Source organism: Pseudolysinimonas sp. (assembly GCF_049651805.1).
Taxonomy (GTDB): domain Bacteria; phylum Actinomycetota; class Actinomycetes; order Actinomycetales; family Microbacteriaceae; genus Pseudolysinimonas_A.
Genome location: NZ_JBASCU010000029.1, coordinates 112,805 through 167,814, shown reverse-complemented (window position 1 = coordinate 167,814; position 55,010 = coordinate 112,805). Strand labels below are relative to the sequence as shown.

The 55,010-nt window shown below is 69.8% G+C and carries 53 protein-coding genes (1 of these 53 cut by a window edge); 34 read left to right on the top strand and 19 right to left on the bottom strand.

Going from position 1 to position 55,010, the window contains the following annotated elements:
* On the top strand, window positions 1-1,692 hold a 1,692-nt coding region (gene cydC, locus WBL06_RS07620; protein WP_424455385.1), incomplete at its 5' end, for a thiol reductant ABC exporter subunit CydC.
* A 76-nt stretch (window positions 1,693-1,768) separates the two neighbouring features.
* Here cydC and WBL06_RS07615 read toward each other — a convergent pair.
* On the bottom strand, window positions 1,769-2,203 hold the full coding sequence (locus WBL06_RS07615) for a pyridoxamine 5'-phosphate oxidase family protein (RefSeq protein ID WP_424455384.1): 435 nt from the start codon (window positions 2,201-2,203) through the stop codon (window positions 1,769-1,771).
* Window positions 2,204-2,354: 151 nt separating this feature from the next.
* On the opposite strand from WBL06_RS07615, the gene WBL06_RS07610 reads away from it, so the two are divergent.
* Window positions 2,355-3,191 (top strand): universal stress protein, encoded by an 837-nt coding sequence (locus WBL06_RS07610; protein WP_424455383.1) that lies wholly within the window; start codon window positions 2,355-2,357, stop codon window positions 3,189-3,191.
* Here WBL06_RS07610 and surE read toward each other — a convergent pair.
* Complete coding sequence (gene surE / locus WBL06_RS07605; protein ID WP_424455382.1) at window positions 3,175-3,993, bottom strand: 5'/3'-nucleotidase SurE; 819 nt, start codon at window positions 3,991-3,993, stop codon at window positions 3,175-3,177. The two genes, WBL06_RS07610 and surE, sit on opposite strands and share 17 nt — an antisense overlap.
* Window positions 3,990-5,015, bottom strand: coding sequence for a 1-phosphofructokinase family hexose kinase (locus WBL06_RS07600; protein ID WP_424455381.1), 1,026 nt, complete (start codon window positions 5,013-5,015; stop codon window positions 3,990-3,992). The genes surE and WBL06_RS07600 overlap by 4 nt, the downstream gene beginning before the upstream one ends.
* Before the next feature lie 110 nt (window positions 5,016-5,125).
* On the opposite strand from WBL06_RS07600, the gene WBL06_RS07595 reads away from it, so the two are divergent.
* Genes WBL06_RS07595 through WBL06_RS07585 form a run of 3 tightly spaced genes read left to right on the top strand, consistent with a single transcriptional unit; the run spans window position 5,126 to window position 7,713 of the window.
* The gene (locus WBL06_RS07595) at window positions 5,126-6,196 is read left to right on the top strand and encodes an LLM class flavin-dependent oxidoreductase (protein ID WP_424455380.1); all 1,071 of its coding nucleotides are present in this window, start codon (window positions 5,126-5,128) and stop codon (window positions 6,194-6,196) included.
* A gap of 9 nt (window positions 6,197-6,205) precedes the next feature.
* On the top strand, window positions 6,206-7,054 hold the full coding sequence (locus WBL06_RS07590) for an alpha/beta fold hydrolase (protein WP_424455379.1): 849 nt from the start codon (window positions 6,206-6,208) through the stop codon (window positions 7,052-7,054).
* Window positions 7,051-7,713: an esterase/lipase family protein gene (locus WBL06_RS07585; RefSeq protein ID WP_424455378.1), complete on the top strand. Its 663-nt coding sequence runs from the start codon at window positions 7,051-7,053 to the stop codon at window positions 7,711-7,713. Before WBL06_RS07590 ends, WBL06_RS07585 begins: the two co-directional genes overlap by 4 nt.
* Here WBL06_RS07585 and WBL06_RS07580 read toward each other — a convergent pair.
* Complete coding sequence (locus WBL06_RS07580) at window positions 7,710-8,549, bottom strand: UbiA family prenyltransferase (RefSeq protein ID WP_424455377.1); 840 nt, start codon at window positions 8,547-8,549, stop codon at window positions 7,710-7,712. The genes WBL06_RS07585 and WBL06_RS07580 overlap by 4 nt on opposite strands.
* 35 nt (window positions 8,550-8,584) lie before the next feature.
* Between WBL06_RS07580 and WBL06_RS07575 the strand changes: the two genes are divergently transcribed.
* Complete coding sequence (locus WBL06_RS07575; protein WP_424455376.1) at window positions 8,585-9,766, top strand: glycoside hydrolase family 3 N-terminal domain-containing protein; 1,182 nt, start codon at window positions 8,585-8,587, stop codon at window positions 9,764-9,766.
* A 38-nt stretch (window positions 9,767-9,804) separates the two neighbouring features.
* Here WBL06_RS07575 and WBL06_RS07570 read toward each other — a convergent pair whose 3' ends face one another.
* Together WBL06_RS07570 and WBL06_RS07565 are read right to left on the bottom strand one after the other, a co-directional pair.
* Window positions 9,805-10,131 carry a hypothetical protein gene (locus WBL06_RS07570; RefSeq protein ID WP_424455375.1) on the bottom strand — a complete coding sequence of 109 codons (327 nt, stop codon included), beginning with the start codon at window positions 10,129-10,131 and terminating at the stop codon, window positions 9,805-9,807.
* Between the two features lie 264 nt (window positions 10,132-10,395).
* Window positions 10,396-11,403: an App1 family protein gene (locus tag WBL06_RS07565; protein ID WP_424455374.1), complete on the bottom strand. Its 1,008-nt coding sequence runs from the start codon at window positions 11,401-11,403 to the stop codon at window positions 10,396-10,398.
* A gap of 88 nt (window positions 11,404-11,491) precedes the next feature.
* Here WBL06_RS07565 and WBL06_RS07560 point away from each other — a divergent pair, with 88 nt between their 5' ends.
* Window positions 11,492-12,145: a TetR/AcrR family transcriptional regulator gene (locus WBL06_RS07560; protein WP_424455373.1), complete on the top strand. Its 654-nt coding sequence runs from the start codon at window positions 11,492-11,494 to the stop codon at window positions 12,143-12,145.
* An 86-nt stretch (window positions 12,146-12,231) separates the two neighbouring features.
* Here WBL06_RS07560 and WBL06_RS07555 read toward each other — a convergent pair whose 3' ends face one another.
* Window positions 12,232-12,912, bottom strand: a complete 681-nt coding sequence (locus WBL06_RS07555) for a DedA family protein (protein WP_424455372.1) — start codon at window positions 12,910-12,912, stop codon at window positions 12,232-12,234.
* Window positions 12,909-13,703 carry an aminotransferase class IV gene (locus WBL06_RS07550; RefSeq protein ID WP_424455371.1) on the bottom strand — a complete coding sequence of 265 codons (795 nt, stop codon included), beginning with the start codon at window positions 13,701-13,703 and terminating at the stop codon, window positions 12,909-12,911. The genes WBL06_RS07555 and WBL06_RS07550 overlap by 4 nt, the downstream gene beginning before the upstream one ends.
* An 11-nt stretch (window positions 13,704-13,714) precedes the next feature.
* Here WBL06_RS07550 and WBL06_RS07545 point away from each other — a divergent pair, with 11 nt between their 5' ends.
* The 6 genes from WBL06_RS07545 to WBL06_RS07520 all read left to right on the top strand — a co-directional run bounded on the left by WBL06_RS07545 (window position 13,715) and on the right by WBL06_RS07520 (window position 22,125).
* Window positions 13,715-15,055 (top strand): anthranilate synthase component I family protein, encoded by a 1,341-nt coding sequence (locus tag WBL06_RS07545; protein WP_424455370.1) that lies wholly within the window; start codon window positions 13,715-13,717, stop codon window positions 15,053-15,055.
* A gap of 49 nt (window positions 15,056-15,104) precedes the next feature.
* Window positions 15,105-17,654 carry a leucine--tRNA ligase gene (gene leuS, locus WBL06_RS07540; RefSeq protein WP_424455369.1) on the top strand — a complete coding sequence of 850 codons (2,550 nt, stop codon included), beginning with the start codon at window positions 15,105-15,107 and terminating at the stop codon, window positions 17,652-17,654.
* Window positions 17,655-17,827: 173 nt separating this feature from the next.
* Window positions 17,828-18,418 carry a ComEA family DNA-binding protein gene (locus WBL06_RS07535; protein WP_424455368.1) on the top strand — a complete coding sequence of 197 codons (591 nt, stop codon included), beginning with the start codon at window positions 17,828-17,830 and terminating at the stop codon, window positions 18,416-18,418.
* Window positions 18,418-20,661 (top strand): ComEC/Rec2 family competence protein, encoded by a 2,244-nt coding sequence (locus WBL06_RS07530; RefSeq protein ID WP_424455367.1) that lies wholly within the window; start codon window positions 18,418-18,420, stop codon window positions 20,659-20,661. Before WBL06_RS07535 ends, WBL06_RS07530 begins: the two co-directional genes overlap by 1 nt.
* Before the next feature lie 10 nt (window positions 20,662-20,671).
* Window positions 20,672-21,700, top strand: a complete 1,029-nt coding sequence (gene holA, locus WBL06_RS07525) for a DNA polymerase III subunit delta (protein WP_424455366.1) — start codon at window positions 20,672-20,674, stop codon at window positions 21,698-21,700.
* On the top strand, window positions 21,700-22,125 hold the full coding sequence (locus WBL06_RS07520; RefSeq protein ID WP_424455365.1) for a GNAT family acetyltransferase: 426 nt from the start codon (window positions 21,700-21,702) through the stop codon (window positions 22,123-22,125). The genes holA and WBL06_RS07520 overlap by 1 nt, the downstream gene beginning before the upstream one ends.
* Before the next feature lie 56 nt (window positions 22,126-22,181).
* Here the strand turns inward: WBL06_RS07520 and rpsT are convergent, their stop codons facing one another.
* Window positions 22,182-22,499, bottom strand: a complete 318-nt coding sequence (rpsT, locus tag WBL06_RS07515; RefSeq protein ID WP_424455364.1) for a 30S ribosomal protein S20 — start codon at window positions 22,497-22,499, stop codon at window positions 22,182-22,184.
* A 225-nt stretch (window positions 22,500-22,724) separates the two neighbouring features.
* On the opposite strand from rpsT, the gene WBL06_RS07510 reads away from it, so the two are divergent.
* The gene (locus tag WBL06_RS07510; RefSeq protein ID WP_424455363.1) at window positions 22,725-23,054 is read left to right on the top strand and encodes a hypothetical protein; all 330 of its coding nucleotides are present in this window, start codon (window positions 22,725-22,727) and stop codon (window positions 23,052-23,054) included.
* A 1-nt stretch (window position 23,055) separates the two neighbouring features.
* Here WBL06_RS07510 and WBL06_RS07505 read toward each other — a convergent pair whose 3' ends face one another.
* Window positions 23,056-23,544: an NUDIX hydrolase gene (locus tag WBL06_RS07505; RefSeq protein WP_424455362.1), complete on the bottom strand. Its 489-nt coding sequence runs from the start codon at window positions 23,542-23,544 to the stop codon at window positions 23,056-23,058.
* A 51-nt stretch (window positions 23,545-23,595) separates the two neighbouring features.
* Between WBL06_RS07505 and lepA the strand changes: the two genes are divergently transcribed.
* The 4 genes from lepA to hemW are packed head-to-tail and all read left to right on the top strand — an operon-like array spanning window position 23,596 to window position 28,102.
* The gene (gene lepA, locus WBL06_RS07500; protein WP_424455361.1) at window positions 23,596-25,443 is read left to right on the top strand and encodes a translation elongation factor 4; all 1,848 of its coding nucleotides are present in this window, start codon (window positions 23,596-23,598) and stop codon (window positions 25,441-25,443) included.
* Window positions 25,444-25,456: 13 nt separating this feature from the next.
* Window positions 25,457-26,176, top strand: coding sequence for a GNAT family N-acetyltransferase (locus WBL06_RS07495; RefSeq protein ID WP_424455360.1), 720 nt, complete (start codon window positions 25,457-25,459; stop codon window positions 26,174-26,176).
* A 31-nt stretch (window positions 26,177-26,207) separates the two neighbouring features.
* Entirely contained in the window at window positions 26,208-26,879 is a 672-nt protein-coding gene (locus WBL06_RS07490) for a DUF1990 family protein (protein ID WP_424455359.1), read from the top strand.
* Window positions 26,880-26,881: 2 nt separating this feature from the next.
* Window positions 26,882-28,102 carry a radical SAM family heme chaperone HemW gene (hemW, locus tag WBL06_RS07485; protein WP_424455358.1) on the top strand — a complete coding sequence of 407 codons (1,221 nt, stop codon included), beginning with the start codon at window positions 26,882-26,884 and terminating at the stop codon, window positions 28,100-28,102.
* A 17-nt stretch (window positions 28,103-28,119) separates the two neighbouring features.
* On the opposite strand, the gene WBL06_RS07480 is transcribed toward hemW, so the two are convergent.
* Window positions 28,120-28,497 carry a DUF4870 domain-containing protein gene (locus WBL06_RS07480; protein ID WP_424455357.1) on the bottom strand — a complete coding sequence of 126 codons (378 nt, stop codon included), beginning with the start codon at window positions 28,495-28,497 and terminating at the stop codon, window positions 28,120-28,122.
* Between the two features lie 56 nt (window positions 28,498-28,553).
* Complete coding sequence (locus tag WBL06_RS07475) at window positions 28,554-28,943, bottom strand: DUF4870 domain-containing protein (protein ID WP_424455356.1); 390 nt, start codon at window positions 28,941-28,943, stop codon at window positions 28,554-28,556.
* 218 nt (window positions 28,944-29,161) lie between these two features.
* Between WBL06_RS07475 and hrcA the strand changes: the two genes are divergently transcribed.
* The 11 genes from hrcA (at window position 29,162) to WBL06_RS07420 (ending at window position 38,974) form a co-directional block, all read left to right on the top strand.
* Window positions 29,162-30,190 carry a heat-inducible transcriptional repressor HrcA gene (hrcA, locus tag WBL06_RS07470; protein ID WP_424455355.1) on the top strand — a complete coding sequence of 343 codons (1,029 nt, stop codon included), beginning with the start codon at window positions 29,162-29,164 and terminating at the stop codon, window positions 30,188-30,190.
* 2 nt (window positions 30,191-30,192) lie between these two features.
* A complete protein-coding gene (dnaJ, locus tag WBL06_RS07465) occupies window positions 30,193-31,293 on the top strand; it encodes a molecular chaperone DnaJ (RefSeq protein ID WP_424455354.1) in 1,101 nt (366 codons plus the stop codon).
* A gap of 105 nt (window positions 31,294-31,398) precedes the next feature.
* Entirely contained in the window at window positions 31,399-32,127 is a 729-nt protein-coding gene (locus WBL06_RS07460; protein ID WP_424455353.1) for a 16S rRNA (uracil(1498)-N(3))-methyltransferase, read from the top strand.
* Window positions 32,121-32,807, top strand: coding sequence for a phosphotransferase (locus WBL06_RS07455; protein WP_424455352.1), 687 nt, complete (start codon window positions 32,121-32,123; stop codon window positions 32,805-32,807). Before WBL06_RS07460 ends, WBL06_RS07455 begins: the two co-directional genes overlap by 7 nt.
* 10 nt (window positions 32,808-32,817) lie before the next feature.
* The gene (locus WBL06_RS07450; RefSeq protein ID WP_424455351.1) at window positions 32,818-33,162 is read left to right on the top strand and encodes a histidine triad nucleotide-binding protein; all 345 of its coding nucleotides are present in this window, start codon (window positions 32,818-32,820) and stop codon (window positions 33,160-33,162) included.
* Window positions 33,163-33,218: 56 nt separating this feature from the next.
* A complete protein-coding gene (locus tag WBL06_RS07445; protein ID WP_424455388.1) occupies window positions 33,219-34,262 on the top strand; it encodes a PhoH family protein in 1,044 nt (347 codons plus the stop codon).
* Window positions 34,259-34,720 carry an rRNA maturation RNase YbeY gene (ybeY, locus tag WBL06_RS07440; protein WP_424455350.1) on the top strand — a complete coding sequence of 154 codons (462 nt, stop codon included), beginning with the start codon at window positions 34,259-34,261 and terminating at the stop codon, window positions 34,718-34,720. Before WBL06_RS07445 ends, ybeY begins: the two co-directional genes overlap by 4 nt.
* A gap of 25 nt (window positions 34,721-34,745) precedes the next feature.
* Window positions 34,746-36,044 carry a hemolysin family protein gene (locus tag WBL06_RS07435; protein WP_424455387.1) on the top strand — a complete coding sequence of 433 codons (1,299 nt, stop codon included), beginning with the start codon at window positions 34,746-34,748 and terminating at the stop codon, window positions 36,042-36,044.
* A complete protein-coding gene (gene era / locus WBL06_RS07430; RefSeq protein WP_424455349.1) occupies window positions 36,041-36,961 on the top strand; it encodes a GTPase Era in 921 nt (306 codons plus the stop codon). The genes WBL06_RS07435 and era overlap by 4 nt, the downstream gene beginning before the upstream one ends.
* A gap of 160 nt (window positions 36,962-37,121) precedes the next feature.
* The gene (locus tag WBL06_RS07425; protein ID WP_424455348.1) at window positions 37,122-38,324 is read left to right on the top strand and encodes a sensor histidine kinase; all 1,203 of its coding nucleotides are present in this window, start codon (window positions 37,122-37,124) and stop codon (window positions 38,322-38,324) included.
* Entirely contained in the window at window positions 38,321-38,974 is a 654-nt protein-coding gene (locus WBL06_RS07420) for a response regulator (protein ID WP_424455347.1), read from the top strand. The genes WBL06_RS07425 and WBL06_RS07420 overlap by 4 nt, the downstream gene beginning before the upstream one ends.
* Before the next feature lie 4 nt (window positions 38,975-38,978).
* Here WBL06_RS07420 and WBL06_RS07415 read toward each other — a convergent pair whose 3' ends face one another.
* Window positions 38,979-39,617 carry a hypothetical protein gene (locus WBL06_RS07415; protein ID WP_424455346.1) on the bottom strand — a complete coding sequence of 213 codons (639 nt, stop codon included), beginning with the start codon at window positions 39,615-39,617 and terminating at the stop codon, window positions 38,979-38,981.
* 149 nt (window positions 39,618-39,766) lie between these two features.
* On the opposite strand from WBL06_RS07415, the gene WBL06_RS07410 reads away from it, so the two are divergent.
* Both WBL06_RS07410 and WBL06_RS07405 read left to right on the top strand, forming a co-directional pair.
* On the top strand, window positions 39,767-40,516 hold the full coding sequence (locus WBL06_RS07410; RefSeq protein ID WP_424455345.1) for an ABC transporter ATP-binding protein: 750 nt from the start codon (window positions 39,767-39,769) through the stop codon (window positions 40,514-40,516).
* Complete coding sequence (locus WBL06_RS07405; protein WP_424455344.1) at window positions 40,513-41,901, top strand: FtsX-like permease family protein; 1,389 nt, start codon at window positions 40,513-40,515, stop codon at window positions 41,899-41,901. The genes WBL06_RS07410 and WBL06_RS07405 overlap by 4 nt, the downstream gene beginning before the upstream one ends.
* Before the next feature lie 54 nt (window positions 41,902-41,955).
* On the opposite strand, the gene WBL06_RS07400 is transcribed toward WBL06_RS07405, so the two are convergent.
* Window positions 41,956-42,660 carry a hypothetical protein gene (locus tag WBL06_RS07400; protein WP_424455343.1) on the bottom strand — a complete coding sequence of 235 codons (705 nt, stop codon included), beginning with the start codon at window positions 42,658-42,660 and terminating at the stop codon, window positions 41,956-41,958.
* A 180-nt stretch (window positions 42,661-42,840) separates the two neighbouring features.
* Between WBL06_RS07400 and leuA the strand changes: the two genes are divergently transcribed.
* Window positions 42,841-44,604, top strand: coding sequence for a 2-isopropylmalate synthase (gene leuA / locus WBL06_RS07395; RefSeq protein ID WP_424455342.1), 1,764 nt, complete (start codon window positions 42,841-42,843; stop codon window positions 44,602-44,604).
* 64 nt (window positions 44,605-44,668) lie between these two features.
* On the opposite strand, the gene glgB is transcribed toward leuA, so the two are convergent.
* Together glgB and WBL06_RS07385 are read right to left on the bottom strand one after the other, a co-directional pair.
* Complete coding sequence (gene glgB, locus WBL06_RS07390) at window positions 44,669-46,855, bottom strand: 1,4-alpha-glucan branching protein GlgB (protein WP_424455341.1); 2,187 nt, start codon at window positions 46,853-46,855, stop codon at window positions 44,669-44,671.
* On the bottom strand, window positions 46,855-48,876 hold the full coding sequence (locus WBL06_RS07385) for an alpha-1,4-glucan--maltose-1-phosphate maltosyltransferase (protein ID WP_424455340.1): 2,022 nt from the start codon (window positions 48,874-48,876) through the stop codon (window positions 46,855-46,857). The genes glgB and WBL06_RS07385 overlap by 1 nt, the downstream gene beginning before the upstream one ends.
* A 360-nt stretch (window positions 48,877-49,236) precedes the next feature.
* On the opposite strand from WBL06_RS07385, the gene glgP reads away from it, so the two are divergent.
* Complete coding sequence (glgP, locus tag WBL06_RS07380; RefSeq protein WP_424455339.1) at window positions 49,237-51,810, top strand: alpha-glucan family phosphorylase; 2,574 nt, start codon at window positions 49,237-49,239, stop codon at window positions 51,808-51,810.
* Window positions 51,811-51,842: 32 nt separating this feature from the next.
* On the opposite strand, the gene ybaK is transcribed toward glgP, so the two are convergent.
* The 3 genes from ybaK to glgX are packed head-to-tail and all read right to left on the bottom strand — an operon-like array spanning window position 51,843 to window position 54,929.
* Window positions 51,843-52,310: a Cys-tRNA(Pro) deacylase gene (ybaK, locus tag WBL06_RS07375; protein WP_424455386.1), complete on the bottom strand. Its 468-nt coding sequence runs from the start codon at window positions 52,308-52,310 to the stop codon at window positions 51,843-51,845.
* Window positions 52,307-52,870, bottom strand: coding sequence for a DUF2510 domain-containing protein (locus WBL06_RS07370; RefSeq protein ID WP_424455338.1), 564 nt, complete (start codon window positions 52,868-52,870; stop codon window positions 52,307-52,309). Before WBL06_RS07370 ends, ybaK begins: the two co-directional genes overlap by 4 nt.
* Before the next feature lie 10 nt (window positions 52,871-52,880).
* A complete protein-coding gene (glgX, locus tag WBL06_RS07365; RefSeq protein WP_424455337.1) occupies window positions 52,881-54,929 on the bottom strand; it encodes a glycogen debranching protein GlgX in 2,049 nt (682 codons plus the stop codon).
* A gap of 33 nt (window positions 54,930-54,962) precedes the next feature.
* Between glgX and WBL06_RS07360 the strand changes: the two genes are divergently transcribed.
* Window positions 54,963-55,010 carry the 5' end (the start) of a cysteine desulfurase family protein gene (locus WBL06_RS07360; protein ID WP_424455336.1) on the top strand. 1,128 nt of this gene lie beyond the right edge of the window, so only the first 48 of its 1,176 coding nucleotides appear in the window; the start codon lies at window positions 54,963-54,965; its stop codon lies beyond the right edge, outside the window.

The following is a 55,010-nucleotide window of genomic DNA, read 5'->3' as shown; positions in this document are numbered from 1 at the left end:
GCTCGGGATGCCGGGGTACCGCCGGTGGGCGCGAGTGCGCGTGCGGCGCTCGCCGTCGTGCTACGACCCGCTCCGATCACCTGGCTCGCGGCGATCGCCCTCGGCGCGCTCGCGACGGGCATGGGGCTCGCGCTCACCGCGGTCTCCGCGTGGCTCATCGTGCGGGCGAGCGAGCAGCCCGCCATCATGTACCTGCTCGTCGCGATCGTCGGGGTGCGCTTCTTCGGCCTCGGTCGGGCCGTCGCCCGCTACGCCGAACGACTCGTCACCCACCGCGCGACCCTCGGCGTCGCCGACGCCCTGCGGCTTCGGCTGTGGTCGGGAATCGCCGGGCGCGGTGCCGGCTCGCGCGACCTGCTCGAAGGGGGCCGGGCCGTCGACTACCTCGTCGGTGCGGCGGGGGAGGTGCGTGACCAGTTGCCGCGCATCATCCCGCCCCTCGCGGTCGGCGTGTTGACCGTCGCCGGGGTCTCGGTGACCGTCGCTCTCGTCGCCCCGAGTGTCGCCGCCATCGCCGCCCTCGGCCTCACGGTTGCTCTCGTCGCCCCCACCGTGCTGGCGTTCTTCACCGGTCGCCGTGCCGAACGCGATCGCGTCGACGCGGCATCCGAACTCACCCGGGGATTCGCCGCCGTCGGCCGGTCGGCACCCGACCTGCGGGCCAACGGGGTCACCGCCCACGCCGTCGAGGATCTCGTCGGTCGGGCGCAACAGGCTGCCCGCGCCGAGACGCGGTCGGGTCGCGCCGCGGATGCCGGGATGCTGACGGCACCGGTCCTCGCCGGGGTCACGGCTGCTTTCGCTGCCGCGTTGCTCGTCGGTGCGTCGGCTCCCGCAGGGGTGGTGGCCATCGTCGGGCTGCTCGTGTTGTCGACGGGCGAGCCACTCGCTGCCGCGGTCGCCGCGGCCCACCGCATCCCGGCTCTCGAAACCGCCCTGGGCGCGATGGGCCGTCTGCTCGCCCCGGTCGAGCGCACACCTCGCGGCACGGCGCACCTCGCTGCCCGCGTCGAGAGGGTCGTACTCGACGATGTCGTCGTGGGCTGGCCGGGCGCCGCCGCTCCGGCCGCGGAGGGGCTCTCCGCCGTTGCCGCGCGGGGGCGCTGGCTCGTCGTCGAGGGTCCCTCCGGGTCGGGCAAGTCGACGCTGCTCACGGCCGTGCTCGGCGACCTCGATCCGCGGGGCGGACGTCTCCTCGTCGACGGGGACGACCTCGCCGGCATCGCGCCCGAATCGTGGCGGGCGCGGGTGGCCTGGTGCCCGCAGGAGGCGCACGTGTTCGACTCGACACTGCGCGGCAACCTCTCGATCGGCCGGCCACGCAGCCGAGCGGCCGACGACACCGAGCTTCGCGCCGTGCTCGTGCGAGTCGGCCTCGGCCGGTTGGTGGCGGCGTTCGACGACGGGCTCGACGGTCGAGTCGGGCCGGGAGGGCGCTGGTTGTCCGGCGGAGAACGCCAGCGGCTCGCCGTCGCGCGCGCCCTGCTCGCCGACGCGGATGTCGTGCTGCTGGATGAGCCGACCGCGCACCTCGACGTCGCAACCGCTGACGCGTTGATGACCGACCTGCGCTCCGCTCTCGCCGACCGTGTGGTCGTGCTGGTCACCCACCGCACCGACGACTATCGGGTCGGAGACCAGGTGCTGCGGCTCGGCGCGCCGCCCGAGTCGGGCCTCGATCGGGCGGCATGACCGAGGAGCCGCCCGACGGCGGACCCCGCGCCGCTCGCACAGCGCCCGTTCGGGCGGGAACGTCTGGGGTCGGTGGTCAGGCGACCCCTTCCCACCGGAAGCGCCGACCGGTGAGAACTCGCGGGGTGATGCACACGTAGTTGAATTTCGGGGTGCCGGGGAGGGTCGCAAGGCCGAGCACTCCGGAGGCTTCGATGTCGTCGTCGGCGTCGAGCCGGCGGGCAGTCCCGCGAACGACGACGCTCCACCGGTGTTGATCGTCGCATCCGTCGACCTCGAGCGCGACGACCGGGTCCCGGGCGATGCAGGCGAGTTTCGAGCCCGGCGCCGATCGGAACAGGATGGTGCCGCGATCGACCAGGTAGTTGACCGGAAAGATGTCGACGCCGTCGTCGGCGACGACCGCCAGTCGTCCGAGGGTCTCGCCGCGCACCAACTCCCAGCAGGCGTCGTCGGTGAGGATGCGAGCTCCGGCGCCGGTGAGGGAGGCGGTGGTACGGGATGCGGTCATGATCCTCCTTCGTCGAACCCAAGCTCAGCGGTGCCCGCGCGAGAGCGGGAGGGCCGAAGGTCCTGCGGCTCCGGTCGTGACCGAGGCCGGGACCATCGACCCTGGCCTCCCCCCAAGACAGCTGGGAGGCTGGATCCCGGAACGGAGCATCATGTACCGCATCACCATCGGCGTCCATTCGGGAGGCGCCGCTTCCACGGTCGTCGACTGGGTCATCGGCTGGCATCGCGCGCAACGGGCTCAGATCACCCTGGTGACCGCCTTCGACTACCTCGTCGATGAGGTCGATATCGACGTCGCGATTCTGGAACGCGAAGCGGGGCGCATCCGCGCGGCACTGCCCGACGCCCGGGTGGAGATTGCGATGGCCGATGGCAGCGTTCCCGGGGTGCTCGAGCGGAGCAGCCACGAAGCCGACCTGCTCGTCGTCGGGTCGCACCGCACCCGGCACGTGCGTTCGGTGCTCACCGGTCGCCTGCCGCTCCGGATCGCCGAGCATGCCGCATGCCCGGTCGTCGTGGTTCCCGACGACTGGCAGCCCCGATCCGGCTCGATCGTGGTCGGCGTGGGCGATGACGAGTCGTCGGATGCCGCGGTCGCGTTCGCTGCGGTGCAGGCGGTGGATCTCGGGGTCGATCTGCGTGTGCTGCACGCCTGGTCGCTCCCCACGCCGAGCGCCGAGCTGCCCGCGCTCGTGATCGACCCAGCCGAGCTGCGCTCGGCGCACGGCGACCGGCTCGCGGAGGTCGCCGGCGGCCTGCGCGAACGGGGGCTGCAGGTGCGCGAGAGCTTGCACGAGGGCGCCGCGGGCTTCGCCCTCGTCGCCCTGGCGGCCGATGCCGGCCTGGTCGTCGTCGGCACGCACCGTACCGGTCCGATCGGCGAGCTGCTGGTGGGTTCGACGGCGGCGAGCCTCATCCGCGACAGCCGCACACCGGTGTGCGTCGTGCCGGTGGGATGGACCGATCCCGTTACGGAGCGCCCGTGACGTGAAGCCCGGCGCGGTCCCCGCGTCGGCCGGCGAACACCGCGACCCCGGACTGCTGCACCGCGACGACGTTGGTGATGGTCGCGTAGCCGGCCTCGAGCAGCGCGGCATCGCTGCCCGGAAGCGGCTCGTCGGGCAGTTCGCGCACGGTGAGGCGCACGTCTCCTTCGACCGGCTCGGTCATCGTCGTCTGCACGATTCCGAACGGCGCGAGGGTCGCCTCGCGCACCTCGACTTCGGTGTCGGGGGGCACGTTCGGCACGTTCAGGTTGAACACCGTGCCCGCCGGATGTTCGAGCAGGACGGGCAGCAGGCCGCGCACGACGATGGCGGCGGTCTCCCAGTGATGCGCCTCGGGGTTCAGCCCCACATCGAGCGAGACGGCGAGCCCCCGGGCTTCGTTGACGCCCCCGGTGAGCGCGGCGCCGACGGTTCCCGAGTGCAGGATGACCCGCCCGAGGTTCGCTCCGCGGTTGATGCCCGACAGCACGAGGTCGGGGGGAGCGCCGAACGCCCCGTGGGCGGCGAGCAGGGCGATGAGCCCCGGTGCGGCCCGCACGCTGTAGGCGGGAACCCCGGGCACCTGGGCGAGTTCGCGCTTCTCGACTTTGATCGTCGAGGCGTCGGTGTGGCCGGTGACGGCGATCGTGTTGGTGCCGGTGATCGCCGCGCTCGAACCGCTCGCCTCTTCGGCCGGCGCCGCGATCACCACGTCGAGGCCGGCGTCGATCGCGGCGTGGGCGAGGGCGCAGAGCCCGGGGCTCGCGATGCCGTCGTCGTTGGTGATCAGCGCGCGGGTCACGGCGTCGCCTCGTCTTCGTGCGTGGCCGCTTCGACCAGGTGGGCGAGGTCGTTCGGGGTCACTTCGCGGGCCGGCGGCGCCGGGGCGTCCGGCGCGCCGCCGCCGGGGAGAGGGCGGATGACGACGAGCTCCCGCAACCGTTCGATCGTCGCCGCCTCACCCGTCCCGAGCCCGTGGCGGGTGACGTTCTGCGCTCCCGCTGCGGCTCCCAGCAGCGCGGCATCGGACACGGAACCGCCGTCGGCGAGCACCGAGCAGAACGCTCCGACGAACGAGTCCCCGGCCCCCGCCGAGTCGACGACCTCCATCTTCGGGGCGACGACCTCGTAGACGGCGCCGTCTTGCAGCAGCAGGCCCGATTCGGCGGCGCGGGTCACGACGACGACCTCGGCTCCGGCGTCATGGAGTGCCCGCATCGCCGACACGATCTGGTCGATGCTGCTCTTCGTGCCGATCCGGCCGTCGGTGTGCAGTTCTTCGTCGCTCACCTTCGCGACGGTCACGCCGCCGGCGAGGGCGGCATCCAGCCGTTCGCCGGCGAGGTCGACGACGACGCGCACGCCCCCGGTGCGCAGGTCGGCGGCGAGCCGTCGGTAGAAGTCGGCGGGCACCACGCCTGCGCCGTGCGGACCGGAGAGGATCACGAGTTTCGCGTCGAGACCGGTGCGCAGGGTGAGTCCGTAGAGCTCGTCTTGCTCGTGCCGGGTCAGGGCGTCGCCGCCGGACTCGATGATCGGTTTGCGATCGCCGTCGCGGCGGTCGTGAACGTAGACACCGCCGCGGGCCACCCGATGAACGGCTCGGATGCGGATGCTCTCCTCTTGCAACAGGTGACCGAGCACCCGACCGGTCTCACCGGAGAGTGCGCAGCACAGCTCGACGTCCCGACCGAGCGAGAGCAGCATCCGCGCCTGCCACACGCCCTGCCCGCCGGCGTGCACGTGCACGTCGCCGTCGTGCTGGTGTTCTTCGACGGTGATCTCGAGCACCGGCGAGGGGGCGAAGATGACGACATCGCTCATCACCCCAGGCTAGGCACGCGGGGTGCGCGGGCCAGGTGCTTCCCAGTGACCGTTCAGGATGCTAGGAACGGTCGGGAATGACCGCCCCCGCTCCCCAGTTGGAAGTTGACATGACAACCACTTCGCCCCACATTCCGCTCGACGGCCTAGAACTCGGCCTCGACACCTTCGGCGACGTGAGTGTCGACCTCGACGGCAACACCGTCGGTTACGCGCAAGTGATCCGCAACGTCGTCGAGCAGGGCGTTCTCGCCGACTCGCTCGGGGTCGACTTCTTCGGCGTCGGCGAGCATCATCGCGACGACTTCGCGATCTCGGCCCCGGAGATCGTGCTCGCCGCGATCGCCGCCGCTACCTCCCGCATCCACCTCGGCACCGCCGTCACCGTGCTGTCGTCCGACGAGCCGGTGCGCGTCTTCGAGCGGTTCGCGACCCTCGACGCGATCTCGCGCGGTCGGGCGGAGATCATCCTCGGGCGCGGCTCGTTCACCGAGTCGTTCCCGCTGTTCGGCTTCGACCTGGCCGACTACGAGCGGCTGTTCGACGAGAAGATCGACCTGCTGCACGCGCTGCTCGCCGAAGGACCGGTCACCTGGGAAGGGTCGACGCGGGCGCCGCTGACCAACCAGCACGTGTACCCGAAGACCGAGTCGGGATCGATCCGCACCTGGGTCGGCGTCGGCGGATCGCCGGAGTCGGTCGTGCGCGCCGCCCGGTATGGCTTCCCGCTCACCCTCGCGATCATCGGCGGCGCCCCCGCCCGCTTCGCGCCCTACGTCGACCTGTTCCACCGCGCCCTCGCCCAACTCGAGCAGCCCGACCTGCCCGTCGCCGTGCACTCGCCGGGCTTCATCGCCGACACCGATCAGGAGGCCGCCGACATCCTCTGGCCGCACCAGAAGGCCATGTTCGACCGCATCGGCAAGGAGCGGGGCTGGGGTCCGATGACGCGCGACGACTTCGAGCGGGAGATCGCGGAAGGCGCCCAGCACACCGGCTCGCCCGAGACGGTCGCCCGCAAGATCGCCGACACCGTGCGCACCCTCGGCATCCAGCGGTTCGACCTCAAGTACTCGGCGGGCACGATCCCGCACGAGCACCTGATGCACGCGATCGAGCTCTACGGCACGGTCGTCATCCCGCGCGTGCGCGAACTGCTCGCCGCCGACGCGGGCTCCTAAGCTCGGGGGATGCCGACCGGCCCGTTCGCCCGACTGCGTCGCGGCCGCCGCGGCCCGGCCGGCGAAGAGCTGTATCGCGTCCGGCGGATCCGGGGGCGGCAATACTTCACCAGCCGGCAACAGCATGACGACCTGACGATCGTCGTCGAGCGGTTTCCCGGACCCGAGCAGGCCGCCACGCACACCTACGTGCTGGTACACGGCATCGGGGTCTCGTCGCGCTACTTCCACCCGCTCGCGGCGGAGCTGTCGCGCACCGGCCGGGTCTACCTCGTCGACCTGCCCGGCTACGGTGCCGCTCCGAACCCGCGCCGCGACGTGACCCTCGCCGATCACGCCGCGGTGCTCGCGGGCTTCCTGCGCGAGGTCGATCTGCGCGCCCCGGTGCTCGTCGGGCACTCGATGGGAACGCAGGTGGTCTCGGTGCTCGCGGCCGCCCATCCCGACGTCACCGATACCGTCGTCATGCTCGCCCCGACGATGGTGCCGTCGGCGCGCAAGCCCTGGACGGCGATCGGGCACCTGTTGCACGATGCGACGCGTGAACCGTTTCGCGTGTGGGCGATCTCGACCGTCGACTACGTCGTGCGCTGCGGACTGCCGTATCTGATGCGTCAGCTGCCGCACATGCTCCGCGACCGCCTGGAAGATCGTGTTCCGTCGCACGGCGCCCGCACGCTCGTGATCACCGGCGACCGCGATCCCATCGTGCCCTCGGACTGGGCGGAGGACCTGAGCCGGGCGCATCCGCACGGCGAGTTCCGCCAGGTGCACGGCCCGCACGTCATCATGCACACCGATCCGGTGATGATCGCGCGGCACATCACCGAGTTCGTCGCGGCAGGGGAGCGGTCGTGAGACGGCGTGAGCACGCGCGGCACCTGCTGCGCGACTACCCGAACGCGATCCGGATGCGTGGTCTTGGTTTCGCCGCAGCCGTTCCCGCGGCCTACGCCGCGGGCGCCGCGCGCCCCGTCGTCATCGTGCCGGGTGTCTTCGAGCGCTGGAACTTTCTGCGGCCGATCGCGAACCGGTTGGCCGAAGCCGGGCATCCGGTGTACGTCATCCCGGAGCTGGGCATCAACGCCGGGCCGATCCCGGCGGCCGCCGGGCGCGTTCTGGAGTTCCTCGAGCGCCGCGACCTGCACCGGGTCGCGCTCGTCGCCCACAGTAAAGGCGGGCTCGTCGGCAAGGCGGCGATGCTTCAGGACACCGACGGTCGCATCGACCGGCTGGTCGCCGTCGCGACCCCGTTCGGCGGCTCGCGGATGGCGCACTTCACGCTCGTGCCGGCCTTGCGCGCGTTCCGCCCGCGGCATCCGGTCATCCGCCGTCTCGTCGCCGAGCGCGAGGTGAACGCGCGCATCACCTCGATCTACCCGTCGTTCGACCCGCACATCCCCGAGGGCAGTGCGATCGAGGGCGGCACCAACGTGCGCCTCGACGTGGTCGGCCACTTCCGGGTTCTCGAAGATGCGGCGGCGATCGAGGCCGTGCTCGTGGCCGTGCAGCGTTAGGTCGCCGACCCGAGCGTCACGACCATCCGCTCACCGGCCAGCACGAGCAGCACGACATCGATGAGCGCCGCGAGGATCACCAACCGGAAGCCCCACCGGCTGCCGCGGAGGCCCGCGACGACCGCGCCGGCGGATGCCGCGAGCGAGAGTGCCAGACCGGCGAGAGCGATCGGCGAATCCAGTCCGATTCCGAGAGCAAGCGCGATCGCGGCTCCGGCCAGAGCGACTCCGCCGAGCACAGTCGCGCCGACGCGACCGAGGCGGTGTGGCAGGCCGCGCACCCCGGTGGCGGCGTCGTCGTCGAGGTCGGGCAGCACGTTGGCGACGTGTGCGGCGACGCCCAGCAGCGATCCGGCGAGCACAGCCCACCAGGCCGCCGGTGCAGGTTGAGGCAGCGCCAGCGTCGCCAGCATCGGCAGCAGCCCGAACGCCACCACGTAGGGCAGCGGCGACAGCGGCCCGTGCTTCAGCCAGGTGTTGTAGGCCCAGCCGCCGCCGAGCGCGATGAGGTGGGCCAGCGCGAACGGCAGGCCGAGGCTCAGCGAGACGAACACGGCCAGGGCGGCAGCGCCCAGTGCTGCGACGCGAACGGCCGCGACCGGGATCTCGCCCCGCGCCACCGGCTTGTCGAGTCGACCCGCTTCACGGTCGCGCACCGCGTCGAGCCAGTCGTTGGACCACCCGATCGAGAGTTGGTTGAACGCCATCGTCACGCCGAGCAGCACCACCCCGATGGGGCCGAGGCCGACGGCGATGCCGAGCAGCACCGCGATGACGGTCACGCCTGCCGAGGGCAGAGGGTGCGACGACCGCAGCAGGGCACCGATCAACCGCATCGCCCCAGCGTAGGGCCGGGCACTAGAGTCCCGTCATGGCTCGATGGCGCGCGGTGGCGGTCGCCGGCGCTCTCGTGCTGAGTCTCGCGGGCTGCGCCGCCGCTCCCAGCCCGCCCTCATCCGGCCCTCCCCGCCCCTGGGCCGTCGCGGAGCCCGCGGCGATCGACCGGCTGGCGGGCTACGTCGACGCGCGTCTTGCGGCGATGACCCTCGAGCAGAAGATCGCGAGCCTGGTGATGATCCACGTCGCCGGGCACGGTGCCCAGCCGATCCGACAGGTGATCGACGCGACCGGAGTCGCCGGGGTGATCTTCATGGGAGACAACGTCGCCTCTCCCGAACAACTCGCCGCCACCGCAGCGGGTCTCAGCGCCGACCCGGGGCTGCCGGTGCTCACCGCGATCGACCAGGAAGGCGGCATCGTCGCCCGGCTACCGGACGACGGCCCCGGCGCGGCCACCCTGCGCAGCCAGGACCCCGCCGCGACGCTGGCGGCCTTCCAGGCGCGTGCGGCGCTCGTCGCCTCCGCCGGGGTGACGATCAACTTCGGGATCGTCGCCGACGTCACCGGCGACCGGGGCTCGTTCATCTACTCCCGCACCCTCGGGTCGGATGCCGCATCGGCTGCTCCGCGGGTCGTCGCCGCCGTCGAAGGCGAGCGCGGCGCGGTGCTCTCGACGCTCAAGCACTTCCCGGGCCACGGGTCGGTCGCGGCCGACTCGCACACCAGCGTGCCCACGACGTCGATGTCCGCCGACCAGTGGCGGGCGACGCAGGCTGGCCCGTTCGCGGCGGGGATCGACGCGGGCGCCGAGTTCGTCATGCTCGGGCACCTGCGCTACAGCTCGATCGATGACGCCCCCGCCTCGCTCTCGGCCGTCTGGAACGGCATCCTGCGTGACGAGCTGGGCTTCGACGGCATCATCGTCACCGACGACATGTCCATGCTCGAGAACTCGGGCGAGGTGGCGTACGGCAACCAGGCGGCGAACGCGGTCGCCTCGATCGCCGCGGGAACGACACTGTTGCTCTATGTCGGGCCGGTCGACGTCTCAAGCGTCGTCGTCGCGGTCGCCGCGGCGGTGCGCGACGGCCTCATCCCGATGGCGACGATCGACGACGCGGCGAGGCGCCTGCTGGAGCTGCGCCGGGAACTGTCCGGCAGGTCGGGGCCGTACGTGCACTGCGGCGAAGTGTGCCGCACGCTCGTCGACTAATCCACCACCCGCAACGGGAGGCCGGGCTGCCCGCGGCGTCAGTCGAGGGGCAGCGTCGGAAGCTGCATGTCGGGATCGTCCGACGTGACCACGTAGGTCGGTGCGGTCTGCTCGGGCGCGGCCTGGGCCGACGACGGGGAGACGGCGAGCACGCCGCCGACGGCGACGGAGATCACCCCGAGGGCGAGACCGGCCGTGGCGAGGCCGCGCAGCGCGGTGAGGCGAGCGTGGCGGTACATGCCGAACACCATCATCCCGAGGGCGACGAGGGCGGTGACGCCGGCGGCCACGATCACGGCGGCGAAGAGGCCGGCGTCGGGCGCGGGCGCGACGAGTGCCAGGGCGGCGGGAAGCGCAGCGGACATGCTGGGCTGTTCCTCTCGGGGGATAGGAACCACTGCGGTCACAGGGACCGTCGGCCGGGGGAGGCCTGATGCGGGTGAGGCGGTGATGCGCTCCGGTGGGGCCGGAGGTCGGGTGTCCGCACAAAGGGGGACAGACAACGTGATGACGCTATCGCGTCTCCACGACCGAGGTCAAGGATTCCTCGCCCCCGCGTTCGGGGGCCGAAAGATGCGGAAACCGTCGTCTGACGCTGTGCAGGCATCGGATTCCGCTTTGAAAGCCACCTATAACAGTCCGAGAGCCCCGAGTTGGGCGCTGAGGCCGGCCCCATCGGGCGCGTAGACCCACGGCACCGGCTGGTCGCCCTGGGGTTCGACCGACGCCCGGCCGCCCGCCAGAACCGCCTCGCCCGGGGTGAGCCGCCGGATGGCGACGGCCCGCACGTGGTCGGGGTGGCGGCGAACGAAGTCGCCGTAGATGCGTTCGTCGTGCTGACCGTCGTCGCCGATCAGCAGCCAGCGGATGCGCGGGAACTCGCTTGCGAGGCGCTCGAGACTGATGCGCTTGTGCTCGGGCCCGCTGCGGAACCAGCGGTCGTGACTCGGCCCCCAATCGGTGAGCAGCAGCGGCCCCCGCGGATAGAGGTTGCGGCCGAGGAACCGGGTGAGAGTGGGAACGACGTTCCACGCTCCCGTCGACAGATACACGACCGGCGCATCGGGGTTGGCACGCACGAGACGCTCGTAGAGCACCGCCATTCCGGCGACCGGGGTGCGGGCGTGTTCGTCGAGCACGAACGAGTTCCACGCCGCCAGGAACGGCCGCGGCAGCGCCGTCACCATGACGGTGTCGTCGACATCGGACACCACCCCGAAGGTGGCCGCCTCGTCGACGACGAACACCGGGAAGTCGACTCCGTCGTGACCCTCGATCGACAGTCGCACGCTCGACCAGCCGGGCGGCAGCCGCACCTCGAAGCGGGCGTCGATCACGCCGCCGGGGTCGCCGTGCACCTGCCCGGTGGTGTCGTTCGCGGTCACGGTGACCACGGCATCCCGAACAGGAATCGATGTGAAACTGCGCCAGCCCCGCACACTGGTGAAGCGATCGGCGGGTGCGCGCCCCGGTTTGCGCAGCACGACACGCCCGAGAACCCGGATCCAGCCGTCGCCGCCGTAGCCGATGAAGGGCACCACGGTGGGGACGCGCCCGGCCCACCGACCCCATCTCGCCCGCAGCCCGTGCACGGCCGCGTCGATGCGGGTGACGAAGCGCAGCCCCCGTCCCGACATGCCTCCAGTGTGTCACGGGGAGAAAAGTCAGAACTCCTCGACTGTTGCGACGCTAGAATCCGAAGCGGATCAGGCTGAGGAGAATCCGATGACACAAGCACACCTGGACGCTCCACGGGCCGACGGAGGCGGAATCATCCGCAACGAGCCGGTACAGGCGCGCAGCGCCGCACGGCTGACGGCCCTGTTGGATGCCGCGGCGAACGTCGTTCACGAGATCGGCTACGAGCGGCTCACCACCGCGATGGTCGCGGAGCGAGCCGGCGCATCCATCGGCACCGTGTACCGCTACTTCCCCGACCGCATCGCCGTGTTGCAGAGCCTCGCGGCCCGCAACGTCGAACGCACCAGCGACTCGACCTTCGCGGCGCTCATGGATGATGCGCACCCCGACTGGTTCACCGCCCTCGGGGCGGTGTTCGACGACATCAAAGCCGCCTACCGCGACGAGCCCGGCTTCGCCTCGCTGCGCTACGGCGACGTTCTCGACCTGCGGCCGGCCGCCGGGCGCCCCGCGATGCAGGGCTTCGCCGACAGGCTGTTCGACGCTCTCGTCTCCCGGTTCGGTCTCGACGGCTCCGCCGCCGCCCGCACCGCGTTCTCGGCCGTGGTCGTCGCGACGGATGCGCTCACCGCGCGGGCGTTCACCAACGACCCGAACGGCGACGAGGACTACCTGCTCGCCGGGGTCGCGACCGCCGCGGCGCTCATGGCACCGTTCTGGGGCTCACCCGCCGCGTGACCCCCGGTGACCCCTTTATCCGCGAGTTTTCGCGCGGATGAACGTGTCGCGTGCGCGAAAAGTCGCGGATGAGAGAGACCGGCGCGTCAGACATCCGGATCCTCGATCGTCGTCGTGTCGCCGTCGCCCGGGCGGTCCCAGTGGCGTGCCTCGGAGCGCTCGAGCAGCTTCTTGACGACGAAGACGGCGACGACGAAGAGTACGATCGCGCCGACGAAGAGGTAACCCGCGAAGTGCAGCGAGCTCGCGAGCTCCCGGTACGAGACCGCGGCGACCGATCCGAAGGTCACGTACGCGAAGGCCCAGAGGATGCAGGCCGGCGTCGTCCAGGCGATGAACCGGCGGTAGGACATGTTGCTCATGCCGACGGTCACCGGCACGAGCGAGTGCAGCACCGGCAGGAATCGGGAGATGAACACCGCGATGCCGCCCCGCCGGTCGACGTAGTTGGCGGCGCGCTGCCAGTTGCGCACGCCGATGCGGGAGCCCAGGCGGGAGTCGCGGATCTTCGGGCCGAAGAACCGCCCGAGCGCGAACCCGACGCTCTCACCGCCGAGCGCGCCGAGGATGACGGCGACCAGCAGCGCGGCGTACTGCATGGGGGTCTCGACGGCGGTTGCGGCGACCAGCACGATCGTGTCGCCCGGAACGATCAGCCCGACGAGCAGCGACGTCTCGAGGAAGATCCCGAGCCCGGCGAGCAGGGTGCGGGCGACGGGATCGACGCTGCGCACCAGGTCGAGAATCCAGAGCAGCGCTTCGTTCACGGTGCCTCCGGGAGCGGCCGCCGCAGCGCGTCGAGCCGGCGTCGCCAGTGGTCAAGCCGGCCTGGTTCTTCGGCGACCTCGGGTCCGTCGATCCACTGGGTGACGATGCGGATGCCGTGCAGCGCGTTGAGCGCCCACACCTCGCAGCCGTCGAGATCCTCCGGTCGGGCGGATTCGCGCAGGATGTCGACGCCGGTCGCCGTCGCGAGCGCGAGCACACTGCGCAGCGTGACGCTGTCGATGCGTTCGATCTCGTCGTCGGGAATCACGAGGGCGTCGCCGCGCCACCAGGCGAGGCAGGTCGTCGAGCCGTCGGCGATGTATCCCTCGGGGGTGAGGATGACGGCATCCCCGGCGCCCTCTTTCTGCACCGACGTGCGCAGCCGCACCATGGCCTCGAGGTCGGGCCCCTTGACGCGCGGGGCGGTGCGCGGGTCACGCCCGTCGTGGGTAGCGAGCACGATCGAGCGCGAGCGTTCGGGCGCTTCGCGCAACCGGAAGAGCAGCTGAGGCTGTAGCAGTTGCGTGCGCAGTTCCACGCGCGGGAACCAGTCGCCGGTGCGCGGAATGGCGGCGAGCGCGGCATCCCAGAAGGCACCCGGGTCGAGTTGCTCGTCGCGGCCGCGCGGGATCGAAGTCATGAACCGGGTGCGGTGAAGGTCGAGGGCGAGCACCGTCCCGTCGGCGACCAGCCACGAATCGGCGGCCTCGATCGAGGCCGGCAGGATGTCGCAGTCGGTGCGCGGCTCCAGGATGCCGCCCGTCCACCGGAAGGTGATGGCCGCGCTCATAGGATCAGGCTATGCGTCGCCGACTGCTGCGCCATCACCTCGCCGGCCGGATCGACCCCGAGCCGGCGTTTCGTGCTCTCGCGGCAGGCGACGACGACGTGTTCTGGCTCGACAGCGGCAAGCACGGGGTGCACGTTCTCGGGTCGGGAGAGCGCATCCTGCCGGAGCGCGGTGCCGTGCTCGACACCCTGCGTGCGGAGTTGGAGCGCGAGCCGATCGAGCTCTACCGTGCCTACCCGGGGTTCGACGGATTCCGGCTCGGCGTCGTCGGCTGGGTCGGCTACGAAGTGCGGGAGGAGACCACCGGGGTCGCGGTGACTCGGCGCTCCCGGCATCCTGAGGCGGCCTTCCTGCGCGTCGATCGGGCGCTCGTCATCGACATCGAGAGCGGTCGGGCCGATCTGCTCGCCCTCGGCGACCGGTGGTCGGGCGACCTCGCCGCCTGGCGTGACGACCTCGCCGGGCGGCTGGCCGCCCCGCCCTCGGCGACTCCTGCGCAGCAGAGCACCGCGCCGGTGCGGTGGCGTGACGACGAGGCGACCTACCTGGCGAATGTGCAGGCCTGCCTCGACGCCATCCGCGAGGGCGAGACCTACCAGATCTGCCTCACCACGATGGCCGAGGTCGACGGCGCCTTCGACGACGTCGCCTCCTATCTCGCGCTGCGGGCGGCATCCTCTTCTCATCACGGCGGCTTCCTGCGCATCGCCGGAACCTCGCTGCTCTCGGCCAGCCCCGAGCGGTTTCTCGAGGTCGACGCGGAGGGGCTCGTGCGCACGCGACCGATCAAGGGCACGCGGCCCCGCGCGAGCGTGCAGGTCGCCGACGAGGAGCTCGCCGCCGAACTGGAGGAGAGCGAGAAGGAACGCGCCGAGAACGTCATGATCGTCGACCTGATGCGCAACGACCTGTCGCGCGTGTGCGAGCTCGGCTCGGTCGCGGTGACGAGTCTGCTCGCCGTGGAGAGTTACCCGGCGGTGCACCAACTCGTGTCCGAAGTCGAGGGTCGGCTGCGGTCAGGGCTGACGGCGGTGGATGCCCTCGGCGCGTGTTTTCCCGCAGGGTCGATGACGGGGGCGCCGAAGATCCGGGCGACGCAGATTCTCGATCGCCTCGAGGCCGGGCCGCGCGGCATCTACGCCGGCACCTTCGGGTTCTTCGGGTACGACGGCCAGGCCGACCTCGCGATGGTCATCCGCTCGATCGTGATGGATGCCGCGGGCGCCTCGGTCGGTGCGGGTGGCGGCATCACCACCCTCTCGATCCCCGACGAGGAGTACGCCGAGATGCGCCTCAAGGCCCGGGCCCCCCTCGCGGCCCTGCGGGAACGAGGGGTGGTCCGCGCGGGTTGACTACGCTGGACGGGGCCGTAGGGCCCGAGACGGAACGAAGAGGCAACGCGTGCAGCACGACGACCACGACCCCGAGAACAGCTACGACATCCACCGGATTCAGGCCAAGTGGCTTCCCCGGTGGCAGGAGTCGAAGCTGTTCGAGGTCGCCGGCGTGCCCGACAGCAAGCCGCGCAAGTACATCCTCGACATGTTCCCGTATCCCTCGGGCGATCTGCACATGGGGCACGCCGAGGCATTCGCGTACGGCGACATCGTGGCGCGCTATTGGCGGCAGCAGGGCTTCAACGTGCTGCACCCGATCGGCTGGGACTCCTTCGGCCTGCCCGCCGAGAACGCCGCCATCAAGCGCGGCGTCGACCCGGGCAAATGGACGTACGAGAACATCGCGCAGCAGAAGGCATCCTTCCTCCGCTACGGCGTCAGCTTCGACTGGAGCCGCGAGCTGCACACCTCCGACCCGGAGTACTACCGCTGGAACCAGTGGCTGTTCCTGACCCTCTACGAGAAGGGTCTCGCCTACCGCAAGGACAGCTGGGTCAACTGGGATCCGGTGGACCAGACGGTGCTCGCCAACGAGCAGGTGCTGCCCGACGGCACCTCCGACCGCTCCGGCGCGATGGTCGTGAAGAAGAAGCTCACCCAGTGGTACTTCAAGATCACCGACTACGCCGACCGGCTGCTCGACGACCTGAAGCAGCTCGAAAGCACGTGGCCGAGCAAGGTCATCGCGATGCAGCGCAACTGGATCGGGCGCTCGACCGGAGCCGAGGTCGAGTTCGAGGTCGAAGGCCGCGAGGCGAAGTTGCCCGTCTTCACGACCCGCCCCGACACGCTTTTCGGCGCGACGTTCATGGTGGTCGCCCCTGACTCTGACCTCGCCGCGGAACTCGTCGCCGAGACCTCGCCCGAGGTGCAGAAGGCGTTCGCCGAGTACCTCGAGCAGGCGCAGCGCTCGACCGAGATCGAACGCCAGGATGCCTCGCGCGAGAAGACCGGCGTCTTTCTCGACCGGTGGGCGGTCAACCCGGTCAACGGTGAACGCCTGCCGATCTGGGCGGCCGACTACGTGCTCGCCGACTACGGCCACGGCGCGATCATGGCCGTGCCGGCGCACGACCAGCGCGACCTCGACTTCGCCATCACGTACGACCTGCCGGTGCGGGTCGTCATCGACACGAACGCTCCCGTCACGGGCGCGATCCCCGTCATCACCCCCGAGATGCTCGAAGCCGGAGAGATCCCCGCGCTCGACCCGAAGGGCACCGGCGAGGCGCTGCACGGCGACGGGCGGTTGATCAACTCCGGTCCGCTCGACGGGCTGAGCAAGACCAACGGCCAGTTGAAGATGATCGAGCTGCTCGAGCAGAAGGGCGTCGGCCGCGCGGCCAAGACCTATCGCCTGCGCGACTGGCTCATCTCGCGGCAGCGGTTCTGGGGAACCCCGATCCCGATCCTGCACGCCGAAGACGGCACCCTGCATCCGGTGCCCGAGTCGGAACTGCCCCTCACCCTGCCCTCCACGGAAGGCCTCGACTTGAAACCGAAGGGCACCTCGCCGCTCGGCGGGGCGACCGAGTGGATGCAAGCGACCCTGCCCGACGGACGCCCGGCCCGCCGCGACCCCGACACGATGGACACGTTCGTCGACTCGTCGTGGTACTTCCTCCGCTTCTTCAACCCCACCGACCCCGAGAAGGCCTTCGACCCGGCGGAAGCCGCCAAGTGGGCTCCGGTCGACCAGTACGTCGGCGGTGTCGAGCACGCCATCCTGCACCTGCTCTACGCGCGCTTCATCACCAAGGTGCTGTTCGATCTCGGGTACATCGACTTCACCGAACCGTTCAGTGCCGTGCTCAACCAGGGCATGGTGCTGATGGACGGCTCGAAGATGTCGAAGTCGAAAGGCAACCTGGTCGAGTTCGCGAGCGAACTGGATGCGCACGGCGCCGACGCGCTGCGGCTCACGATGGCGTTCGCCGGCCCGCCGGAAGACGACATCGACTGGGGGGATGTCTCGCCCACGGGTGCGTCGAAGTTCCTGGCACGTGCCTGGCGCATCTCGGGTGAAGTGACGTCGAAGCCGACCGTTGCGTGGAAGGGCGGCGACCGCGCCCTGCGTCGCGCGACCCACCAGGTGCTCGCCGATGCGCCCGGGCTGCTCGAAGCGTTCAAGTTCAACGTCGTCGTCGCGCGGCTCATGGAACTGGTGAACGTCACCCGCAAGACCATCGACGGAGGTCCCGGAGCCGGAGACCCCGCGGTGCGGGAAGCGATCGAGGTCGTCGCCGTCATCGTGTCGCTATTCGCCCCGTTCACGGCGGAAGACATGTGGGAACGGCTCGGCTACACCGACAGCGTCGCGTTCGCCGGATTCCGCAAGGCCGACCCGACGCTGCTCGTCGAAGACCAGGTGACCGCGATCATCCAGGTCGACGGCAAGGTGCGCGACCGGCTCGAAGTCTCGCCGCTCATCGACTCGGCTGAGCTGGAGAAGCTGGCGCGGGCGTCGGAGAACGTGGCGCGGGCGATCGGCGACCGCGAGATCGCGAACGTCATCGTGCGCGCCCCTCGGGTCGTCAACATCGCCACCCGCTGACCGCTGGTTGAGTAGCGCCCGCAGGGCGCGTGCTCTCTCGTTGGTTGAGTAGCGCCCGCAGGGCGCGTGTCGAAACCAAGCCGTCGTCCTTCCGGCTCCCCCTATCCGATCGTTGTCCCCAGCGCGCTCTGGGGTCTCCACGTTGGATCGCGGCTTCGGCCTAGCGTCGCGGGGTGAGCGCGACTTCCGGCCCCGACCCGCGCCGCGCCCGCGTGAGACGGATGGCCGGGGTCGCCCTCACACTCGTACTCGTCGGGCTGGGCATCGCGGCTTTCGTCACGGCGGTGACGCCCCGCGGCACGTCGACCGTCATCGCGCCCGACGTCGACGTGACTTCGGCGCCCGCCGCGGCCGTGATCTACGTGCACATCCTCGGGCAGGTGGTGCGGCCGGGGTTGTACGAGTTGCCCGACGGGGCGCGGGCGGTGGATGCCGTGGCTGCGGCGGGCGGGTTCACTGAGCAGGCGGATGCGGCGGGGCTCAACCTCGCCCGGTTCGTGAGTGACGGGGAGCAGATCGTGGTGCCAGCCGTCGGGGAGGCGGCGCCTACGGCACCCGGAGTCGCGAGCGACGGGCGGGTCAACCTCAACACCGCCGACGCCGCCGCCCTCGACACCCTGCCCGGGGTGGGGCCCGCGACGGCGGCGAAGATCCTCGCCTGGCGCGAGGAGAACGGGCGGTTCGAGTCGGTCGAAGACCTCCTTGACGTCGGCGGCATCGGTGAGGCGAAGCTCGACGCCATCCGCGACCTGGTGACGGTGTGATGCGGATCCCGCCGCGGTTGCGGCTGCTGCCCGCCGCGGTCGCGTGCTGGCTCGCTGGGGGGATCGCGATCGGGGTTCCGGATGCTGCGGCCGCGTCGACGGGAGTCGCGGCGGTGGTAGCGGTTGGGCTCGCGATCGCGGCGTTTCGGGTGCGCCTCCTCGTGCTGCCCGCCGTCGCGGTCGGGGCCGCGACGCTTGTGCTCGGCGCGGTCGCCATCGCCGCGCCGGCCCGCACCCCCACGGAGCTCCTCGAGACGGCGGAGTCGGGGCGGTCGCTCGAGCTCGAGGTGACGGTCGGCGGTCGCGCCGACGAGGGGCGCTTCGCGGGCGTCATCGCCGGCACGTCGGTGCCGGTGCTGGTGTTCGCCGACCCCGGCACGGCATTCCCGATCGGCACGACCGTCGCCCTGCGAGCCGACCTCGAGCCCACCGAACCGGGGGAGGATGTCGCATTCCTACTGTTTCCACGCGGCGACGTCGAAGTCGTGCAGGGGCCGCCACCGCTGCTGGCGTGGGCGCACGACATCCGCTCGGCGTTTCTCGACGCCAGCCGCGGGTTGCCCGAACCGGGCGGCGGGTTGCTGCCGGGACTCGCGATCGGCGACACCTCCCGCGTGCCTGAGCAGCTCGACGCGGCGATGATCACCTCGAGCCTGAGCCACCTGACGGCGGTGTCGGGGGCGAACTGCGCGATCGTGGTCGGGGCCGTTCTCGCGATCGCCGCGCTCCTCGGGGCACCGCTGCCGGTGCGGGTAGGGATCGCGGCGGTCGCGCTGCTCGGATTCGTCGTGCTCGTCACTCCCGAGCCCAGCGTGCTGCGGGCGGCGGTGATGGCGAGTCTCGCGCTCGGTGCCGTCGCCCTGGGTCGCCCGGCGCTCGGGGTTCCCGTGTTGTGCGCCTCCGTCATCCTGTTGCTGATCGCCGACCCGTGGCTATCGCGTTCCTACGGTTTCGCGCTCTCCGCCCTCGCGACCGCCGGGTTGCTGATGCTCGCGGGGCCGCTCGCCGTCGCTCTCAGCCGCGTGCTCCCCGGATGGCTCGCGACGGTGTTGAGTATTCCCCTCGCCGCACAGCTCGCGTGTCAGCCCGTCATCCTGCTGCTCGACCCGTCGCTGGCGCTCTACGGGGTGCCCGCCAACCTGCTCGCCGCCCCGGCAGCCCCGCTGGCGACCGTGATCGGGCTGATCGCGTGTCTGATCGGGCCGCTTGCGCCACCGCTCGGGGTCGCTGTGGCCTGGCTCGGGTGGCTGCCGGCATCCTGGATCGCCGCGGTCGCGACCCTGTTCGCCGGGCTGCCGGGGGCGCGCGGTGCCTGGCCGGGTGGGATCGGCGGCGTGGCGTTGCTCGTCGCAATCGAGGGTGCGGTGCTCGTCGCGGTGCTCGGTGCCGGACGACCGCGCCGCCTCGCCCGGGCGGTGAGCCTGGTCGCACTCGTCGCCTACGTCGCGGCGGCCGTCGGGGGAGCCGTCGTGACCCGCGTCGGCCGCCCCGCCGACTGGCAGTACGCGATGTGCGATGTCGGGCAGGGCGATGCGACGCTCGTGCGCAGCGGGGATGCGGTCGCGTTGATCGACCTCGGTGAAGATCCCGCGCCCTTGCGGGCGTGCCTCGACGACCTCGGGGTGGGCCGGCTCGACCTCGTCGTGCTGACGCACTACGACCTCGACCACGTCGGGGGAGCGGAGGCCGTGTTTGGTCGCGCCGACGTCGTGCTCGCCGGGCCGTCGGATGAGCACGCCGACGAGCCGTTGCTCGCGGCCTTCGCAGCTCAGGGCGCCCGGGTCGAGACGGTCGACCGTGGCGCCCGCGGAACCCTTGGGTCGCTCACCTGGGAGGTGCTCTGGCCGCCGCCACGCAGCTCGACCTCCGGCAACGACGCGAGCGTCGCCCTGCACTGGACCTGCGGCATCCCAGAGCCCTGCCTGAGTGCCATCACGCTCGGCGACCTCGGCGCGGAGGCCCAGGCCCGGATGGCGGGCGCCGTCGATACGGGCCGAGTGGATGTCGTGAAGGTCTCGCACCACGGCTCGGCCGACCAGTCGGAGCGGCTCTATGAGCAGCTCGGCGCGACGGTCGGCCTGATCGGTGTCGGCGCCGACAACGACTACGGCCACCCGGCTCCGACGCTGCTCGACCTGCTGGCAGCAACCGGCACGACGGCGCTGCGCACCGACGTCGACGGCCTCATCCTGCTCGCCCCCGGCGACCGCCCCGGCGAGGTCGACGTCTGGACGGCGCGGTAGCCTGAGTGCGATGGCCACCACCCCTTCCCGCGGCCGCGCCCCGGCGGCTAAGGCGGCGATTCCGCAACTGCCGTGGGACCAGGTGCGCCCCGCCCCGATCGTGCTGGTGAGCGGCACCGAGACGGTGCTTGCCGACCGGGCGATCCGGCTGCTGCGCGACATCCTGCGGGCCGAAGACCCGAGCCTCGAGGTGTCCGACATCGACGCCGGCGGCTACGCGCCCGGCGAGCTGCTGACCCTCGCCAGCCCGAGCCTGTTCGCCGAACCCCGGCTCATCCGGGTCGAGAACGTCGACAAGATGACGGATGCCTTCCTCGACGAGACCCTCGCCTACATCGCTGCGCCCGCCGACGAGACCTACCTCGTGCTGCGTTACCCCAGCGGCACGCGTGGCAAGAAGCTGCTCGACGCGATCCGAGCCGGCACCGGCGGCGGCATCGAAATCGTCTGCGCCGAGCTGAAGCGCGACAGCGACAAACAGGATTTCGTCGCCGCCGAGTTCGCGGCCGCGCGCCGCAAGATCACCGGCCCCGGGCTGCGGGCACTTGTGAGCGCGTTCTCCGACGACCTCGCCGAACTCGCCGCCGCCTGCCAACAGTTGTTGGCCGACACCGGCGACGACGTCACGGAAGAGACGGTCGCCAGATACTACGGCGGCCGGGTCGAAACAACGGCGTTCGCCGTCGCGGATGCCGCGATCGCCGGCCACCACGGCGAGGCGCTCGGTCTGCTGCGACATGCGCTGGCATCCGGTGCCGACCCGGTGCCGATGGTCGCCGCGTTCGCGAGCAAGATCCGCACCATGGCGAAACTCGCCGGCCAACGCGGCTCGTCGAACGACCTCGCCCAGCGCTTCGGGCTCGCCCCGTGGCAGGTCGATCGCGCGAAGCGCGACCTGCAGGGCTGGACGGATGCCGGCCTCGGCCGCGCCATCCAGACCCTCGCCGAGACCGACGCCCAGGTGAAGGGCGGCGGCCGCGACCCCGTCTACGCGCTCGAGGTCATGATCGCCCAGCTCAGCGACCGCTCCCGCCGCTGATGGTCGTCGACATCCGGTCGTTCGAGGCGGCCGACGAAGACGCCGTCGTCGCGCTCTGGGAAGAGTGCGGCCTCGTGCGCCCGTGGAACGACCCGCGACGCGATATCGCCCGAAAGCTGACGGTGCAGCCCGACCTGTTTCTCCTCGCCGTCGAGGGTGACGTGATCGTCGGAGCGGGGATGGCCGGGTTCGACGGGCATCGTGGGTGGGTGAACTACCTCGCGGTGACGCCCGGCCGACGTCAGTCGGGCATCGGCGCCGCGCTCATGCACGCTTTCGAGCAGCGTCTGCTGGCGTTGGGGTGTCCGAAGGTCAACCTGCAGGTGCGGTCGGGCAACGACGACGTGCTCGCGTTCTACGCCCGGCTCGGCTACACCGAGGATGCCGTCGTCTCCCTCGGCAAGCGGCTGATCCCCGACGGCTGAACCGCCGGGTACGACGAAGGCCCCCACCCGGCAGGGTGAGGGCCTTCGCGAAGGTGTTACTTGGCGGCAGCTGCTGCCTTGGCCGGCTTCTCAGCCTTGGCCGGCTTCGCGGCGCCGAGGGCGGCGACGGCCTTGGCGATCGCCGACTTGCGGTTGGCGGCGTTGTTGGCGTGGATGACGCCCTTGCTCGTCGCCTTGTCGAGCTTCTTGGTGGCGACGACCAGGGCGGCCTGCGCCTTGGCGGCATCGCCGGCGGCGACGGCCTCGCGGGTGACGCGCACCGCGGTCTTGACCTCGCTGCGAACTGCCTTGTTGCGCTCTTGCGCCTTCTTGTTGGTACCGATGCGCTTGATCTGCGACTTGATGTTGGCCATGCGTGATGACTGCTTTCGTTGAAGTGGGAAACGGTGTCTACCCGGAGCGACTGCGTTAGCTAACGCCGGGGCGTTTCCGGATCAACCGCGCGGGAGGGCCACGCGGAAACCAAGGGGCTACGTTACCGGATCAGGCGGGCCGGGGCAACGCGGGCGGCGCGCCTGTGGGCGGATCCGGGGGTTCGCCCCACTGCGCGGGCCTCGCGGCGCTCGTAGTTTCGTCTCATGACCACCGAAACCCTCACCCCGTCGATCGAATCGACGTCCGCCACCCCCGCCACCGCCGTCGCCGGCAGTAACACCTACAGTGTCGTCGGCCTCGTGCTGTCGATCCTCTCCATCCCGACCGGCATGGGTCCACTCGCGATCGCCGGCGTCATCCTCGGCTTCATCGGCCGCGGCAAGGAGCCGGCCGCGGTGACGACCGCCAACTGGGCGATCGTCGTCGGCCTGCTGTCGCTGTTCGGCTGGATCATCCTTGCCGTCATCGGCTTCGTGCTGTTCGCCCCGTTCGCCCTCGGCGCCTGGGCCACCGGCTGGTATTGGGGCCTTTGACCTAACCGTTCCAAGAGAGGGGCTCGCGACTGAAAAACGCGGGCCCCTCTTCGGCGAGTGCGTATCGAACGCGCGCCGCCATCTCCTCGCCCATCGGCGGCATCCGCTCGAGCGGGAACCAGGCGACCTCGCTCGCCTCACCGTCCACGGGTTGCGGGTCGCCCCCGATATACCGGCAACGGAAAGTCAGGTCGAGGTACTGGGCCTCATCGCCGTTGTCGTAGCGAATCCGCCGGGTCGCCCAGGTCGAGGTGAGCCGCTGCACCTCGATATGCACGTTCGCCTCTTCGAGCGCCTCGCGTACGAGCGTCACCGCGGGTTCCTCGCCGGGGTCGATGATGCCCGTGATCGGCGTCCACGCTCCGGTGTCGGAACGCCGGATCAACAGGATGCGGTCGCCGTCCACGACGACGGCCGTCGCCCCCGCCAACCAGAGCGGCGCCGTGCCGATCTTCTCGCGGAGGTCTCTGACGAAGTCGGGGATCGGCATCCGTCGATCGTCGCACGGTCGACACGCGTGGGTCTGAGAGAATGACACGTCATGCCCCGCGCCAGCACGCCCCTGCCTCCGGCCGCGACCGACCCGTCGCGCATCCGGAATTTCTGCATCATCGCGCACATCGACCACGGCAAGTCGACGCTCGCCGACCGCATGCTCGGCATCACCGGCATCGTCAGCGACCGCGACATGCGGGCGCAATACCTCGACCGCATGGACATCGAGCGCGAGCGCGGCATCACCATCAAGAGCCAGGCGGTGCGGATGCCGTGGGCCGTCGACGGGACGACTTACGCCCTCAACATGATCGACACCCCCGGGCACGTCGACTTCACCTACGAGGTGTCGCGCTCGCTCGCCGCCTGCGAGGGCGCGATCCTGCTGGTCGACGCCGCGCAGGGGATCGAGGCGCAGACGCTCGCGAACCTGTACCTGGCGCTCGACAACGACCTCGAGATCATCCCGGTGCTCAACAAGATCGACCTGCCCGCGGCTGACCCCGAGAAGTACGCCGACGAGATCGCCGGGCTCATCGGCGGCGACCCGAACGAGGTCATGCGGGTCAGCGGCAAGACCGGCGTCGGCGTCGAGGCCTTGCTCGACCGCGTCGTCGAACGCGTGCCCGCCCCGGTCGGCAACGCCGACGCTCCGGCCCGCGCGGCGATTTTCGACTCCGTCTACGACTCCTACCGCGGCGTCGTCACCTATGTGCGCATGGTCGACGGGTCGCTGAAGCCGCGCGAGCGCATCCAGATGATGTCGACCCGGGCGATCCACGAGATCCTGGAGATCGGCGTCTCAAGCCCTGAGCCCACGCCCAGCAAGGGTCTCGGGGTCGGCGAGGTCGGCTACATCATCACGGGCGTGAAAGACGTGCGGCAGTCGAAGGTCGGCGACACCGTCACGACCGCGTCGAAGCCGGCGACGCAGGCGCTGCCCGGCTACACCGAGCCGCTGCCGATGGTCTTCTCGGGCATCTACCCGATCGACGGCAGCGACTACCCCGACCTGCGCGAAGCCCTCGACAAGCTGAAGCTGTCGGATGCCGCCCTCAACTACGAACCCGAGACCTCCGTCGCGCTGGGGTTCGGTTTCCGCTGCGGCTTCCTCGGACTGCTGCACCTCGAGATCGTCACCGAACGGCTCGAGCGCGAGTTCGGCCTCGACCTCATCACGACCGCTCCGTCGGTGATCTACGAGGTGACCACCGACGACAAGAAGACCGTCACCGTGACCAACCCGTCGGAGTACCCCGACGGCAAGATCGCGAACGTGCGCGAGCCGATCGTGAAGGCATCCATTCTTGCCCCGAAGGACTACGTCGGCACGATCATGGAACTCTGCCAGGGCCGCCGCGGCACCCTCGGCGGCATGGACTACATCGGCACCGATCGCGTCGAGCTGCACTACACGATGCCGCTCGGTGAGATCGTGTTCGACTTCTTCGACCAGTTGAAGAGCCGCACCCAGGGCTACGCGTCGCTCGACTACGAGCCCGCGGGCGACCAGGAAGCCGACCTGGTGAAGGTCGACATCCTGCTGCAGGGCGAACAGGTCGACGCGTTCAGCGCGATCGTGCACAAAGACAAGGCCTACGCGTACGGCGTACTCATGACGGGGCGACTGCGCGAACTCATCCCGCGGCAGCAGTTCGAGGTGCCGATCCAGGCCGCGATCGGTGCCCGCATCATCGCCCGCGAGTCGATCCGGGCGATGCGCAAAGACGTGCTCGCCAAGTGCTACGGCGGCGACATCACCCGCAAGCGCAAACTGCTCGAGAAGCAGAAAGAGGGCAAGAAGCGCATGAAGATGGTCGGCCGCGTCGAAGTCCCTCAGGAAGCGTTCATCGCCGCGCTCTCGGGTGACGTCGAGAAGAAAGACAAGAAGTGACTAGCCTGGCGCGATGACGGGCCACGTTCTCGACCGGCCGGTGTGGCATTCGTTGATCGGAGTGCACACTCACCTCGCGCGGCGCCACGGCTCGGCAGCCCGGTATGACCCGGAGGTGTCGCCGTTCGCGGGCACGGAGGCCGATGGGGATGCCGCCTGGGCCGACCTCCGCACCGTGTTGGGCGGTGGCGGGAGCGCATTCCTGCCCGGATCGCCCTTCCCGGTGCCGGATGATGTGCGGGTGCCGTTCCGCGTGAGCGTCCTCCAAATGGTCGCACCCGAGTGGCGCCCGGAACCCGATCCCGAGGCGATCGAACTCGGGCCGGCCGACGCCGCCGAGATGCACGATCTCGCGAGTCGCACCAAGCCCGGCCCGTTCGACCTGCGCACCCGCGAGCTGGGGCGCTACGTCGGATACCGGGTCGACGGACGGCTGGTCGCGATGGCGGGGGAGCGAATGCACCCGCCGGGCTACACCGAGGTGAGCGCCGTGTGCACCGACCCGGAGTTCCGAGGTCGCGGGTATGCCGTCCGGGCGATGAGCACGATCGGCTCGGCCATCGTCGCGCGCGGCGAGACCCCGTTCCTGCACGTCGCGACCGACAACCCCGCGATCGGCATCTACGAGCGGCTCGGATTTGTCACCCGACTCGAGTACGAGGTCGCGGCGGTCGTCATCCCGGGGTCGTCGCCCGGACCCGTCGACGAGCCCCGGCACCCCTACGCCGAGTAGGCCCTCCCCTGGCGTGGGGGAGAATAGAAGGATGTCCGAAACCCGGGTGACCGCCGATGTGCCGATCTGGCAGCAGGCGGTCACGTATGCGGCGATCGGGGCGACCCAGGATGACGACTTCCTGCGCTACCCGCCGAAGGGGTACCGGGCGATCGAGCGCAAGGTGCGTATCGGGCACGGCGAAGACCGCTGGCATCACGCCTGGACCGAGACGCTGAGCTGGGGCATCAAGATCCGCTCCGGGTTTCGGGTCAAGCGCATCGAGTCGCCCGAAGAGATCGTCGCCAACACCTACGTACCGGTCACCTTCGATGAGGCCACGGGCGAGCCGGTGCAGCCCGCGACGCTGACGACGGATGCCGTGTACGCCGATACCGGCGCCCAGCTCGTGCGCGCGGGCGACAGCGCCATCCTGTTGCTCGGCTGGCGCGCCCTCAGTTTCCGCGAGCCGGTGCGCGTCGTCGCGGTCATCGACGAGCCGACCCGCCGCGGATTCTCCTACGGCACCCTGCCCGGCCATCCGTTGAGCGGCGAGGAGTTGTTCGTCGTCGAGCGGCGCGACGACGATTCGGTGTGGCTGACGATCCGCTCGATCTCGCGCCCGGCCACTCGCGCCTGGTGGGCGCTGCTGCCGCTCGTGCGGCTCGTGCAGGCGATCTTCCTCTCACGCTACGAGCACGCGCTCACTCGCCCACTTCCCTGACCATGCCCTCCGCCCTCCCGATCGCCGACCCGGCACCCGCCGACGGGCTGCTGCCCGCGAGCGTCGCCGACGGTGCGGGGGAGCGCGACTTCGGGGTGTACGTGCACGTGCCGTTCTGCCGGGTGCGCTGCGGGTACTGCGATTTCAACACCTACACGGCATCCGAGATCCGCGGGGTGAAGCAGTCCGACTACGCGGGGCAGGCGATCGCCGAGGTCGCGCTCGCCGCACGGGTGCTTGAGGATGCCGACATCCCTAACCGCCCCGCGGCCACCGTGTTCTTCGGGGGTGGCACCCCGACGCTGCTGCCGGTCGCCGACCTCGCCGCGATGCTCGGCGCCGTGCGCGACACCTGGGGGCTGGCGCCCGGGGCTGAGGTCACTACCGAGGCGAACCCCGACTCCGTCGACGCCGCCTCCCTCGCCGCGCTCGCCGAAGCCGGCTTCACCCGGGTCAGCTTCGGGATGCAGTCGGCCGTGCCGCACGTGCTGGCCACCCTCGAGCGCACCCATGATCCGGCGCGCATTCCGCTCGTGGTGCAGTGGGCGCGGGACGCCGGGCTGCAAGTGAGCCTCGATCTCATCTACGGCACACCGGGGGAGTCGCTGGGAGACTGGGCGGCGTCCCTCGACCTGGCGCTCGCGCAGCATCCCGACCACCTGTCGGCGTACGCGCTCATCGTCGAAGACGGCACCAAGCTCGCCCGGCAGATCGCCCGCGGCGAGGTTGCGACGCCCGACGACGACCTGCAGGCCGACATGTACGAGCTCGCCGACGACACCCTGAGCACGGCCGGATACCGGTGGTACGAGGTCAGCAACTGGGCGACCGGCGACGCGCACCGCAGCCGGCACAACCTCGCCTACTGGACGGGACAGGACTGGTGGGGCATCGGTCCGGGCGCGCACAGCCACGTCGGCGGCGTGCGCTGGTGGAACGTGAAGCACCCCGCGGCGTACGCCGAGCGGCTCGCGGGTGGCTCACCCGCACACGGTCGCGAGACGCTCGACGCCGAAACCCGGCGCGTCGAAGCTGTGCTGTTGCGGTCACGAATCGTTGACGGGCTCCCGGTCGGGATGCTCGACGCACCCGGTCGCACGGGGGTGGCTGGGCTGATCGCCGACGGGCTCGTCGACGGTGCGACCGCCGTGCAGGGTCGCGTGGTGCTCACCCGCCGCGGGCGGTTGCTCGCGGATGCCGTCGTGCGACGGCTTCTGAGCTAGCTCAGCGCACGGCTAGCTCAGCGCACGAACTCGATCGTGAGCGGGTACCGGTAGTACTGCCCGTTACTCGCCGCGACCGCCGCCATGATGCTGAACACGACGGCCAGTACGGCCGCGGCGAGGATCACGAAGAACCCGACGATGAAGAAGCTCGACACGACGCCGACGATGTAGGCGATCAGCAGCGTCAACTGGAAGTTGAGTGCGGTGACGACGTGCGCACGTACGAACGGGCCGCGATCTTTCAGCGCGACGTATCCGATGAGCGGGGCCAGCCAGGCGAAGAAGATCCCGCCGAGGTGCACGAGGATCGACCACGTCTTCTCGTCAGCCGGACTCATCGGCTGCGGCGGAGTCGCGTAGGGGTTGACGGGGGGAGGCGTGGATGCGCTCATAGCGCCATTAAAGCAAGGAGCCGGGCGACCCGCGCCCGGCTCCTTGAATAGAGCGACTACTTGATGAGTCGGATCGACACCGGGTAGCGGTAGCTGCCGCCGCCGTTGACCTTCACACCACCGAGGATCGAGAAGATCACCGTGGCGACCCAGACGACGAAGGCGAGGAAGTAGAACAGGAAGCCGATCAGCACGAACGCGAGGATCGTGCCGAGGATGTACAGCGCGACCTGAACGATCGTGACCGTGATCTGGAAGTTCAGCGCCTCCTTGCCCTCGACGTTGGTCTTCGCGCCGCGGTCCTTGAAGATGAGCCAGATGATGAGCGAGGGCAGGATGCCGAGCACGCCACCGAAGTGGGCGAACGAGGCCCACTGCTTGTCCTCGGCCTCCGTCAGGGGCGGGGCCGGCTGGGGAGCGGCGGGCTGCGGGGCGGGAGTGGTCATGTGAGGATTGCCTTTCAGTGAGCGGAGCCTGCGCGGTTCGCCGGCTTCGGGGAAGAACTGGGGCTAGCGCCTACGTCTTCCTCCTGCGAGGACGGCGCGAAGCACAGTCCACAAGCTAGCGCTTCGCGATTCCGGGATGCAACGGTCGGGTAACGGCGTGTCGCGCTATCATTGGCAGTCGTTCGATACGAGTGCTAACCACGAAGGGGGCTGACCGGATGGTCTCCGAACGCAGCCTTGAGGTGCTGCGCGTGATCGTGCAGGACTACGTCGCCTCGCACGAACCCGTCGGCTCGAAGGCGATCGTGGAACGCCACTCGTTCGGCGTCTCGGCCGCCACGATCCGCAACGACATGGCGCAGCTCGAAGAAGAAGAGCTGATCACCGCCCCGCACACGTCGTCGGGTCGGGTGCCGACCGACAAGGGGTATCGGGTGTTCGTCGACCAGCTCACCGAGCTGCGGCCGCTGACTCCCGCCCAGCGTCAGGCGATCGAATCCTTCCTCGGCGACGCCGTCGACCTCGACGACGTTCTGGCTCGCACCGTGCGGCTGCTGTCGCAGTTCACCAGCCAGGTCGCCCTCGCCCAGTACCCCTCATTCGGCAGCGCGCGCGTGCGGCACATCGAGATGGTCGCGCTCGGGCCCACCCGGCTCATGACGGTGCTCATCACCGACACGGGCCGCGTCGATCAGCGTCTGCTCGACGTCGCGACGCCCATCGACGACGAGGCGCTCGCCGAGGTGCGCGGTCGCGTCAACGCCGAACTCGGCGGACTCGCCCTCGCCGACGCCGCGGCGAAACTCCCCAACCTGCCGGCCGTTCTGCCCCGCGAGCACGCCGATCTCACCGTCGCGGTGCTCGCGAGCCTCGGCGAGCAGGTGGCCGCGAACCGGCAAGACCGTCTCGTGATGGCGGGCGCCGCCAACCTCGCCCGCACCGAACGCGACTTCCGCGGCAGCATCTACCCGGTGCTCGAAGCCCTCGAAGAGCAGGTGACGATGCTCAAGCTGTTCAGCGAGATGGAGATCGAGGTCGACGCGGTTCGCGCCAGCATCGGACATGAACACGAAGCCCCGGGGCTCGGTGAGGCGAGCGTTGTGGCCACGGGGTACACGACGACCGGCGGCGGGCGCGCGCACCTCGGGGTGCTCGGCCCGACCCGCATGGACTATTCGAACAACATGGCAGCGGTGCGTGCGGTGGCTCGTTACCTCACCCGGCTGCTCGGTGAGGACGACCGGTAGAAGTGACCGACCATTACGACGTCCTCGGGGTGGACAAGAGTGCCACCCCCGAGGAGATCAAGAAGGCGTACCGCCGACTGGCCCGCGAGCTGCACCCCGACGTGAACCCGTCGGGTGAGGCGGCCGAGCGGTTCAAACTGGTGACGCACGCCTACGACGTGCTGAGCGACCCCGACCAGCGGGAGCGCTACGACCTCGGACCCCAGGCCGGCTTCGGCGGCGGGGGTGGCTTCGGCTTCGGCGACATCTTCGAGACCTTCTTCGGTGCGGCTCAAAACTCCCGCGGACCGCGATCTCGCCGGGAGCGCGGCCAGGACTCCCTGCTGCGACTCGAGATCGCCCTCGACGAGGTCGTCTTCGGAGTGCACCGCGACCTCGAGGTCGACACCGCGATCACCTGCGAGACCTGTGCCGGATCCTGCTGCGCCCCGGGAACCTCGCCCATCACCTGCGACATCTGCCGCGGCACGGGCCAGATCCAGCGCGCCGTACGGTCGTTGCTGGGCAACGTGATGACGTCGAGCCCGTGCGGCACCTGCCGCGGCTACGGCACCGTCATCCCGAACCCGTGCCCGACCTGTGCCGGCCAGGGCCGCGTACGCGCCAAGCGCACCCTGTCGCTCGACATCCCCGCCGGCGTCGAGACCGGCACGCGGCTGCACCTTCCCGGCCAGGGCGAGGCCGGCCCTGCGGGCGGCCCGAACGGCGACGTCTACCTCGAGGTCAAGGTCAAGCACCACGACGTGTTCAGCCGCAACGGCGACGACCTGCTCGCGACCCTCGAAGTGCAGATGACGGATGCCGTGCTCGGCACCCAGGTGAGCCTCGCGTCGCTCGACGGCGACGTCACGATCGAGATCAAGCCGGGCACCCAGAGCGCCGATGTCGTGACGATCAAGGACCGCGGAATCACCCACCTGCGCGGTCAGGGCCGCGGCGATCTGAAGGTCGGCATCCAAGTGGTCACGCCGGTGCGGCTCAACTCGAAAGAGCAGAAGCTCATGCAGGAGTTCGCCGCCAGTCGCCGCCCCGTGCCCCCTGAGTTCGCGACGTTCCAGCAGGGCCTCTTCGCCAAGCTCCGCGACCGCTTCCTCGGCGTCTGACCCCCCTCTCTCATCCGCGTCATAGAGGGCTCTATGACGTTCAGGAACCCCGCGCGCGGGGTTCCGTCGGGTCGGAACCCCCTCCGCCGCGGGTAGCGTGAGTGGGTGGCATCCCTCTATCTCGCACCGGAGCTGGCGGGGGCGGATGTCGCGGCCGGGTCGGTCGTGCGGGTCACGGGGGACGAGGCGCGGCACGCGATCACCGTCGCGCGGGTGCGCGTTGGGGAGCGGATCTCGGTGTCCGACGGCGACGGACTGCTCGCGACCGGCATCGTGTCGTCGACGGAGGGCGGCGCGGTGACCGTCGAGATCGAGTCGACAGCGTGGCATCCTGCTCCGACCCCCGAACTGTGGCTCGCCCAGGCGCTCGCGAAGGGCGACCGGGACGAGTTGGCGGTGCAGGCGGCGACCGAACTCGGGGTGTCGGGCGTGATCCCGTGGGCGGCCGAGCGGTCGATCTCCCGCTGGGAGGGGGCAAAGGCCGAGAAGGGTCGCGAACGCTGGGCCTCGATCGTGCGCGAGGCGACGAAGCAGTCGATCCGACCGCGGGTTCCCGTCGTCGAGCCGATCGCGACGACCGCGATGCTCGCGAAGCTGCCGGGTCGCATCCTCGTGCTCGAGCCCGATGCGACGGTGCGCCTGACCGAGGTCGATCTCGACGCCGAGCGCATCACACTCGTGGTCGGGCCAGAGGGCGGCATCGCGCCGCGCGAACTCGACGCCCTCAGCGCGGCCGGGGCGACCCTCGTGCGGCTCGGATCCGAGGTGCTGCGCACGTCGACGGCTGGCCCGGCAGCCCTCGCCGTTCTGAACGCGAAGCTGGGCAGGTGGTAGCCGGGGCGCCGACCGGCCCCGTCGAGGTGCCCGAGCTCGTGCGCGCTTTCGCCGGGCGCATCGACGACGTGGCCTGGTCGAACGAGATCGGTGGGCACACCTTCGTCATGGGCGACCGGTTCATCAAGTGGAATCCGCTCGGCAGCGGTGTCGACCTCGATGACGAACGGGCGCGTCTGATCTGGGCACGCACGATCGGGCATCCGGTTCCGGAGGTGCTCGACTTCGGTCGCGACCACGCCGGTCAGGTGCTCGTGACCCGAGCGCTGCCGGGTAGCGGGGCGGTGAGCGCCGGATGGCTCGAGCGGCCGGAAAGCGCGGTGCGAGCGATTGCGCAGGGTCTGCGCGCTCTCCACGACAAGGTCCCGGTCGCCGCGTGCCCGTTCCGCACCCGGTGGATTCCGGCCGATGCACCGCCGCCCGCCGACGGCGCGGTCGTGCTGCACGGCGACGCGTGCGCCCCGAACACGATCATCGGCCTCGACGGCCGGTTCGTCGGGCACGTTGACTTCGGAGCCGTCGGCGTCGGCGACCGCTGGGCCGACCTCGCGATCGCCACCATGAGCCTTGAGTGGAACTACGGCCCCGGATGGCAGGATGCGTTCCTCGCCGCCTACGACATCGAGCCCGACGAGCAGCGCATCCGCTACTACCGGGCGGCCTGGGATGGGTCGGCCTAAGCTGGAAGCCATGTCAGAGCCCAGCGTCTTCGAGCGCATCGTCGCGGGAGACATCCCGTCGACGAAGGTGTTCGAGAACGAGCGCGTGCTCGCGATCCGCGACATCGCGCCGCAGGCGCCGGTGCACCTGCTGGTCTTCCCGAAAACGGGGGAGTACCCGAACGTGACGGCGCTCGCGGACGCAGATCCAGCGCTGCTGGCCGAGATCGTCGGCATCGCGCAGCAGCTCGCCGACGAGCACTGCGGCGGGCAGTACCGGCTCGTCTTCAACACCGGGGCGGATGTCGGCCAGACCGTGTTCCACGTACATGCCCACGTCTTGGGTGGCGGCCTGCCGGAAGGGCGGATGGCGTGACCGATCCCGGCTCTGCTCAACCACAGCGTGCGGAAATCGAGGTCGATGGCGTCGCGATGGTGCGGTTGCTCGGACCGCAAGACCGGCTGCTGTCGACGATCGAGAAGAGCTACCCCGAGGTGACCGTGCTCGTGCGCGGCAACCATGTGACCATCGAAGGCCCCGAGGCCGAGGTGCGGGCAGCCGAGCGGCTCGTGCAGGAACTGGTGGCGATGGTGAAGAACGGCGTCGACCTCGGTGAGACCGACGTGACCGCCGGCGCCCGCATCCTGGAACGCGGCGAGGGCAGCCCGGCCGAGGTGCTGAGCCAGGCGATCCTCACCAGCCGGGGCAAGAGCATCCGGCCCAAGACGCTCGGCCAGAAGGCGTACGTCGACGCGATCGACCACAACACGATCGTGTTCGGCATCGGCCCCGCGGGAACCGGCAAGACCTACCTCGCGATGGCGAAGGCCGTGCAGGCGCTGCAACGCAAGGAGGTGGAGCGCATCATCCTCAGCCGCCCGGCGATCGAAGCGGGGGAGCGCCTCGGCTTCCTGCCCGGCACGCTCAACGACAAGATCGACCCGTACCTGCGGCCGCTCTACGACGCGCTCAACGAGATGATGGACCCCGAGCTCGTGCCGAAGCTGCTCGCCGCCGGTACCGTCGAGGTCGCCCCGCTCGCCTACATGCGCGGCCGCACGCTCAACAACGCGTTCGTCGTGCTCGATGAGGCGCAGAACACGACGCCCGAGCAGATGAAGATGTTCCTCACCCGCCTCGGCTTCGGCACCCGCATGGTCGTCACCGGCGACATCACGCAGGTCGACCTGCCGATCGGCGCTTCGGGTCTGCAGGTGGTGTCGAAGATCCTGAACGAGATGGATGACATCCACTTCGCCCGCCTGACCAGCGAGGATGTCGTGCGCCATTCGCTCGTCGGAAAGATCGTCGACCGCTACACCGCCTACGACGCGCAGCAGCAGGCGCGTCGCTACCAGCGGGAGCAGAGCCAGGGCGACGTGAACCCCGACGGGGCGAACCGCGCCGAGCGCCGCGGTCACGGCCCGCAAGACCGCAAGCAGCCCGGTCCCGAGAAGCCGAGACGCCGCAGGTGAGCATCGAGATCAACAACGAGTCGGGGGTCGAGGTCGACGAGTCGTCGCTGCAGCGGCTGACGACGTTTGCGCTCGATCATCTGCACGTGCATCCGGATGCCGAGCTGGCGATCCTGCTCGTCGACGAGGCGGCGATGGAGCAGTTGCACGTGCAGTGGATGGACGAGCCCGGCCCCACCGATGTGCTGAGTTTCCCGATGGACGAGCTGCGTCCCGGCAGCGAAGACGAGATCACCCCGCCCGGGCTGCTCGGCGACCTGGTGATCTGCCCGCAGGTCGCGATCGCGCAGGCCCAGGATGCCGGCCACAGCCCCGCCGATGAAATGCACCTGCTCACGGCGCACGGCATCCTGCACCTTCTCGGCTTCGACCACGCCGAACCCGACGAGGAGCGCGAGATGTTCGACGTGCAGCGTGAGATCCTCGTGGGCTTCACCCTCGCCGAACGCAAACGGTGACGCCGATGGAGGCGAAGCCGTGGAGATGATCGGTGTCTTCGTCGCGCTCGCGGTGGTGCTCGTCGCCTTCGGCGGTCTGCTCGCCGCCGCCGATGCGGCGCTCGGCACCCTGAGCCGCAACGATCTGGCCGACCTCGCGGCGGGCAGCCGATTCAAGAAGTCGCTGCTCGCGATCTCGACCGACATCGGCGCCCACGTCACCGCGATCAACTTCGTGCGCGTGCTGTCGGAGACGACCGCAGCCGTGCTGGTCACGCTGATGTTCGCCCTCGTGTTGAGCGACTGGTGGTGGGTGCTGCTCGCCTCGGTGATCGTGATGACCGGCGCCACCTTCGTGTTGGTCGGCTCGAGCCCGCGTTCGGTCGGACGCGCCAACGCTCGGCCGATCCTGGCGTTCGCGGCGCCGATCGTGCGGCTCATCCGGGCGTTGCTCGGCCCGCTCGCCACCGGCCTCATCGCACTCGGCAACCGCGTCACCCCCGGCCGCCCGCCGGTGATCACCTTCTCGAGCGAACAACAGCTGCTGAGCATGGTGGATGAGGCCGCCGAGGCCGACGTTCTGGAAGAGGACGACCGCGAACTCATCCACTCGATCTTCGAGTGGGGCGACACGGTCGTGCGCGAGGTGATGGTGCCGCGCACCGATATGGAGACGATCGACGACGACGCGACGCTCGCCTTCGCGATGACCGAGTTCCTGCGCACCGGACACTCGCGCATCCCGGTCATCGGCAAAGACGCCGACGAGGTGTTCGGCGTGCTCTACCTGCGCGACGTCGCCCGGCTCAGTTTCGAGCAGCCCCTTGACGCCGCCTCGGTGTCGGCCCGCGACCTCGCGCGCCCGGCGGAGTTCGTGCCGGAGTCGAAGATGGCCGACGACACCCTGCGGCAGATGCAGGTGAAGAGCATCCATCTCGCCCTCGTCGTCGACGAGTACGGCGGCATCGCGGGGCTCGTCACCCTCGAAGACCTCATCGAAGAGCTCGTGGGCGACATCTCGGATGAGTACGACCGCGAGACGCCCGACGCGACGCATCTGGGCGGCGGGGTCTACCGGGTGAGCGCTCGGTTGCCGCTCGACGAACTCGGCGACCTGTTCGGTCTCGACATCGAAGACGACGACGTCGACTCGGCGGGTGGGCTTCTCACGAAGACGCTCGGCCGGCTGCCGCAGACGGGCTCGACGGTCGAGGTCTCGGGGTTGAAACTACGAGCGGAACGCGTCGAAGGGCGCCGGAAGCTGTTGCGCACGATCATCGTCGAAGCCGACCAGGCCCTGCTCGACGCGAAGGCAGCCTTCGGGGATGACGAGGCCGTCGGTTGAGTAGCCCGAAGGGTGAGTCGGAACCCACCCCTCCCCACCGCGCCGGATTCGTCTCGTTCGTCGGTCGCCCCAACGTCGGCAAGTCGACGCTCACCAACGCGCTCGTCGGCGAGAAGGTGGCGATCACCTCGTCGAAGCCGCAGACCACGCGTCGCGCGATCCGCGGCATCGTGCACGTCGCCGACGGTCAGCTGATCATCGTCGACACCCCCGGCATCCATCGCCCCCGCACGCTGCTCGGCCAGCGCCTCAACGACGTCGTCACCGCGACCCTGGGCGACGTCGACGTGATCGGCATGTGCTTCCCGGCGAACGAGCGCATCGGCCCCGGCGACCGGTTCATCAACGAGTCGCTGAACGACTTCCCGCGGGCGAAGAAGGTCGCCATCGTCACCAAGATCGACGCGACTTCGCGGCCGGCCGTCGCGCAGCAGTTGCTCGCGGTTTCGGAGCTGCGGGAGTGGGAGGCGATCGTTCCCGTATCGGCGACCAGTCGCATCCAGCTCGATGTGCTGCTGCGCGAGTTGGTGGCGCTGCTCCCCGAGTCGCCGTCGCTCTACCCCGACGAGCAGCGCACCGACGAGACCCTCGAGGCGCGCATCTCGGAGCTGATCCGCGAGGCGGCTCTCGAAGGCGTCTCCGACGAGTTGCCGCACTCGCTCGCCGTGACGATCGACGACATGGTCGAACGCGACGACAAGGATCTCGTCGAGATCTACGCCAACCTCTGGGTCGAACGCGACAGCCAGAAGGGCATCGTGATCGGCCACGGCGGCGAACGGCTTCAGGATGTCGGTGCCCGCGCGCGCGCGGAGATCGAACCGCTCGTCGGCAAGCAGGTGTTCCTGTCGCTGCGCGTCAAGGTCGCCCGGGAGTGGCAGCGCGACCCCAAACAGCTCGGCCGCCTCGGGTTCTGACGTCGGGCGTAGCGCCCTAAGTCTCGGAAATCCGCTGGTTCGTCGATCTGTCGTGGCCGAAGGGTCGGATTTCCGAGAGTTGCGTTCGCGACTTCGGGATGAGTCGGGATCAACCCGAGGGCGGATGCCGTGATACGGGCGGCGACGTACCGTGGGTGTCATGACCCTAGCCGGCGCTTTCGCGAACCTCCGCGACTGGTTCACGCGCGACAACCTGGTGCGCAACCGGCCGATCGTCGAGGCTGTCGTCGCCGGCCTCTGGTTCACGGTCGCGTTGTTCCCGGCCGCCACGGGCGGTGGAGTGCTCGGCATCGTCGGACACATGCTGCTGTCCTTCACGCTCGTGCTGTATCGCGCGCAGCCTCTGTTGGGGCTCACGGTCGGGGCGGTGGGGACGCTCAGCGTGCTGGGGAGTGGCTTCTTCGGCGCCGGAGGGCTCGTGTTCGTCTTCCTCCCGTTGCTCGCGGTGTTCTTCGGGGTGGCCGCCTACGGCGAGCCGGTGACGCGATGGCTGGGATTGGTCGGCACGCCGATTGCAGCGCTCGCGATCAGCGTGACCGTTTTCGCGAACGTGCAACAGTTCGTCGGGATCGTCATCTTCTGGTTCGTACTGGTGGTGCTGGTGCTCGCCTGGGTGGCCGGGATGCTCGTGTACGTCAACCGGGGCCGCCGCGCCGCGCAGACCGGCGAGATCCGCGCCACGGTGCAGCTCGGGGCGGTCAAACAGGAGGTCTCGCTCGAGCAGGAGCGCAACCGGGTCGCCCGCGACGTGCACGACATCGTCGCCCACTCCCTCGCGGTCGTGATCGCCCAGGCCGACGGGGCCCGTTACGGCGCGAAGAACGTGCCCGCGCCGGTCGTCGAGGCGTTGGAGAACATCGCCACCACGGCGCGCGGCGCGCTCACCGATGTGCGGGTGCTGCTCGGCGAGTTGCGGCACAACCAGGAGGCCGGGCCCCAGCCGGGCATGAACGACCTCGACGCTCTCGTACGGGGCTTCCGCGACTCGGGGCTCGAGGTCGAGTGGCACAGCTACGGCAAGGCGGTGGAATTGACGGATGCCCCCGCCCTCGCGGTCTACCGCATCGTGCAGGAGGGACTCACGAACGCCCTGCGCCACGGCGACCGCGGTCAACCGGTGGAGCTGGTGTTCGATTGGGGCGGGTCGAGCCTCGCGGTGATCGTCACCAACGGCATCCCGCCCGGCACGACGGTGCCCGCCAACCCGGCCGGCCACGGCATCCCGGGCATGCGCGAGCGGGCGACCCTCGCGGGCGGCGAACTCGAGGCGAGCGACGGCACGAACGGGCGGTTCCGGGTGCGGGCGACGATCCCCTACCTCCGTGAACAAGTGACGGCATGAGCATCCGCGTCGCGCTCGTCGACGATCAGCCGCTGTTCCGGGGTGGTCTGCGGATGCTCATCGACTCGCAAGACGACCTCGAGGTCGTCGGCGAGGCGGGCGATGGCGTGGAAGCGCGCACGATGGTGCAGAATGCGAAGCCCGACGTGGTGCTGATGGACATCCGGATGCCGGTGGCCGATGGCATCCAGGCGACCGAGTGGATCGTGGGTGACGCCACGAATGCCGCCCCCCGCATCCTCGTGTTGACGACGTTCGACCTCGACGAGAACGCCGCGAAGGCGATCCGGGCCGGGGCGAGCGGCTTCGTGCTGAAGGATGCCGAGCCGGAGTTCCTGCTCGCCGCCATCCGCACGGTGCACGCCGGCACCGCGGTGATCGCGCCCGCGGCGACGACGGAACTGTTCCAGCACTTCGGCGAACGGGCACCAGAACCCGGCGACCCCGACGAACACCTCGTGAACTTGAGCGCCCGCGAGCGCGAGATCTTCCTGCTCGCGGCGCGGGGCCTGTCGAACTCCGAGATCGCGCGGGCCGAGTTCGTGAGCGAAGCCACGGTGAAGACCCACATCTCCCGCGTGCTGGCCAAGCTCGGTCTGCGCGACCGCGTGCAGCTCGTGGTCTACGCGTTCGAGCGCCGGTTGGTCTGAGGGGTCAGGCCGCGGGAAGATCCCGCAGCGCCGACTGCACGATGACGACATCCGGCCCGTAGGTCTCGTCGAGGTACGACTGGATGCTGCCGTCGTCGTAGTAGACGCTCGCCCAGAGGTAGCCGTTCTCGGGATACGACTGCAGCACGGTGACATCGCTCCACGTGTGCAGCTCCTCCTGCACACGGAGCAACAGCTCTTCGGAGCTGTCACCGGCATTCGCCGGGTCGGAGCGCGGGTCGGGCTCCTCCATCATCGGGTCGTACAACGCGAGCGGGATCGGCGCTTGAGTGAGCGTGAACTCGACGCCGTCCCACGTTCCCTGCAGGGCGTAGGTGCCCCAGGTGACGCCGCTGGCCGACTCCCACATACCGTCGTCCGGCCATTCCCAGCCGACCACGACCGGCCCGCCGCATTGCGGAGGATACGACTCCATGACACCGGCCAGGCAGAATTGCGCGTCTTCGCCCTCGATCTGCAGAACGGTGCCCTGGCCGATGACCTCCCCCTGCGCCGCGACCGGACCCCGAGCACCTGGGCCGCCGGGCGCGTCGCCACCTTCGTGTTCGTCGGCCGGCGTCGCGCAGGCGGCGAGCAGCAGCACGGGAGCGGCGAGCAGCAGGAGGGCGCGCGGATGCTTCATGCCCCCAGTGTCGCGATCGCGGGGCCGAGCCACCAGCCAACGTTTCGCCCGCGTCGAACGTCAGGTGCACCGCGCGGTCATCCGCTCGGCGCATGCGCGTCATCCCCGCGCCCGACGCCGAAGTCTCACCGGGTACCTAGCGTCGAACCATGCAGACCGACACACTCGCCGCCCGCACGCGCAACCTCACGAAGACCTACGGCCGCGACCCCGCGCAGGTGCACGCCCTGCGCGACGTGACCCTCGACATCCGCCGGGGCGAGTTCACCGCGATCATGGGCCCATCGGGGTCGGGCAAGTCGACGCTCATGCACATCATGGCCGGGCTCGACGCCCCGACGAGCGGTGAGGCGTGGCTCGGCGCGGTCGAGATCGGGCGGATGCCGGACGCCCAGCTCACGCTCGTGCGGCGCCGTCGGGTGGGGTTCGTGTTCCAGTCGTTCAACCTGGTGCCGACGTTGGATGTGCGCGGCAACCTGATGCTGCCGTTCGAACTCGACGGGCGCCGCCCCGACATCCGGGAGCAGAGGTTCATCGACGAGCTCATCGTCTCGCTCGGCCTGAGCGACCGGATGACCCATCGCCCCCACGAGCTCTCCGGCGGCCAGCAGCAGCGCGTCGCGATCGCCCGCGCGCTGGCCACGAGCCCCGAGGTGGTGTTCGCCGACGAGCCGACGGGAAACCTCGACTCGAAGACCGGCCGCGACGTGTTGGAACTGCTGCGGGATGCCGCCACCCGCCACGGGCAGACGATCGTGATGGTCACGCACGATCCCCAAGCCGCGAGTCACGCCGATCGGGTCGTGGTTCTCGGTGACGGCCGGATCGTCGCCGACCGCCCCCGGTCGAGTGCAGAAGAGATCTCGGCGTTCATGCTCTCGCTCGAGGTGCAGTCGTGAGAGCGACACAGGGTCATGGCGCGAGCATCCTCGTCGCCGCTCTCGGGTCGGCGTTCGGCGTCGCCTTGCTGCACATCACGGGTGCCCTCACCGCGGTCATCGAACAGGACGACGTGACCGGGTCGAGCAACACCGTGGCATTGATGCTGCGCGTGCTCGCCTTCGTGTTCATCGTCATCTCGGTCTACGTCGCCGCGGTCGTGACGGCCAACACGTTCTCGACGATCGTCGCCGGGCGGGTGCGCAGCATCGCGTTGTTGCGGCTGCTCGGGTCGTCGGCGGCGCGCGAGCGCGGTCGTATCGCCCGGGAAGGTCTCGCCGTCGGCCTCCTCGGATCGCTCATCGGCGGTGTCGTCGGCACCGGGGTCGCCGTCGCGACCGAGCGGATCGCGGTCGCGACGAACGCCATCCCGGACGCCGGCTACGCCTTCACCGACCCGGTCATCCTCATCCCGGTCGCCGGGGTCGTGCTCACCACCTGGGCGGCATCGTGGGTCGGGTCGCGCCGCGTCACGACGGTCACCCCGCTCGAAGCCCTCGGCCGCAGCGAAGAGCTCAGCCGCGAAGAGACTCTCGCCCGCCCGGGCCGCAACCGCACGGCGCTGGTGCTGGTCATCATCGGCTTCGCACTGCTCGGTCTGGGTGTCGTGCTCGGGCTCGTCAACCCCGCGGCGATCCTCATCGGACTGATCGGCGGCATCCTGTCGTTCACCGGCATCGTGTTGGGGGCGGATGTCGTCATGCCCCCCGTGTTGCGGCTCGCCGGCCGACTCTCCGGTCGCTCCGCACCGGCCCGGCTCGCCGCCGAGAACGCCGTGCGGCATCCGCAACGCAGCTCGCGCGCCACGATCGGGCTCGTCATCGGTGTCACCCTCGTCACGATGTTCGCCGTCGCGATGGCCGGCTTCGAGGCCTCGATCCGCGTCGCGCAGGCGCAGAACCCCGAGGCGTACCAGGGGGTCGACCCGATGCTCGCGGCGACGACCGCGGTGTTCTCGGTGCTCGTCGGCTTCAGCGGACTCATCGCCGCCGTCGGCCTGGTCAACAACCTGTCGCTCAGCGTGCTGCAGCGTCGGCGCGAGCTCGGCCTGTTGCGCGCTCTCGGCTTCACGGTGGCGCAGGTGCGTCGCATGGTGCTCGCCGAGAGCGCTCAGCTCACGTTCTCGGCCGTGGTGCTCGGTCTCGTGCTGGGCGCCTTCTACGGCTGGGCGGGCGCGCAGTCGCTGCTCGGCTCGGCGACCGACGGCATCGTGGTTCCCGGGATGCCGGGGCTGGCGATCGCGCTCGTCGTGCTGTGCGGTGCGGCGATCACCGCTGTTGCGTCGTGGGCTCCGGCCCGCGCCGCCGTTCGGGTTTCGCCGATCGAGGCGCTCGCGGTCGAGTAGCAGGAGAGGGGGAACGGCCGACCCCGAAGGGCCGGCCGTTCGCACCGCAGACCGCTACTTCGACTGCGCCCGTCCGAGGGTCGTATCGAAGGAGTTGACGGCGGCGAGGTAGATCTCGTTGGCGTCGAGGTCCGACGTGATCTGGGCCCGCACGAACACGGCCTGCGTTCCCGCGGGGTTGGTCGCGGTGATCGCGAACGCCGAGGTGCCGCTGGAGCCGCAGCCTTCGAAGACCGACTCGTAGCCCGTGAAGACGCCGTCGTCGTAGGGTGATGTCTGCTTCACCACGGTCTCACACGAGGCGTAGATCTCGGTGATCGAGTCGAGTAATCCGATCAGGTCGTCGTCGGTCACGCCCGACGTCGCGGTGGCCGCGATCTCAAGGCCCGGCACGCTCCACGAGTCGAGGTAGCCCTGGATATCGGTGGAGACCGAGATCGACGCCCACTCCTGCCCGGCATCGGTGGTGAACGGCAGCCCGTTCACGTCGGTCCAATCGTCGGGAACGGCGACGGTGAGCACCCCGAGGTCGTCGACGACGGAGGTGAAGCCGGCGTCGTCGGGCTCGACCGGCTCGATGGGCGTGCCCGTCTCGATCGGAACGGGCGTCTCATCCCCGCCGATCGCGCCGAAGTCCGGCGTGGGCTTCGGGGTTTCGGCCGGGGCGGCAGGGGGACCGAAGCATCCGCTGAGCAGTGCAGCGGTGCCGAGACCCACAACGACGACGAGCGCCGAGCGGAGCAAGGGGGTGCGGAACATGAGTGCCTCCAAGGGGTGCGAACGTGCTCACTGTAGTGGCGAGCGGCAGCGGTGCTACCCTGGATCCGTGCGTTTCGGCCTGCTCCTTCTTAGCTGCCGCGACGAGGTCTAGTTCCTAGCCTCCCTCGTCGCGGAGTTCGTCGTCGGCTGACAGACCTTTCGACCTGAGAGACAGACCCCATGAAGAACACACAGCGACCCTCTGGGATGCCGGTACATCGCTACCGCCCCTACTCCGAGCAGTTCATCACCGACCTGCCCGACCGCACCTGGCCGACGAAGACCATCGATCGCGCCCCCATGTGGTGTGCCGTCGACCTGCGCGACGGCAACCAGGCGCTCATCGACCCGATGAGTCCCGAACGCAAACGCATCATGTTCGAGCTGCTCGTCAAGATGGGCTACAAGCAGATCGAGGTCGGCTTCCCGTCGGCGAGCCAGACCGACTTCGACTTCGTGCGGCAGCTCATCGAAGAGAACCTGATCCCCGACGACGTCACCATCCAGGTGCTGACGCAGGCCCGCGAAGAGCTGATCGCCCGCACCTACGAGTCGATCAAGGGTGCCAAACAGGCGATCGTGCACTTCTACAACTCCACGAGCGTGCTACAGCGCGACGTGGTGTTCCGCACCGACAAGGCCGGCATCCTCGACATCGCCCTGCAGGGTGCCCGCTGGTGCACGCAGTACGAGGCGACCGTTCCGGGCACCGAGGTGTACTACGAGTACTCGCCCGAGAGCTACACGGGCACCGAACTCGAGTACGCACTCGAGGTGTGCAACGCCGTCATCGAGCACTTCCAGCCGACACCCGACCGCAAGATCATCATCAACCTGCCGGCGACCGTCGAAATGGCGACGCCGAACATCTACGCCGACTCCATCGAATGGATGTCGCGGCACCTCGCCCGCCGCGACAGTGTGCTGCTCTCGCTGCATCCGCACAACGACCGTGGCACCGCCATCGCCGCCTCCGAACTGGGTTACCTGGCCGGCGCCGATCGCATCGAAGGCTGCCTGTTCGGCAACGGCGAGCGCACCGGCAACGTCGACCTCGTCGCCCTCGGACTCAACCTGTTCACCCAGGGCATCGACCCCGAGATCGACTTCAGCGACCTCGACAACATCCGCCGCACCGCCGAGTACTGCAACCAGCTGCGCGTGCCGGAGCGTTCGCCGTGGGCCGGCGACCTCGTCTACACCGCCTTCTCGGGCTCGCATCAAGACGCCATCAAGAAGGGCTTCGAGGCGATGGATGCCGAGGCGGCCCGCCAAGGAAAGCCGGTCTCAGAGATCGAATGGGCGGTTCCGTACCTGCCAATCGACCCGAAGGACGTCGGTCGCGGCTACGAGGCCGTCGTTCGGGTCAACTCGCAGTCGGGCAAGGGCGGCGTCGCCTACCTGCTGAAGGCCGACCACGCCCTCGACCTGCCGCGTCGCCTGCAGATCGAATTCAGCCAGGTCGTGCAAGCCAAGACCGACGCCGAAGGCGGCGAAGTCACCAGCGAACAGATCTGGGATGTCTTCCAAGACGAGTACCTGCCCGCTGCCGCCGACGACGCCAAATGGGGCCGCTACGAATTGCTTGGCACCCGCACCGCGAGCGACATGGGCGGCGAAGTCTCGCTCGAGATCCGCGTGCGCGTCGGCGAGGAGGTGCAGGCGGCGACCGGAACCGGCAACGGACCCATCGCCGCGTTCCTCGGCATCCTCACCTCGTTCGGGCACGACCTCACGCTGTACGACTACGTCGAGCACACCCTCTCGGCCGGCGGCGACGCGCTGGCTGCTGCCTACGTCGAACTGCACGTCGACGGCAAACGCCTGTGGGGCGTCGGTATCGACGGCGACATCTCGACGGCGTCCCTCAAGGCGGTCGTCTCAGCGGTCAACCGCTCGGTTCGCGCCGACTCAGGTGCCCGAGAGCTCATCACCGCCGGCTGACCCCGCGCGTTGAGTGGTGCACGTGCGCCCCTGCGGGCGGCGCTCCTCAACCCGCGGGGGAGCCTCAGCGGGCGGCGCGCAGCCAGAGTGCGGCAAGCGGGGGGAGCGTGAGCTCCACGGAGGCGGAGCGGCCGTCCCAGGGCTCGTCGGTGGCGACGATAGAGCCGTAGTTGCCGACACCCGAGCCGCCGAACTCTTCGGCGTCGGTGTTGATCACCTCGTGCCAGGTGCCGGCGAACGGCATGCCGATGCGGTACGCGCCCACCGGGTTGCCGCCGAAGTTCACCGCGCAGACCATGGCTTCTCCCGTTGAAGACCAGCGCACGAACGCCAGCACGTTCGCGGGAGCGTCGTTGGCGAGCATCTCGAAGCCCGCGGGGGTGTTGTCCTGCTCCCAGAGAGCCGCGTTGTCGCGGTACACCCGGTTCAGCGCCGAGACCAGGCGTGAGAGCCCCTGGTGGGCGGGCTGGTCGAGAATCCACCAGTCGAGGCCGCGTTGCTCACTCCACTCCGACGGCTGCCCGAACTCGGAGCCCATGAACAGGAGCTGCTTGCCGGGGTGCGCCCACATGAATGCGAGGTACGCCCGCAAGTTGGCGAGCTTCTGCCACTGGTCGCCCGGCATCTTCGCCAAGAGCGAGCCCTTGCCGTGTACCACCTCGTCGTGCGAGACCGGCAGCAGAAAGTTCTCGCTCCAGGCGTAGACGAACGAGAAGGTGATCTTGTCGTGGTGGTGGGCCCGCCACATGGGGTTCTCGTGCATGTACTCCAGCGAGTCGTGCATCCAGCCCATGTTCCACTTGAGCCCGAACCCGAGCCCGCTCCCCGAGGAGGTCGCTCCGGTGACGCCCGCCCACGACGTCGACTCCTCGGCGATCATCACAATGCCCGGGTTGCGCTTGTAGGCGGTGGCGTTGACCTCCTGCAGAAACGAGATCGCTCGCAGGTTCTCGCGCCCGCCGTGCTCGTTGGGCAGCCACTCGCCGTCGTTGCGCGAGTAGTCGAGGTAGAGCATCGAGGCGACGGCATCCACCCGCAAACCGTCGACGTGGAACTCCTCGAGCCAGTACAGGGCATTCGCGACCAGGAAGTTGCGCACCTGCGACTGCCCGAAGTCGAAAACCAGGGTGCCCCAGTCGGGATGCTCGCCGAGCCGCGGGTCGGAGTGCTCGTAGAGCGGTTGCCCGTCGAAGTTCGCCAGCGCCCACTCGTCTTTCGGGAAGTGCGCGGGCACCCAGTCGACGATGACCCCGATGGATGCCTGGTGCAGCCGATCGACGAGGTACTTGAAGTCGTCGGGGTGGCCGAACCGCGAAGTCGGCGCGTAGTAGCCGGTCACCTGGTAGCCCCACGACGGACCATACGGATGCTCGGCGACCGGCAGGAATTCGACGTGGGTGAACCCGAGCTCGTGGATGTACTCGATGAGCTGGTCGGCGAGTTCCCGGTACCCGAGCCCCGGCCGCCACGACCCGATATGCAGCTCGTAGACACTCATCGCCGAGTTGTGCGGGTCGTGCGAGGCGCGCTGGGCGAGCCAGGTGGAGTCGTGCCACTCGTAGCGCGTCTGGCCGACGACGGAGGCGGTCTTCGGCGGCACTTCCGTGTAGCGCGCCATCGGGTCGGCACGGGTGACCCAGGCGCCGGCGGCGGTGAGGATCTCGAACTTGTAGGTCGACCCGGGCCCGAGTCCGGGCACGAACAGCTCCCAGACGCCGTTGGCGTCGAGTCGGCGCATGGCATGCGACAGCCCCGACCAGGAGTTGAAGTCGCCGATCACCCGCACCGCCTGGGCGTGCGGGGCCCACACCGAGAACGAGGTGCCGACGACATCCTCGTGCGGGCGGTGGTGCGCGCCGAGCACATGCCAGATCTGCTCGTGCCGGCCCTCACCCCACAGGTAGAGGTCGACCTCGCCGACGCTCGGCACGAACCGGTAGGGGTCGCCGGTGACCCAGTCGGGCGCGCCGTCGTAGCCGGCCTCGAGGTCGTACGCCTGGCCGGCACCGGGCGCGAAACCCTGCCACAGGCCGTCGGCCAGGTGGGCGAGCGGAACGCGCGTGCCATCCGCACGGATCGCGGTAACCGTCTTCGCGAGAGGCCGTACCGCGCGGATGACGAACCCATCGCCCACCGCGTGAGCTCCGAGCCAATCGTGCGGCTGCGGGTGGCTGGCGCCGACGAGCGCCGTCACGAGACCCGGGTCGAGCGCGGGCAGCTCGGGCCCGGCCTGCTTGCGAGGGGCGGCCATCAGCGCTTTCCCCCGTACTCGACGTCGAGGATGTGCACGGGCTCCGTGAACGCGTCGAGCCGCACGAAATTGGAATCCGTCCACGTCCAGCGCTGGCCGGTGAGGATCTCCCGCACCTCGAACGTGACCCCGGGGTCGAGCCCGAGCTGCGTCAGGTCGAGGTGCACGCTGGTCTCGCGCACCGAGTGCGGGTCGATGTTGGCGACGACGATGATGCCGTCGGGCCGGCCCGTCGGGGTGAACGTCCCGTCGAGGAACTTCGAGTACACCAGCACCGCATCGTCGTCGCTCCAGTGCACCCGCAGGTTGCGCAATTGCGAGAGCGCCGGATGTTCGCGGCGGATCTGGTTGAGCACCGTGAGGTAGGGCGCGAGCGTGCGACCCGTCGAGTCGGCCTTTGCCCAGTCGCGCTGCTTGTACTCGTACTTCTCGTTGTCGATGTTCTCTTCGCTGCCCGGGCGTGCGACATCCTCGAACAGTTCGTAGCCGGCGTACACGCCCCACGACGGCGACGCGGTCGCCGCGAGCGCGGCCCGGATCTTGTAGGCGGGAGGCCCGCCGAACTGCAGGTACTCGGTGAGGATGTCGGGGGTGTTCACGAACAGGTTGGGGTGCAGGTAGTCGGCCGACTGGCTGCTCAGTTCGGTGAAGAACTCCTCGAGCTCGGGCTTCGTGTTGCGCCAGGTGAAGTAGGTGTACGACTGCTGGAACCCGGCTTCGGCGAGCGAGTGCAGCATCGCGGGCCGGGTGAACGCTTCGGCGAGGAAGACGACATCCGGATGCGTTTCGGCGATGCGGCCCAGCAGCCACTCCCAGAACCACAGCGGCTTGGTGTGCGGGTTGTCGACGCGGAAGATGTTCACGCCCTGCGCGATCCAGTGCTCGACGATGCGCAGCACCTCGGCGCTGAGCCCTTCCGGGTCGGTGTCGAAGTCGAGCGGGTAGATGTCCTGGTACTTCTTCGGCGGATTCTCGGCGTAGGCGATCGAGCCGTCGGGCCGGTGCGTGAACCATTCGGGATGCTCGGTCACCCAGGGGTGATCGGGCGAACACTGCAGGGCCAGGTCGAGCGCGATCTCGAGCCCGTGCTTCGCGGCCGCTGCCACGAACCAGCGGAAGTCGTCGAGCGTGCCGAGGTCGGGATGGATGGCGTCGTGCCCGCCCATGCTGCCGTCGGCGAGCGGCCCGCCGATCGCCCAGGGGCTGCCGGGGTCGTGCGGCCCGGCCTCGGAAGAGTTGTTCGGCCCCTTGCGGAAGGCGACGCCGATCGGGTGGATGGGCGGCAGATACAGCACGTCGAAGCCCATCGCCGCGACGCCGGGGAGGCGCTTCGCGGCGGTGCGGAACGTGCCCGACGCCCACGAGCCGTCTTTCGCCTTCTTGGCGCCCTCCGACCGCGGGAAGAACTCGTACCAGGAGCCGACGGCCGCGCGGGCCCGTTCGACCCGCAACGTCATCTCGGGCGACGTCGTGACGAGGGAGAGGAGGGGATGCGCCGCCATCGCCTTCGCGAGTCGCGCGTCGTGGGCGACCTTGAGTCGCGCCGCCGCGGTCAGGCCCGGGTCGGCGAGCGCGCGGGCGGCATCGGCGAAAACCTTGCCCGAGCCGCGTTCGAGTAGCTGCACGCCGCTCGCGAAGACGAGGTCGACATCCTGATCGGCGCCGACCTTGATGCCGGCAGTGTGCAGCCAGGTCGCCCAGTCGTCGCGGGCGGCGCGTACCCGCCAGCGCCAGGCTCCGGTGGCGTCGACCTGAACCTCGGCGCGTTGCCGGTCGGTGCCTTTCGCGACCTCGTGCATCGGATGGCGGGTGACCGCCCCGGCGGGGTCGGTCAGCTCCAGCTCAGCGAACAGCACGTCGTGTCCCTCCCGAAACACCGTCGCCTCGAACGGCACGACCTCGCCGACGTAGGCGTTGGCCGCCCAGAGGTTCTCGCTCTGCCGGGGGCGCAGGTTTCGAATCGGGATGCGACCCAGCTGGCCCGGGACGCGGACGGATCGGTCGGCGGGAGCAACAGCCATGACTCGACCGTACTGTGTCGCCTGGCGCGACCGAAGAGACTTGTTGCTGTGACCTTCTCGGGGTACAGGGAATTTCAGCAAAGTGGTGTCACACGAGGTGAGCGCCTCTTAAGCTGGTGCGGGGGTGAAACATGAGCCACCCGAGAGCGACGGGGGTCGCCTCGGGTTCCCAGGGCGCTCGGGCAACCGCAGCGCCCCGGTGGCGCGTCGGTGCGAGCGGGTTTGCACCGGCGTCACGGCGGGAGCGACCGCGGGACGGGAGTCGGGGGACCTTCGTCCCGCGGTCGTCGCGGGCACATCGTCGCGTGCAGCATGGTGCTGTAACCGGACGGTAACTCCGCGCACGTAGGCTCGCTCACTGTGAAAGCGATTCGCCGGTTTACCGTCCGCCCCGTTCTGCCACCCGAGTTGGGTGCCCTCGACGAGTTGGCGGCGAACCTCCGATGGTCCTGGCACCAGCCGACCATCGACCTGTTCCGCGACGTCGACTCGCGCCTGTGGGAGACCGACGCCGACCCGGTTGGTCTGCTGGGTGAGGTAACGCCGGATCGCCTCGCCGCACTCGCGGCCGACCCCGGCTTCGTCGGCCGCGTCGACGCGTTGCGCGACGACCTGCGCGCGTACCTCGCGGAGCCGCGCTGGTACCAGACGCTCGGCGCCGAGGTGCCGCGCTCGATCGCGTACTTCTCGCCCGAGTTCGGCATCGCCGCCGCCCTGCCGCAGTACTCGGGTGGCCTCGGCATCCTGGCCGGAGACCACCTGAAGAGCGCCTCCGACCTCGGCGTGCCGCTCATCGGCGTCGGCCTGTTCTATCGTTCCGGGTACTTCCGTCAGACCATCTCGCGCGAGGGCTGGCAGGAGGAGAGCTATCCCGTCGTCGACCCCGACGGCCTGCCGATGCGGGTGTTGCGCGGCCCCGACGGGTCGGCGGCATCCGTCGTGCTGGCGCTGCCCGAGGGTCGCACCCTCACGGCGCACATCTGGAGATTGGATGTCGGGCGGGTGCCGCTGCTGCTGCTCGACACCGACATCCCCGAGAACGCCGACGAGCTGCGAGGTGTCACCGATCGGCTGTACGGCGGCGGTGGCGAGCACCGGCTGTTGCAGGAGCTGCTGCTCGGCATCGGCGGCACGCGTGCGGTGAAGATCTTCGCGGGCCTCGACGGCCGCGACGAGCCGGAGGTGTTCCACAGCAACGAGGGGCACGCCGGGTTCCTCGGGCTCGAACGCGCCGCCGACCTGATCGGTGAGGGGCTGACCTTCGACCAGGCGTTGCGTGTCGTGCGGGCCGGGACCGTGTTCACCACCCACACTCCGGTGCCGGCAGGAATCGACAGGTTCGAGGCGCCGCTCGTGGAACGTTACTTCTCCACCCACCTGCTGCCCGGTGTGGACGTCGCCGATGTGCTGGCTCTGGGAGTCGAGCCCGGCGCGCCCGCCGACGCGCCGCCGACCTTCAACATGGCCGTCATGGGTCTGCGGCTCGCCCAACGGGCGAACGGCGTCTCGAAACTGCACGGCGAGGTCAGCCGCTCGATGTTCAACGCGCTGTGGCCGGGCTTCGACGCCGACGACGTGCCGATCGGGTCGGTGACCAACGGCGTGCACGCCCCCACCTGGACCGACCCCGAGGTGGCGGCGCTCGCCGCCACCACACTCGGCACCCGTGACACGACGGCCGCCGACTGGGCCTCGCCCGCGGTGAGCGACGCCGACCTGTGGAACCTGAAGCGGCGGATGCGCGGGCACCTCGTCGACGACGCCCGGCAGCGGATGTCGGCCGCCTGGGCCGAGGAGAACCCCGGCATCGCCGACCCCGCCTGGTTCCGCGACCTACTCGATCCCGACGTGCTCACGATCGGCTTCGCCCGCCGCGTGCCGACCTACAAGCGCCTCACGCTCATGTTGCACGACCCCGAGCGGCTACGAGCGCTGCTCAACCACGCGGAGCGGCCCATCCAGCTGGTCATCGCCGGAAAGTCGCACCCCGCCGACGACGAAGGCAAGCGACTCATCCAGAAGCTCGTCGAGTTCGCGCAAGCGCCCGACGTGCGCCAGCGCATCGTGTTCCTGCCCAACTACGACATCGGCATGGCCAAACGGCTCTACCCGGGCTGCGACATCTGGCTCAACAACCCATTGCGTCCGCTGGAGGCCTGCGGAACCTCTGGCATGAAGGCGGCGCTCAACGGGGCGCTCAACCTGTCGATCCTCGACGGCTGGTGGAACGAGTACTACGACGACCGCAACGGCTGGGCGATCCCGTCGGCCGACTCCGCGGGCGACGGCGCGGAACGCGACGCCCTCGAGGCCGCCGCGCTCTACGACCTGCTCGAACACCAGATCACGCCGCGGTTCTACGAACGCGGGGAGGACGGCATCCCGGTGAAGTGGGTCGCCGACATGCGCCACACGCTCGCCACCCTGTCGCCGGAACTGTCGGCCGACCGCATGGTGCGCCAGTACGTCGAGACCCTGTACGCGCCGGCGGCGGTCGCCGAACGGGCGATCACCGCGTCGTCGTTTCAGCCCGCGCGCGACTTGGCTGCCTGGACGGCGCGCGTCGAAGCCGGGTGGACGGGGGTGCACGTCGCCTACGTCGAATCCGGCGGAGTGGATGCGACTCCGCAGCTCGGCGAGCAGTTGCATGTGCGGGCCTACGTCGAGTTGGGGGAGCTCTCACCCGACGACGTCAAAGTCGAACTCGTCCATGGCCACGCCCGCGAAGGCGACGAGCTCACCGACATCCGTCGTCTGCGGCTCGACTTCGAGTCGCAGGAGCCCGACTCGCCCGCGACCTTCCACAACAGCGTGGCTCTCGACCGGTCCGGGTCGTTCGGCTACACCGTGCGGGTCGTGCCCAATCACCCCCTTCTGGCGACCCCCGCCGAACTGGGGTTGCTCGCGACGGCCCAACCCTCGGTGGTCGAGTAGCGCCCGCACGGTGCTACTCGACCACCGAAGTTTCAGCGCGCGATGTCTGCGACCACGGCTGAGGTGGCGCGGATGAGGTCGGCGGGGGTGAGTTCCAGGTCGAGCCCGCGCCGTCCGCCGCTCACGAACACTGTGTCCCACAGCTCGGCGGTCTCGTCGAGCACCGTCTCGTGCCGGGACTTCTGTCCGATCGGGGAGATGCCGCCGACGACGTAACCGGTCCGGCGTTCGGCGAGGGCGGCATCCGCCATCACCGCCTTCTTACCGCCGGCGGCCGCCGCGAGCGCCTTCAGGTCGAGCTTGCCGGCAACCGGCACGATGCCCACCACGAGGCGCCCGTCGACGTCGGCGAGCAGGGTCTTGAACACCCGGTCGGGCTCGACCCCGAGGGCATCCGCCGCTTCACGACCGAAGTCGGTGACAGCGGGGTCGTGCAGGTACGAGCGCTCCGTGAACGGGATGCCCGCCGCCCGCAGAGCCGCGATCGCCGGGGTGCTCAGGAGGTGATTCCCGTCGGCACCGTGGAGAAGATGAAGGTGAGGTAGACCACGAAGAACACGATGCCGAGCACCGTGACGATGATGCCGATGATCAGGCCGGCCATCGCGATGCCCCGACCGCTGTTGGGGTTGCCCGCCGCCTCAGCCTGCTTGGCGCGGGCCAGGCCGAAGGCCGAGAGGATGATGCCCACGATCGACGCGATCACACCCAGGATGATCCAGCCGCCCGCCGACACGATGAGTCCGGCGATCGCGAGGCCGTTCGAACGCGCGCCGTAGGCCGGGGCGCCGTACGGTGCCGCGACGTAGGGCGACCCCGGAGAGTAGGCCGGAGGGGTCGCGAACGTCGGCGGGGCGTACGGGTCGGGTCGTCCTGCCGACGCAGGGTTGCCGTAGGTGAACCCCGTCGGGTCGGCGACGGGGGCGACGGCGGGCGTCGCAGCCCCGGCGCCGGCGGCACGCTTCTGATCGGACCACCCGGAGCCGTTCCACCAGCGCTCGCCGGCAGGGTTCTCGGGATCCCGGTACCAGCCGGCCTGCGGGGGTGCGACGTCAGACATGAGTATGAATCTAGTGGGCTCGGAACAAGAGCATCGTGGTCGGGCCGACGGGCAGCTCCTCACCCGGCACGTGTTCGGGTTCGCGGTCGCTGATGTCGTCTTCCGACGAGTCCCACAGCAGCGTGTACGCGGTGACGCCCTCGTGTTGCGGCAGGGTGACGGTCACCTCGGTCTCGAGGCCGTGCACGACCAGCAGGATGCGGTTGAACGCTTCGAACTCGGGTGTCGACGCCGCGAGGTACTGGAGGGTGCGCTCGGCGGGGGAGTCCCAATCCTCGAGCGACATCGACAGGCCCTGCTTGTTGTGCCAGTCCATCTGCGTCGCGCTCGGTGTCGTCTCCCCGAACCGGCCGAAGCGCACCGGCCGAAGGGCCGGGTTCTCGCGTCGCAACTCCAGCAGGTGCCGCGCGACGGCGTGCAGCTCGTGCTGCCACTCCTCGCGCTCCCACGGCATCCAGGTCAGCTCCGAGTCGTGGCAGTACGCGTTGTTGTTGCCGCGCTGGCTGCGCCCGAACTCGTCGCCCGCGGTGAGCATCGGGATGCCGGCCGAGAGCAGCAGGGTGCCGAGCAGGTTGCGGATCGCCCGCCGCCGCGCCGCGAGGATGTCGGTGTCGGTCGTCGGACCCTCGACGCCGTGGTTGTACGACTTGTTGTCGTTCGATCCGTCGCGGTTGTCTTCACCGTTGCCGATGTTGTGCTTCTGGTCGTACGACACCAGGTCCCACGCGGTGAAGCCGTCGTGCGCGGTGATGAAGTTGACGCTTGCCAGCGGGCCGCGCTCGAGGGCGAAGACGTGGTTCGATCCCGCGAGCCGCCGCGCGAGCGATCCGATGCCCTCGCTGGGCAGCCCGTCGGCCTGGCGCGCGTCGGCGACGTCACGAAGCCAGAAGTTGCGCATCCGGTCGCGGTAGCCGTCGTTCCACTCCGAGTACCCCGACGGGAAGTTGCCGACCTGCCAGCCGCCCATACCGACATCCCACGGTTCGGCGATCATCTTCACCCCGGCGAGCTCCGGGTCGTCGCGGATCGCCAGCAGCAGCGGATGCTCGGGGTCGAACTCGGCACCCTCGCCGCGGCCGAGGGTCGCGGCGAGGTCGAAGCGGAAGCCATCCACCTGCACTTCGTTCGCCCAGTACCGCAGCGAGTCGAGCACCAGCCGCTGCGCGACCGGACGCGAGAAGTCGATCGTGTTGCCGCATCCCGTGGTGTCGATGTACTGGCCGGTGTCGTCCTGCCGGTAGTACGACGCGTTGTCGAGCCCGCGGAACGAGAACACCGGGCCGCCCCGGCCCTCTTCCGCGGTGTGGTTGTAGACGACATCCAGCACGACTTCGAGTCCGGCCTCGTGCAACAGCCGCACCATGCCCTTGAACTCGCGTAACACGGCGCCGGTGCCGCCGGCCTGCGCCGCCCGGGTCGCGTATCCGGCGTGCGGGGTGAAGAAGTTGAGAGTGTTGTAGCCCCAGTAGTTGACGAGACCCATCTTCTGCAGCCGCTGCTCGCTGACGCTCTGATGCACCGGCAGCAGCTCGAGGGTCGTGACGCCGAGCTCTTTCAGGTACTCGATCGCGGCCGGGTGGGCGAGGCCGGCATAGGTGCCACGCAGCTCCTCGGGGATGTCGGGGTTCAGTTTCGTGAAGCCCTTGACGTGCACCTCGTAGACGACCGTGTGGTCGAGGGGCACACCCGGCTTGGCGGCGCCGCCCCAGTCGAACGCGTCGTCTTGCACGTAGCCGCGCCACTCGCCGCTGCCCGTGCGGGCGAGGCCGCGGGCGTAGGGGTCGAGCAGGTTCTTCTTCGGGTCGAACGCGTGGGTCGGGCCCTTCGGCCCGCGGGCGCGGAGCGCGTAGTAGGCGCCCGGGCTCAGAGCCGGGGTCACGGCGCTCCACACCCCGGAGGAATCCTGGGTGAGCGAGACCGTCGTGCTCGCGAACGACGGGTCCTCGCCCTCGAAGACGCACAGGTCGACGCCCTGCGCGTTGGCGCTCCACACCCGGATCTCACCGCCGTCCGGGGTGCCGCGCACGCCGAGATCGCGGAACGGATCGGTGGCGGGCATGCGTTCCAGCGTAGGTCTTCCTAGGGTGGGGACATGTCCGTCTACCTCGATCACGCCGCGACGACGCCGATGCCGGTCGCG

Bases quoted from the DNA above. Each gene is read 5' to 3' on its own strand.
- WBL06_RS07615 (WP_424455384.1), bottom strand. From the start codon at position 2,203: ATGACCGCATCCCGTACCACCGCCTCCCTCACCGGCGCCGGAGCTCGC.
- WBL06_RS07610 (WP_424455383.1), top strand. From the start codon at position 2,355: ATGTACCGCATCACCATCGGCGTCCATTCGGGAGGCGCCGCTTCCACG.
- WBL06_RS07600 (WP_424455381.1), bottom strand. From the start codon at position 5,015: ATGAGCGATGTCGTCATCTTCGCCCCCTCGCCGGTGCTCGAGATCACC.
- WBL06_RS07595 (WP_424455380.1), top strand. From the start codon at position 5,126: ATGACAACCACTTCGCCCCACATTCCGCTCGACGGCCTAGAACTCGGC.
- WBL06_RS07590 (WP_424455379.1), top strand. From the start codon at position 6,206: ATGCCGACCGGCCCGTTCGCCCGACTGCGTCGCGGCCGCCGCGGCCCG.
- WBL06_RS07580 (WP_424455377.1), bottom strand. From the start codon at position 8,549: ATGCGGTTGATCGGTGCCCTGCTGCGGTCGTCGCACCCTCTGCCCTCG.
- WBL06_RS07575 (WP_424455376.1), top strand. From the start codon at position 8,585: ATGGCTCGATGGCGCGCGGTGGCGGTCGCCGGCGCTCTCGTGCTGAGT.
- WBL06_RS07570 (WP_424455375.1), bottom strand. From the start codon at position 10,131: ATGTCCGCTGCGCTTCCCGCCGCCCTGGCACTCGTCGCGCCCGCGCCC.
- WBL06_RS07565 (WP_424455374.1), bottom strand. From the start codon at position 11,403: ATGTCGGGACGGGGGCTGCGCTTCGTCACCCGCATCGACGCGGCCGTG.
- WBL06_RS07560 (WP_424455373.1), top strand. From the start codon at position 11,492: ATGACACAAGCACACCTGGACGCTCCACGGGCCGACGGAGGCGGAATC.
- WBL06_RS07550 (WP_424455371.1), bottom strand. From the start codon at position 13,703: ATGAGCGCGGCCATCACCTTCCGGTGGACGGGCGGCATCCTGGAGCCG.
- WBL06_RS07545 (WP_424455370.1), top strand. From the start codon at position 13,715: ATGCGTCGCCGACTGCTGCGCCATCACCTCGCCGGCCGGATCGACCCC.
- WBL06_RS07530 (WP_424455367.1), top strand. From the start codon at position 18,418: ATGCGGATCCCGCCGCGGTTGCGGCTGCTGCCCGCCGCGGTCGCGTGC.
- holA (WP_424455366.1), top strand. From the start codon at position 20,672: ATGGCCACCACCCCTTCCCGCGGCCGCGCCCCGGCGGCTAAGGCGGCG.
- WBL06_RS07520 (WP_424455365.1), top strand. From the start codon at position 21,700: ATGGTCGTCGACATCCGGTCGTTCGAGGCGGCCGACGAAGACGCCGTC.
- rpsT (WP_424455364.1), bottom strand. From the start codon at position 22,499: ATGGCCAACATCAAGTCGCAGATCAAGCGCATCGGTACCAACAAGAAG.
- WBL06_RS07510 (WP_424455363.1), top strand. From the start codon at position 22,725: ATGACCACCGAAACCCTCACCCCGTCGATCGAATCGACGTCCGCCACC.
- WBL06_RS07505 (WP_424455362.1), bottom strand. From the start codon at position 23,544: ATGCCGATCCCCGACTTCGTCAGAGACCTCCGCGAGAAGATCGGCACG.
- lepA (WP_424455361.1), top strand. From the start codon at position 23,596: ATGCCCCGCGCCAGCACGCCCCTGCCTCCGGCCGCGACCGACCCGTCG.
- WBL06_RS07495 (WP_424455360.1), top strand. From the start codon at position 25,457: ATGACGGGCCACGTTCTCGACCGGCCGGTGTGGCATTCGTTGATCGGA.
- WBL06_RS07490 (WP_424455359.1), top strand. From the start codon at position 26,208: ATGTCCGAAACCCGGGTGACCGCCGATGTGCCGATCTGGCAGCAGGCG.
- hemW (WP_424455358.1), top strand. From the start codon at position 26,882: ATGCCCTCCGCCCTCCCGATCGCCGACCCGGCACCCGCCGACGGGCTG.
- WBL06_RS07480 (WP_424455357.1), bottom strand. From the start codon at position 28,497: ATGAGCGCATCCACGCCTCCCCCCGTCAACCCCTACGCGACTCCGCCG.
- WBL06_RS07475 (WP_424455356.1), bottom strand. From the start codon at position 28,943: ATGACCACTCCCGCCCCGCAGCCCGCCGCTCCCCAGCCGGCCCCGCCC.
- hrcA (WP_424455355.1), top strand. From the start codon at position 29,162: ATGGTCTCCGAACGCAGCCTTGAGGTGCTGCGCGTGATCGTGCAGGAC.
- WBL06_RS07450 (WP_424455351.1), top strand. From the start codon at position 32,818: ATGTCAGAGCCCAGCGTCTTCGAGCGCATCGTCGCGGGAGACATCCCG.
- WBL06_RS07445 (WP_424455388.1), top strand. From the start codon at position 33,219: ATGGTGCGGTTGCTCGGACCGCAAGACCGGCTGCTGTCGACGATCGAG.
- WBL06_RS07435 (WP_424455387.1), top strand. From the start codon at position 34,746: ATGATCGGTGTCTTCGTCGCGCTCGCGGTGGTGCTCGTCGCCTTCGGC.
- WBL06_RS07425 (WP_424455348.1), top strand. From the start codon at position 37,122: ATGACCCTAGCCGGCGCTTTCGCGAACCTCCGCGACTGGTTCACGCGC.
- WBL06_RS07420 (WP_424455347.1), top strand. From the start codon at position 38,321: ATGAGCATCCGCGTCGCGCTCGTCGACGATCAGCCGCTGTTCCGGGGT.
- WBL06_RS07415 (WP_424455346.1), bottom strand. From the start codon at position 39,617: ATGAAGCATCCGCGCGCCCTCCTGCTGCTCGCCGCTCCCGTGCTGCTG.
- WBL06_RS07410 (WP_424455345.1), top strand. From the start codon at position 39,767: ATGCAGACCGACACACTCGCCGCCCGCACGCGCAACCTCACGAAGACC.
- WBL06_RS07400 (WP_424455343.1), bottom strand. From the start codon at position 42,660: ATGTTCCGCACCCCCTTGCTCCGCTCGGCGCTCGTCGTCGTTGTGGGT.
- leuA (WP_424455342.1), top strand. From the start codon at position 42,841: ATGAAGAACACACAGCGACCCTCTGGGATGCCGGTACATCGCTACCGC.
- glgB (WP_424455341.1), bottom strand. From the start codon at position 46,855: ATGGCCGCCCCTCGCAAGCAGGCCGGGCCCGAGCTGCCCGCGCTCGAC.
- WBL06_RS07385 (WP_424455340.1), bottom strand. From the start codon at position 48,876: ATGGCTGTTGCTCCCGCCGACCGATCCGTCCGCGTCCCGGGCCAGCTG.
- WBL06_RS07370 (WP_424455338.1), bottom strand. From the start codon at position 52,870: ATGTCTGACGTCGCACCCCCGCAGGCCGGCTGGTACCGGGATCCCGAG.
- glgX (WP_424455337.1), bottom strand. From the start codon at position 54,929: ATGCCCGCCACCGATCCGTTCCGCGATCTCGGCGTGCGCGGCACCCCG.